This window comes from Ruegeria sp. A4 (assembly GCF_056543025.1).
Genome location: NZ_JBQGAW010000002.1, coordinates 56,735 through 113,075 on the forward strand (window position 1 = coordinate 56,735; position 56,341 = coordinate 113,075).

A 56,341-nucleotide genomic window follows, 5' to 3' on the forward strand; every position below is an offset into this window, starting at 1 on the left:
GCTGATTTGGCCGTTGCCGACTGGATTTGGGTTGCTCGTCAAAGGGCTGCCGGCAAGGACTATGTGTTCATTCCTTATTCCAAGGCCGTGGGCGGGGTGGTTGTGCCCGCTGACAGCCCGGCAACCAGTTTGAAGGACCTGGCGGGCGGCAAGATCGGCATCGCGGGTGGACCGCTGGATAAATCCTGGCTGATCCTGCGCGCATATGCAGCAAAGGAATACGGGATGGACTTGAAAGCCGACACCGAACAGGTGTTCGGTGCGCCGCCTCTGATCTTCAAATCTGCTTTGAACGGCGATTATGCCGGGGCGATCAATTTCTGGCATTTCCTGGCCAAGATGAAAGCGTCCGGCATGAAAGAGCTGATCTCGGTTGAGGAAGCAGGGCAGGCCTTGGGTCTCGACACCAATACGCCCTTGCTGGGCTATTACCTGAAAGAGAGTTTTCTGAACGAACACCCCGACCTTGCCCAAAACCTGTTTGCCGCCAGCCGCGACGCCAAGGACCTGCTGGCCAATTCGCCCGAAGCATGGGAGGCGATCAGACCGCGCATGAACGTCTCGTCCGATGCACAGTTTGAACAACTCAAGCTCGATTGGATCGCCGGTATTCCCGATCGCCGCCCGGTTGATGCGGTCGCGACCAACAAGATGCTGGAACTTATGGCCGAATTGGGCGGGGCTGAACTGGTGGGCGCCGCGACGACTGTGCCACAGGGTCTTTTTGCTGACGTGGAATAGGATCAGATGCAAAACGCGCGCCTCACGCCGCTTTTGTCTATCGCAGGCCTTGTGGCGTTGTGGATTGTTGCGGCGTCGCTGACCGCAGACCCTCAGATACTGCCGCAACCCTGGGACCTGATCCCCCGGTTTCATCACGAGCTTGCATCAGGAGAGTTGCTGCGCAGCCTTGGCGCGACCCTGTCACGCGTGATCTGGGCGTTCGTGCTGGCAATGACATTGGGAACGATCATTGGCCTGGCCATGGGGCGGTCGGATGCGCTGAACCGCTGGCTCGATCCATGGCTGGTTGTCTTCCTGAACCTGCCCGCGCTGGTTCTGATCGTGCTGTGTTACCTCTGGATCGGATTGACCGAGGCTGCGGCGATCACGGCGGTTACGCTGAACAAAATTCCCAATGTCGCGACGATCCTCCGAGAGGGCGGCCGGGCGCTGAGCCCGGATCTGGATGCGTTGGCACGGGTCTACCGGATGCCGTGGCAAAGGCGACAGCGCCATGTGATCCTGCCGCAGCTTGCCCCGTTTATCGCAGCTGCCGCACGGTCCGGACTTTCTCTGATCTGGAAGATCGTGCTCGTGGTCGAGTTTCTTGGGCGCTCATCCGGTGTCGGGTTTCAAATCCACTTGTATTTTCAGCTGTTTGATGTGGCAATGGTGCTGGTCTACGCGTTTTCGTTCATTGCCGTCATGCTGGTTGTCGAATGGCTGGTTCTTCAACCTTTGGAGCGTAGCGCTCGACGGTGGAGAACTGCATGATCCGAATTGACATCCGAAAGAAGCGCTTTGAACACCACGCCGTTCTGGGCCCCATTGCATTTGACATCGCCGCCGGGGAAACGGTCGCGCTGACCGGACCATCGGGCATCGGAAAGACGACGTTGCTGCGATTGGTGGCAGGCATTGACCCGGATTTCGAAGGCCAGATCGTGCGGCCGGATCGGCTTGCCATTGTGTTTCAAGAACCCACTTTGCTGCCATGGCGTTCGGCTTTCGATAATCTCGCCCTGATCCATGGTGACCTGTCGCAGGCTGACATTGACGCTGCGCTGTCAGACGTTGGCCTGGACGGAAAGGGGGATTTGTTTCCCGGTCAATTGTCATTGGGTCAGCAGCGCCGGCTTTCTCTGGCGCGCGCCTTTGCCGGGCAGCCTGAATTTCTGATTATGGACGAGCCTTTTGTATCACTGGATTCCGAAACGGCCGAGACGATGCTGACGCTGACCGAGGACCTCATCACGCGGCATCGCCCGGCGACCCTGTTCGTGACGCATTCCAAACCGGAAGCACAGCGGCTTTCCGACCGGATCCTGAATCTGGTACCCGGGCCCAGCGGTGCGGTTCTTGGTTAGGGTCATTCTGCGGGCTCTCTCGCGGCACCGGGTGCGGTACGATATATAAAGGGTGCATCCGATTTGGCGGCATGTTCGTTTGCCTGGTTTTGCAGGGTCTGATGGTGGGGTGATTTGATGCAAACCGGATCGGTGGCGGCTGCGTCTCCGATAACGGCCATGGCCTGACAGCGGCAGCCACCAAAATCAATGGTTTTGCGTTCGCAGGTTTTGCACGGGTCCGACATCCAATCCGTGCCGCGATAGGCATTGAACGCGCTGCCATGGAACCAGATATCCGCAAGCGGTTTGTCCTGTACCCGGTCAAATGTCAGATGCGGGATGGACTGTGCCGCATGGCAAGGCAGAACCTGACCGTCTGGCGCCACGTTCAGCCCGGTTGTCCCCCAGCCGCCCATGCATCGCTTGGGGTAGTCGTCATGATAGTCCGCCGGAACATAGTCGATGACCAGTTGCCCCTTGAGGATTTTCCTGGCCTCGGCCACCTGTCGCGTCACCTGTTGCGCCTGTTCCCGCGTCGGCATCAAGGCATCCTTGTTCCGCAAGGCCCAGCCGTGGAACTGCACCGTTGCAACTTCGATCCGCCGGGCACCCATCTCCTGTGCCAGTTCCAGCGCCCGCGGCAGTTGGTGGGCATTGCGACGGTGCAGCACGAAGTTCAGGGTCAGCGGAAACCCGATCTTCTTGATCCATTCGACCGTTTTCATCTTGCGGTCAAACCCGCCCCGATAGCCGCCTACCTTGTCCGCCATCGCAGCGTCGGTACCCTGAAGAGAAAGCTGGATATGGTCCAGGCCGACGTCGTCCAGCTCATGCAGGCGTCGCTCGGACAGGCCGATCGCCGACGTGATCAGGTTGGTATACAACCCGGCCTCACGCGCGGCATTGACCAGCGCAACCAGATCGCGGCGGGATGCGGGTTCGCCACCGGACAGATGCAATTGCAAGACACCAAGCGCCGCCGCTTCTCTGAAAATACGTGCCCAGCTTTCGGTATCCATTTCGTTGTCGAGTTTGGCCATTTCGACTGGGTTGGAGCAATAAGGGCAGGACAACGGACATCGATGCGTCAGCTCGGCGAGCATGGCAATGGGGGGAGGGGAGTTTACCTGCATCAGACGACATCCAGAAAGCGACGCACCCGAAGGGCATCCAGAAACCCCGAGCTGTCTTCGACAATCTGTTCTTCCGGGGCGTTGTATTTCCTGGACAGTCTTGCGGTGATCTGACCAAAGCTGCGCTGGCCGTCTACTTCGCTCAGAATTGCATGTCCGATCTGATCCAGCGTCACGGCCCGTTCAGGTGCCAGCAGAACCCATTGTTCCCGCACGGAATCGAAATGGATGCGGACACCACGCGGCAGCAAGGGGACCTCCTGCGCCAACATCACGACGCCTGCCGCATCCGTAAACCGGTGTCCGGCTTCCATGCCCCCGGAGGAATTCGGGCAGGCTCGACATAGGCGCCCCACAGGGCATCCAGCTGCGACCAGAGGACATCGGTCTTGAATATCAGTGCCTTGGCTGCCGCGTCCTGTTTTTCTGCGGTGTCGGCATGATCCAATACCCATGCCAGGCCAAAGGCCACATCCTTGGGGGCTTCTTTCAGGCGGTTGCGGAAATAGGCAAGTGAGCTGTCATCCGCAAAATCGTAATGCCGAAGCAGGCCTTCGATCCTGTTGGCATGAATCTTGGGAGCAAACAGTTCTGTGAGTGAGGCCGCAACCGCTTCCAGCAACGACTTTTCGCGGACGTATCGCACGTATGCATCCACCGCAAATCTGGTGGCAGGCAATACGCCGTCGCATGAGGCGACATAGTCCGGATCCAGACCGACGGCTTCGGCCAGTCGCAACCAGCGCCGGATACCACCTTCGTTGTCTTCCGTGCCGTCATGATCTTCGATCCGCGACCGCCAGGCTCGGCGCAGCGCAGGATCTTCTACACGCGACATGAAGGCGGCGTCCTTCATTGGGATGGAATGCTGATAATAGTAGCGGTTGATCACCCAGGCCCGCACTTCGTCAGGCGTGCATTGACCACCGTGCAGGCGATGATGAAACGGATGAAGGTCGTGGTAACGCTCGGCTCCGATCTGACGAAGCCGGGCCTCGAACTCTGTGCGGCTTTGGGTCATAGGGTTACCTCCATGCCATCCTGGCCTATCGTCCAGCCTTTCGCCCGTGCCCGGGCGTTCTCGGCGCTGTCGGGGCGCAGAACCGGATTGGTGTTGTTCATGTGGATGAACACTTTCCGGCCGATTTTCATATCGTCGAAACCAGCGATCGATCCATCGGGGCCGTCCATCGACATATGGCCCATGCGCTTGCCCGTTTTCTGACCCAACCCGGCCTGCACCATTTCCGTGTCGTGCCAAAGTGTGCCGTCGAAAAACAATAGATCGGCCTCGTCAAGCCGGGCGCGCAGCTCGGGCGTCAACGCGGCACAGCCCGGTATGTAATATGCCGTCTTCCCCTGCGCGCTCAGTGCCACCCCGACGGTTTGTTCGCCAACCAATTCGGTTTTGACATGTTCCCCTTCTAGATACAGAGGCACTTTGCCGGGCACCGAAAACAATGTTGCCTGCAAGCCGGGAACCAGATCGAACGTCTGATTCAACGAGATCGGCGCGCGAGTCACGACCGAGGCGTTCAAGGCGTCGAAAATCGGGTTCTGCGCGATGACGTCCTGAATGCTTTGGGTTGCAAACAGCGTGAATGGTTGCATCTCACGCAGCGTCAGCAAGCCAGCCACATGGTCGATGTCACCATTCGTCACCAGCACCGATTGAATCGGCACCTCTCGCAACCCGGTCGGATACAGGACGGGCGTATTGCCAAGCTGCGTTCGAATATCCGGAGACGCGTTCAGGATGGCCCAGTTCTTGCCATCGGGTGAGACCGCGAGTGATGATTGCGTCTGCGCCGGAATATGTCCGCTTCGGGCCAGATTGCAGTTTTCACATCCGCAATTCCATTGCGGAAGGCCGCCACCAGCAGCGGCCCCAAGTATTATTGCGCGCAACGTCATCTATTGTTGGCGCCTGCGGCTGATCAGATCAGGCCGCCACCGCGCTCATCGTCATGATCGGGGCCGTACATGTTGATTTCCATGCCGCATTCGATTTCGCGAATAACAGGTCTGTTCCAAGCCATATCAGGGTCCTCCTCCTAGAAAGTGCTTGCGAGCAATGTGGCAGGTCTCATGCGCCCGTGCGACTCTTAATTCATAAGAAGGATTTAGACTTTGGTCGGTACTCAGGCGTCATCCGACAACGGGGCGACCCCCTGAATGCAAAACCCCTGGTTGCGTATGGTTTTGATTTCAAATCCAAAATCATCCAATGCCAATTTCTTCCTCAGATATCCGATGTAGACGTCCACCACGTTTTCGTTACTGGACCCGTCCTGTGACCAGAGCGTGTCAAACAGTTCTCCTCGGGATATTGGCGATCCGGCCTTGCTGTTGAGCAGCGTGAGCAGTTCGAATTCACGTTCGGTGAGCGCAATGCGTGTCTCGCGGATCGAAAGCGTTCTGTCCCGCGACGACAGGCGCGCGGGGTCCGGGCGCTGAGAGAGCACGCGTTGTTCCTGTACCTGCAACCGGGCGACAAGCTCTTCAAAGCTGAACGGCTTGACGACGTAATCATCGGCCCCGGCTTCAAGCCCGGCGGCACGATGATCGACATCGGAAAGGGCAGACAACATCAATATTGGGATTCCGACCCCGGCAAGACGCGCGGCCCGGACCAGTTCGATGCCGCTGTCGGTTCCCAGCATGACATCGACAATCGCGCCCGAGAATACACCGCTTTTCAACCGCTCCAACCCTTGGTCGGCGCGGTTCTCAGCCTCGGCTGCGTAGCCGTGCAGCGACAGGCCCCGGACAAGGGCCGACGTGATTCTGGGGTCGTCATCTATGATCAGCAGTCTGGAGACCATTTTCTATGCCTCCGCCAGCGGTAGTCGAATGCAGACATTTGTACCGGCATTTGATCCCAGTGCGTTTTCACGCGGTACCGGGCTTGCCACCGATATGGTTCCTTCATGGGCCTCGATGACCCACCTGGCCAGTGCCAGCCCGACACCGAAGCCCTGGCTGTTTGCTGCCCCTCCCTGAACAAACCGCTCGAAGATCCGGGTTTGGGCGCCGACGGGAATTCCGGGGCCGTTATCGGTCAGCTGTATTTGAACGCCACCATCAACCGATTGGCCGGACAGCAACAATGCCCTTCCGTCCCGCGCATGCCGGATCGCGTTGCGTATCAGACTGAGCAGGACCTGACGAATCCAGTTCAGGTCACAGTGCAACGAACAATCCGGAAAGTCGCCCGTTTCAAGCTGCATGTCGGCGCCATCGATTTCAGGTTGAATGTCGCTCACAACTGTTTGCATCAGATCGCATAGTGCAACGTTGGTTGGTTCCAGAGCCAGCTCACCGGTTTCGGAACGGGCGACGCGCAGCAAATCATCGATTCTCTGGTTCAGTTTTGCCGCGCTGCTTTCGATTGTTGCTAACGCCTCTGGCGCGGTCTGGTTATCCCTCTGGCCTATCTGAGCTTCCATCATGATGACCGTCAGCGGTGTGCGCAGTTCGTGACTAACATCAGCAAAAAAGCGGCGCCGGTTTTCGTCGATCTTGGACAGGGATTCATTTGCAGCGCTCAGTTCGCGGGTTCGCTGGGCAATGGTCTCGTTCAACCGGACCCATTCTGCGTCAACCTCGGCCTGGCGTTTTCTCAATGCAGCGGCCATGCGGTTGGTCTCGCCATATAACTGGCCGATCTCATCATTGCGGGTTTGAGGCAGCGAAATTGCGAATTCGGATCGGCCGACCTGAACCGCAGCGTTGCGCAGCCGATCCAGACGAGAGAACTGCGGTCGCACAAGGCCAAAATAGAACCACGCCGTGCTGAGCAGGGCGAAAAGTGCCAGTGCCAGTGCCGCCCAGGTCAGAACCCAGCGGGTCCTTTCGATCCCCGCCATGACGGAGTTTCGAAACAGAACCTCGGTATTCACCGCCTGGCTGAGAAGGGGATCAAACGCCGACGCAAACGAGTCGACATAGGCGCGCAGCTGGGCCTGATCGGCGTCTGCGTCGGCAAGCCCTTCCAGCGTGCTGGCCAGCAGCGCCTCCATTCTGGCCAGACCCAGGGATTGGGTTCCGTATCGCGATTGTTCGTCCAGCCCCAGGGATTGAACCGCGGCAACGGCGTCTTCCACATCGGAACGAAGGTTCAGAAACGTTGTCCCAATCTGGTCTTGGATCGGCGAAAGGCGATCGAGACGAGACTCGGCTGTTTGGCCGGTCTGTATCGACTCGGTTGCGATCACAAGAAATGTGGCCGCCTGGGTCGACAGAGCAGCATAGCGTGCCATGCGGGTCTCCGATGCCAGTGCCGTTTCCAGGCGGCTGGCGACGGTCTGCATCCCGAAGTAAAGGATTGCGGCCGCCAGCAGGGTGCCTGATCCCAGCACGACGGCCCCAAGGCCCAAGCGTGTTTTCAGAAGCAGACTCCGCTTTGCGGTTTGTGGCGCGGCCGTCATGATTTTCGCCTCATCAGACCCCGGGCCGGATCATACCCCCAAACGGCGATCGCGCTCAGTATCGCGGTTGACGCCAGAACCCACAGCAGGGCCCCCCAGTTGATCTGCAAGTAAAGCAGAAACCGGATCAACTCGACCACATGCGTGAAAGGATTGAGGGCACAGATATCACGCAGCAATGGCGAGCTTTCGGCCATTTTCCACAGCGGATAAAGGGCGGAGGACAGGAAGAACATCGGGAAGATGACAAAGTTCATCACCCCGGCAAAATTCTCCAGCTGCTTGATGAAACTGGACAACACCAGCCCAAGCGCGCCCAGCATCAGACCGCCCAGAACCAGCCCAGGCAGAACCGCGACATATCCGGGTAGGGGCAGGACAATGCCGAACACAGCGGCCAATCCGAGAAACGTATAGACTTGCAGGATGGATATCGCGGTTGATCCCAGCAGACGGCAGAACAACAGCCACCAGCGTGGGAACGAGCTGGTCAGCAGCAGGCGCATCGAGCCCATCTCGCGGTCGTAGACAAGGCTGAGCGAGCTTTGCATCCCATTGAACAACAGAACCATCGCACACAGTCCGGGGACGATATAGGTCTCGTAAGTGATATAGGTCTGGTAGGGGGGAATGATCGACAGGCCGAGGGCCGCTCGAAACCCTGCTGCGAAGATCAAAAGCCAAACCATTGGCCGGACCAGAGCTGCCAGAAATCGTTCGCGTTGATGGATGAAACGCAGAAACTCGCGTCCGATGATGGCGCGGGCGACTCCCAGGAACCCGTTCATGCCGGCACCTCGGTTCGGGACAGGAACCAATCGGACAGTGTTTGATCCCCCCGCAGGCGGCCCACCTGCCCACTGGCAAGAATCTGACCGCGATGCAGAACCAGAAGCTGGTCGTCATCGCGCATTTCATCTGTCAGATGCGTGGCCCACAACACGCACAGCCCCTGTTCCGCCAGGTCGTGCACATGGTCGGTTATCGCGTGCCGAGCCGCGGCATCAAGCCCAACGGTCGGTTCGTCCAACAGCAACACCGAAGGTTCGTGCAGCAGGGCACGCGCCAGTTCCATCCGGCGGCGATGACCACCATTGAGATCGCGCACTCGTTCCCCGGCGCGGTCGCGCATGTTCAGCCGATCCAGCGCCTCGTCGATACGGTCGGGGACTTCGGATCGCGACAACCCATGCAGAGCTGCGAAATAGGCCATGTTCTGGCGCACCGTCAAACCCAGATCCAGTGTCGGTTGCTGAAAGACCACGCCAAGCTTTGCCAGCGCCTTGCGTGGGGATTGGCGCAGATCATGGCCCGCGACCGTGATTTCACCGTCCGGCGCGACAAGCAATCGCGTGAGCAGCGACACCAGTGTCGATTTACCGGCCCCATTCGGACCAAGCAGACCGCAGAACATCCCCGCCGACACGTCAAAAGAGACAGCATCCAAAGCCGCCTTGGCGCCATAATGAAAGCTCAGGTCGCGTACGGCGAGACCAGGATCGGTTTCCGCCGAGGGGCGCGCGTCTGACATTCTTCCTCCGTCCCGAACCATGGTTCTTGACAGCAGCTTGCATCGTCGGGGCGCGTTTCTCAACCTTCCAGTCCGAGGCCGGACCACGACTTAAGTATGTGAAGCTTCACGGATTTGATGGTATTGCCCGAAGGATCCGTCGCGAAGTATGGCCAGCCGAGACTGTCAGAGGAAGGCGGGCCTGATCGTTGTAAACAACCCGTTTTGCGGGCACCGCTTTTCAGTTTGCGTTCAGCAAAAACGATCTGAACTCTTTGAAGGCGGGGGATCTGCTGAAAGAGGGTGTGAATTTGGCCACCATTGCGCGGGGCAGCTTCAACGAGGCCGAAAACGGGCGAACCAGATCGCCATTGTCCAGCAAGTTCTGAACCAGAACTTCGTGCGCCATCAACACGCCACCGCCATGACGCGCCTCTTCCAGCGCGACGGAATACAACGAGTGCACGGTCCCCGTCTTCGGTACACGTGCGCCATCTGGTTGGCTGTTCAGCCAATTGTCCCAATCATTTGCCCATGCCCCGTCATGGAGAAGGGTTTCCCGCGAAAGATCTGAAACAGATTTCAATCTGTCCGCGACCGAGGGCGCGCAAACCGGGAAAATCACATCTTCGGCTATTTTGATTTCGTTGATTCCGATCGGTTCACCGGAAAAGAACAAAGTCATGTCAAATGGTTCACGCGTAAGGTTTGGCGGCGTTTCAAGGGCCACAACAGACACGGACAAATCCGGGGCAATTTGCCTGAGCGTTCCAAGTCTTGGCGCCAACCACAATTGCGCGATCGACGGCAGCGCGGCGACCTTGACCTTGCGCGGCAGGGCCTTGGTTCGAAGTTCCTGCACGGCCATTCCCAATTGATCAAACGCCTGGGTGAACCCGGGCAAAAGCTCTTCGGCAAGCGCCGTCATCTCGACCCCGCGGGCATTTCGGACAAAAAGTTGGGTGCCGGCCCAGGCTTCAAGGGCCTTGACGTGCTGAGTTATCGCGCCCGGAGTAACGGATAGCTCGTCTGCCGCAGCGGCAAAGCTTCCAAGCCGAGCCGCCGCTTCAAATGCTCGTAAAGCATTGAGATGTGGGCCTTTCGGGCGACGAGGGGAAAGTGACATCCATTTAAGCCTTAGTTTTTCTGCGGCAAATAAATAGCAATACTGATTTGCTTCGGCCAGTGGAACTCTGGAATTTTGGAGAAAACGCAATCGCATCGGAGGAGCCCGGATGTCGCGGCACTTTGAAAACCCAGTCAGGATGACCGACCCCGTCGTCGCAGAAGCTCTTGCAAACGAGAAAAAGCGCCAGCAGGATCAAATTGAGCTGATCGCGTCCGAAAATATCGTCAGCCGCGCGGTGCTGGATGCTCTCGGGCATGAGATGACCAACAAGACGCTTGAAGGGTATCCGGGAAACCGGTTCCACGGGGGTGGTCAGTTTGTCGACGTCGTCGAGCAAGCGGCAATCGACCGCGCCAGGGAACTGTTCGGATGCGACTATGCCAATGTTCAGCCCCATTCCGGCAGCCAGGCGAACCTTGCTGTTTTCTTTCTGCTGCTCAAGCCTGGTGACAGGGTCTTGTCGCTGGATCTGGCTGCCGGCGGTCATCTGAGTCACGGCCTGAAGGCCAACCTGTCGGGTCGCTGGTTCGAACCGCATCATTATGGTGTTGACGCCGAATCCGAGGTCATTGACTGCGATGCGCTGGAAAAACTGGCTGAGGAAATCCGGCCAAAGCTGCTGATCGCGGGTGGGTCTGCCTATCCACGGGAAATCGACTTCGAGCGCATGGGGCAAATCGCCAGGAAGGTCGGTGCGCATTTTCATGTGGACATGGCCCATATTGCCGGGCTGGTCGCTGCGGGCGTGCATCCTTCGCCTTTTCCGCATGCGGACATTGTGACGTGCACCACGACAAAAACACTGCGTGGTCCTCGTGGCGGGGTGATCCTCACCAACAACGAGGACTGGTTCAAGAGGCTGCAATCTGCGGTTTTCCCCGGCGTTCAGGGTTCGATCCACAGCCAGGTTCTGGCGGCCAAAGCAGTTTGCCTTGCCGAAGCGCTTACGGATGAATTCAAGGACTACGGAGCGCAGGTCAAAGCCAACGCCGCCAAACTCGCGGAAACCTTGCAGTCCCGGGGGTTGCGTATCGTGTCCGGTGGTACTGACACGCATCTGGTGCTCGTGGATCTCAGCCCCAAGGGTATCACAGGCAAACGTGCCGAGGTCGTTCTGGAGAAGGCCAACATCACGACCAACAAAAACGCGATCCCCAATGACAGCACGCGACCGCCAGAATGGGTTGGATTGCGCCTGGGCGTGAGCGCGGCCACGACCCGCGGAATGAAACAGGCCGCGTTCGACCAGTTGGCAAACGTGATTGCGGATCTGATCGAAGCTGAGGCCGCGGGTGATACCGGCGCGACAATTCTGCGCTGCAAAACCTCGGTCGCAGCGTTGTGCAAATCGTTCCCAATCTACCCGGCGTAGTCACTGCGTGCCCGGTGGCAGGGTCCATTGACCGCTCTGGACCATTGGTGTGAGGGCGTCACCGCTGCGCCATGGCAACGCATGCCTGATTGGGTGTTTGGGCTGTACCATGTTTGCAAATTTTGGCATATTCGTGCAGTCCAAAACCAAAGGGCCGGCCAATGCTCGCACCCGAACGCCACGCCATCATACTGGAAGAAGTCTCGCGCCAGCCAGCGGTCTCGATCCGTTCGCTGACGGAACGGCTTGGTGTGTCACGGGAAACCGTGCGCAAGGATATTGAACAGTTGGCACTGGAGAACAAGCTTTATCAGGTGCGGGGCGGCGCGACCAGTATCCGCAGGCGGGAACCTCCGATGGCCGACCGGGCTCAAACCAACCCGAAAGGCAAGGAACGGATTGGAGCCTATGTGGCAAGCGTGATCCCGGACGGGGCCAGCGTGATAATCGACAGCGGGTCAACGACAGTGGCGGCGGCGCAGGCTCTGGCTACTGTGCGACAAAATCTTACCATATATACCAATGATTTGACGATTGCATCCGTGTTGGCTTCGGCGGTCGCCGAAGTCACGCTGCTGGGCGGGCGGCTGGATTTTTCAGAGAATGCCACATTGAGTTTGGACACGCTCGACCACCTGTCGCGATACAATGCGGAATATGCGTTGATCGGGGTCGGCGGTGTGAGCTCTCGGGCATTGTTTACCGATTTCTCGCTGGAAGGCGCCAACTTGCGTCATATGATGATGCAGCGGGCGCAGCGGCCGCTGATCCTGGCTGATAGCAGCAAGTTCAACATGGTTGGTCCGATCGTGATGAAACCTCTGCCGGTGAAAGCGACTCTGGTGGTGGATGAGGAGTTGCCCAACAGCATAGCTGGTGCGCTGCAAAGCCAGCCCGTGGATATCGTGAAAGCGTGACGCAATAACTGGAAAACAATTGCCAAATTTTGCAAAGTACAAATAGGGTGAAGGGAAAACCGAATCCCTGAGTACGGAGCGACCCGATGGCTGACACCAAACTTCCGCACGGCGCGGCATGTCATTGTCAAAGGCGGCATCATTGGCTGCACGGTTGCGTTTCATCTGACCGGAAAGGGGCATCGTGACGTGGTGCTTACTGCGCGGGGGCAACCAAGCCGTGGCACCACATGGCATGCGGCTGGTCGGGATCATCAGTTGTGCACCCAACCCGCGATGACCAACCGGATCCGCCCCTCGCCCGGATTGCATTGCCCAGCGGGTTTGAGCCCCCTAAACCGTTGCCGCCGCGATGCAGGTCAAGCTTTGGTCGAGCCACTGCATGCGCGCGCGCAAACAAGCGCTCTGAAAGCCGAATTGTGACGCAAGACAGGTATTCAGCTTACATCGTCGGGCCACAATGACATTACAGGCCGTTCTCATCGTATTGACCGCAGCCGTGTTGCACGCGCTCTGGAATGCGGTTGTCAAAGGCGCGCCCGACAAAGCGGTTGTTTTGGGGTTGGTGGCGCTTGGCCACGCCGTGCCTGCGCTGATTGCGTTGCCTTTTATCGGCTTGCCGGTTTGGGCGGCGGTCCCCTTCATCATCGGCTCGACCCTGATCCACTGGGGGTATTATTGGTTTCTCAACACCGCGTACCAACATGGGGATCTGTCGGTGGTGTACCCGATCTCACGCGGGATGACGCCAATCCTGGTCACGGTGGGTGCCATTCTTTTCGCGGGTGAGTTTCTGCCGCCGATCGCGTGGGTCGGCATTGTCTGCATCTCGGCTGGGATTGGGTGCCTGTCCTTGGTCGGGCTGGGCCGAAACACAAGCTGGGTCGCCGTGGCGGCGGCGTTTGGCACGGGCCTGATGATAGCGTCCTATTCGATTGTGGACGGCATTGGTATCCGGCTGTCCGGGAATATACTGGGGTACATTGCGGCATTGTTCGTTGCCGAAATTTTTGTTGCCGGGTTTATCTTCGCGACCAGATGGCAGCGTTTCGTCGCGCTGCCCAGGCGCTATGTCTGGGCGGGTCTGACGGGCGGCGTCATCTCTGGCCTGGCGTATGGGCTGGTGCTGTATGCCAAGACGGTCGCGCCTTTGGGCGTTGTATCCGCCCTTAGGGAAAGTTCGGTTATCTTTGCATCGCTTATTGGTGTGATGTGGTTCGGCGAAGGGCCGAAATCCAACAGGCTTCTTGCAGCGACCATTGTCGCGATCGGGATCGGACTCCTTGCGATGACACGTTGAGCGTTTTTGCGCCACCGCAGGAAAGTCGGAAGAATTCAGCGCCTTTGACATGCCCTGATGATCTGTTGATCGTCATGGTCCAGTTCCGCGCTGATCATCCAGGGCGGGCGGTTTTCATCTATAGGAAATGCTTATGACATCGAAGATATAATCGATTTTTATTGGCGTTTTTATCTGTCAAACTGCTGTCAAACAATCGGTGCACAATAATCGAGTTCGAACGCCGCGCAAGAATGGCGAAAATAACGTTACTACCAACAGAGGATCACAATGAAACACAAAGCATCACTTCTCGCAGCTCTGACTATCGGTGCGCTGACGGCGACGGCTGCGGCATCGGAAACGGAATTGACAGTTTATACCGCAGTCGAGGCGGAAGATTTGGCCCGGTATGCCGAGACGTTCAATCAAAGCCATCCTGATATCAAGATCAATTGGGTTCGCGACTCGACCGGGATCATTACGGCGAAATTGCTGGCAGAACGTGATAATCCGCAGGCCGACGTTGTTTGGGGCCTGGCCGCCACGTCGCTGCTGCTGCTGAAATCAGAAGGTATGTTGGAGCCTTATGCGCCGGCCGGTGTGGAAAAGCTGGACAAGAAATTTGTTGATGGCGACAACCCCCCTGCCTGGGTCGGCATGGACGCCTGGGTTGCATCCGTCTGCTACAATACCGTCGAGGCCGAAAAGGCCGGGTTGACCCCGCCGACATCCTGGAAGGACCTCACCGATCCGATGTACAAAGATCAGGTGATCATGCCCAATCCGAACTCATCGGGCACCGGGTTCCTTGATGTATCCAGCTGGTTGCAGATGTTCGGTGAAGAAGGTGGTTGGGAATACATGGATGCGCTGCACGAGAATATCGCGCGGTACACCCATTCAGGTTCAAAACCCTGCAAACTGGCGGCGGCGGGCGAAATCCCGATTGGCATTTCCTTTGCGTTCCGCGGGGCAAAGTCCAAAGCTGACGGCGCGCCGCTTGAGATCATCGTGCCTTCCGAGGGCGTGGGATGGGACATGGAAGCCACCGCAATTGTTGCCGGCACCGCCAATTTGGAGGCCGCGCAGAAGCTGGTGGACTTCACCGTCACCAAGGAAGCCAACGAGATGTACAACACCGGCTATGCAGTTGTCGCCTATCCGGGCGTTGCAAAACCGGTTGAGCACTTCCCAGAGGGTCTTCTGGATGCAATGATCGAAAATGATTTTGAGTTTGCCGCCAACAATCGCGCGGCAATCCTGAAGGAATGGCAGTCTCGCTATGACGGAAAGTCGGAAGCGAAGTAACCCCATTGGCAGGAGAGGCTTTTGTGCCTCTCCTGCGCACCAGTCTCTTGTTCCCCGAAAAACAACCTACTCACCCGGTTTCAACCGGCCAGGACCGGCCGCGCCCGAGGTGCAGATGTGAGGACTTCTCCCGTGCTTCAGAAAACACCACCCGGTGAACTGTATCTCAGCATCCAGAATTTGTGGAAAGCGTTCGGAAACTTTCTGGCGCTCAAGGACATCTCTTTGGAAATCAACGAGGGCGAGTTTGTCTGTTTCCTCGGCCCGTCCGGGTGCGGCAAGACCACTCTTTTGCGGGCAATCGCCGGATTGGATTTGCAGACCAAGGGTACGGTCATGCAGGATGGCAAGGACGTGTCCAATCTGCCACCGTCCGAGCGTGATTTCGGGATCGTGTTTCAGTCCTACGCGTTGTTCCCAAATCTGACCATTGAAAAGAACATCGCTTTTGGCCTTGAAAACACAGGCCGCAGCAAATCGAATATCGCTGTTCGCGTAAACGAACTCTTGACCCTGGTTGGTCTGCCGGATCAGGGCAAGAAATATCCGGCGCAATTGTCAGGTGGTCAGCAGCAACGGATTGCGCTGGCGCGTGCCATTGCTACCAACCCCGGACTTTTGCTGTTGGACGAACCCCTGTCGGCGCTGGACGCCAAAGTACGTGTTCATCTGCGGCACGAGATCAAGGAGTTGCAGCGCAAGCTGGGTGTGACCACCGTGATGGTGACCCACGATCAGGAAGAAGCGCTGGCCATGGCAGACCGGATCGTGGTCATGAATCACGGAGTGATCGAACAGGTGGGGCCCCCTACCGAAATCTACCGGGAACCGGCCAATCTGTTCGTTGCCGACTTTATCGGTGAAATGAACCAGATCCGGTCACAGGTCACCAAAGGCGGACGTTTGAGCGTCGGGGAAAAGACCTTTGCCTGCCTCAGCCACAAGTTCAACGATGGAACCCCGATCATCGCGGCCATTCGACCCGAAGACATCATCCCTCATGAAGCTGGTTATCTCGACACGGGCGGCAATCGGAACTGCATAGAGGTGACGCTGGATGAGATGGAGTTCCTGGGTTCGTTCTGGCGCTGCCGCTTGAACAACGAGAAGTTCGGATCATCGGAACTGATCGCGGATTTCTCGATCAACGCCGTGCGTCGTCTGGAACTGGAAGAGGGGCGCAGCGTGGTGATTGAGCTTCCCGAGAACCGCCTTATGGCGTTTGAAGTGCCGGAGGCCAAGGCATGAGCTCGGTTTCTACCAATCAGGACAGCCTGCCGGTCGGGCCGGACATCAAGCCCAAGCTCAGCCGTGATGATATCCTGATGCGCGGCAGCATGATGGTGATCGCGCTGTATCTGGTCGTGACATTGGCGTTGCCGCTTTACACGATGCTGTCCAAGTCGTTTTCGACCTATCGGGTCGAGCTGTCCCAGTACGAGTTTCAGGTAAGTGACGACGCAGGCGTCTTTGATGGAACGATCCTGTCGGCGGACGAGTTGAACAGGCAATTGGGGGTCTATTCCGACTCTGATCTGGTGACGGGTTCGGACGGGCGCTTGCCGGTGACCGGATTCTTTCCTGATTTCAGCTTTCGCAGCCCGGTGATGTACAAGATCCGCAACACGACGGATACCGGGCGCTTTCTGGTTGGGTCGACATTGAATGAAGGCACCGATTGGGTCGAGCTGGATTCCAACACGTTCCGCCGGGTGCAAATGCGGCCGGTCCAGTCGCGAGGGTTGGACAATTTCATCAACTACTTCTCGACACCGGCATTGTTCAATTCGATCAAGAACTCGCTTTGGATCTCGGTAGTCAGCACCATTGTGACGGTGACACTGGCGTTTTGGTTCGCCTATGCGCTGAACCGAAGCTGCATGCGGTTCAAGGGTGTTTTTCGCCTCATTGCGATGGCACCGATCCTGGTTCCGTCGCTTTTGCCGGGCATCGCGTTGGTCTACCTGTTCGGCAATCAGGGCATGATCAAGGAGTTGCTGTTTGGTGCCAGTATATACGGCCCCATCGGCATCGTGATCGGATCGGTTTTCTTTACCTTTCCGCACGCGTTTCTGATCATATCGACCGCGCTCGCGATATCTGACGCGCGCCTGTATGAAGCTGCGGCCAGCTTGCGGTCGACGCCATGGCGGACCTTCTGGACCGTAACCATTCCCGGGGCTCGCTATGGCCTGATCTCGGCGGCCTTTGTCGTGTTCAACCTGGTGATCACCGATTTCGGATTGCCGAAGGTCATCGGTGGTCAATTCAACGTGCTTGCCGTGGATATCTACAAACAGGTGATCGGCCAGCAGAATTTTGAAATGGGCGCCGTGGTCTCTGTGGTTCTGGTCATCCCGGCCATTCTGGCTTTTGCCATCGACCGGATGGTTCAGTCCAAGCAGGTTGCGTTGCTTTCGGCGCGTTCCGTGCCATATCAGGCGACGCCCAACCCGAAAGCTGACCGCATATTCCTGATCTATTGCAGCCTGATCGGCCTGTTCATCGTTGGTCTTTTGGCAGTGTGTCAGTTTGCGGCGCTGATCAAGTTCTGGCCCTACGACCTGAGTCTGAGCCTCAAGAACTATCAGTTCAACAGAATGGACGGCGGCGGCTGGGGGTCGTATTTCAACTCGATCAAACTGGCGTTGCTGACGGCAGTGATCGGTACGACGGTTGTGTTCTTCGGGGCCTATCTGGTGGAAAAATCAAACGGGTTCAGAACCGGTAGGTCGATTTTCCAGATGTTCGCGATGCTGCCCATGGCGATCCCGGGCATGGTATTGGGGCTGTCTTACATCTTCTTCTTCAACAACCCGTCCAATCCGCTGAACGGGATTTACGGCACGATGGCGATTTTGGTGATTTGCACCGTGACCCATTTCTACACCGTATCGCACCTGACGGCCGTCACCGCGCTCAAGCAAATGGACAGAGAATTTGAGTCGGTGTCTGCCTCGCTCAAACAGCCGACAATGAAGCTGTTTGCACGGGTAACGGTTCCGGTTTGTCTGCCGGCGGTGTTGGACATCTCGATCTATCTGTTCGTCAACGCGATGACGACCGTGTCGGCAGTGGTGTTTCTTTACTCTCCCAAAACGACGCTTGCGTCCATCGCGGTGCTGAACATGGATGATGCCGGGGATATCGCGCCTGCGGCGGCGATGGGCATGATGATCTTTTACACCAACGCCGCTGCCCGGATCGTTCACCTGATTGCTTCAAAAGGCATCCTGAAGCGTACTCAGGCTTGGCGAAGCCGGTAGTCAAAGGAACGCTGCTCCCGCCGGTCAGCTATCGGCGGGGGGGCTTTTTTCTTCCAGCGCGCGCTGGGCGAAGTCCATGAAGGCTCGGATGATCTTTACGTTGCGCCGTTGCGACAGCGAAATCATGCTTTCACCCATTTGCAACTTCACGCCTTTCAGCTTGATTTGTCGCAACCGATCATCATGCCCATACTCTGCCTGAGAGACAAACCCGATGCCTGCGCCCGAGGCCACAAGCTCGCGAACGGCCTCGCGCCCTTCCGCAACGATTGCAGGATTCAACGTGATACCGCGCCTTTCGGCTTCTTCTTCCAGTTTCTGACGTGTTTTTGACCCGTGCTCTCTGAAAACCAGCGGCAGTTCGGCCAGTTCTTCCAAAGAAAGCGAAGGTTTGGATGCCAAAAGAACGCCTTGGGCGGCAAAGGCCACGATTTCAGTGGACCCCAGGTTCAACACATCCATGTCCTTGCCGGGGGACAGGCTGCCGACAACACCGATCTCGGCATTGTACGACCGAAGTTCCTCCAGAATTTCTTCGGTGTTTCCGGACCGCACGGTGATGGTGATTTTGGGGTACTTCTTTTGAAACGACCCCAGGAAAGACGTCATGTGATGCGCTGAATCAGCGATGATCCGCAATTCACCGTCGATTGCGGCCTTGGTTTCCGAAAGGTAGTCCTCGATCTGATCTTCGATCTCAAAATACTGCTTTGTGAACCGGTAAAGCTGTTCGCCTTCGGGGGTGAGGTTCACGCGTTTTCGTTCGCGCTGAAACAACAACAGGTCGTGATCCTGTTCCAGCTTTCGAACCTGTTCGGAAATCGCCGGCTGCGTCAGAAAAAGCGCCTCGGCCGCGCGGGAAAACCCGCCATGTTTGGCCACGTAATGAAAGGCTTTGAGCTGGCTGTGCCGCATCACTGGTCCCCAATGATTTGTGCATAGGCTGCACTTATAATTAGATTGATATTTGCAATTTCACATATAGCCACCGTTGCTGCAATGGTGTTTGTGAAAACGCTGTTCTGGAGCCCGGTAATGACGCCTTCCCACCCAAAAATCGAGCAACCGCGCCTCGGCGAACCTTACCTTTTGACACCCGGTCCTTTGACAACGTCCTACGCCGTGAAAGAGGCCATGCTGAAGGACTGGGGCAGCTGGGACGACGACTTCCGCGCCATGACAAAAGAGCTGCGGTCAAGCCTGCTGGACCTACTTGGTGACGGCGCCGACGCGTTCGATTGCGTGCCAATGCAAGGCAGCGGCTCTTTCTCGGTCGAAGCAATGCTGGCGTCTTTTATTCCGCCGGAAGGAAAGGCGCTGGTACTGGCCAATGGCGCCTATGGGCAACGTTCTGCGCAGACGCTACAGTATCTGGGCCGGGACCATATCGTGTTGGACAAGGGCGATTACCTGCCGCCACGGGGCGACGAGGTTGCGCGCATTCTCGCGGATGATCCGGCCATCACACATGTTGTTGCCATTCACTGCGAAACCAGCTCGGGTATCTTGAACCCCGTCGAGGAAATATCCGAGGCCACCTATGCAGCCGGTCGCAAGCTGTTGATCGACTCGATGTCTGCCTTTGGCGCGATCGAGCTCAGGCCCTCGGATATTCGATATGAAGCCATGGTGTCTTCGGCCAACAAGTGCATCGAGGGCGTTCCCGGATTTGGCTTCATTGTGGCGCGCAAGAGCGAGCTGGAAGCCGCAAAGGGTAACAGTCATTCCCTGTCTCTGGATGTGCACGCCCAATGGGCGCACATGAACAAGACCGGTCAGTGGCGCTTTACCCCGCCGACGCACGTGGTCGCCGCCTTCATCGAAGCGCTTCGGGCGCATGCCGCTGAAGGCGGTGTTGCCGGCCGCGGCGCACGCTACACCCGCAACCGGGACGTCATGGTTGCAGGCATGCGTGAACTGGGTTTCGAAACGCTGCTGGACAATCGTTGGCTCAGCCCGATCATCGTCACGTTCTTCTGCCCCGCCGATGAGAAATTCGTATTCGATCGGTTCTACAACCTGATGAAGGACAAAGGGTTCATTATCTACCCGGGCAAGCTGACTGTCGTCGACAGTTTCCGCGTCGGATGCATCGGTCAGATGGACGAAGACGTCATGCGCAATGTCGTGCGCGCAGCAAAGGAATCCCTGGAAGAAATGGGCGTGACAAACGCCGCTCCTCCTCTTCGTGCACTGGAAGAACGCGCCAAGCTGGCCGCTTAAACATCAAGGAAAATACAGATGACCATTCAAACCCCTGTCGAAGCAAATGAGCGCGTCTATCCTACGCCGAAGGTGCCTGCTATTGCCATCTGCCTTGATGGATGCGAGCCCGAATACCTTGATGTCGCGATTGCGAAAGGGCTGATGCCCAATCTCAAGCGGATACGGGAAGAGGGTACGGACCGACTGGCCCATTCCGTTATCCCGTCCTTCACCAACCCCAACAATCTTTCGATTGCCACCGGGCGCCCTCCGATCGTGCATGGCATCTGCGGCAACTACCTCATCGACCCTGACAGCGGCGAGGAAGTGATGATGAATGATGTCCGCTTCCTGCGTGCGCCGACCATTTTTTCCCAATTCTACGACGCGGGTTTCCGCGTGGCGATGGTAACCGCCAAGGACAAGCTGCGCGCGCTGTTGGGGGCCGGGCTGAAATTTGACGAGGGCAGGGCGGTTGCGTTTTCTTCCGAGCGGTCGGGTGAAACGACGCTGGCGGAACATGGCATCGACAACGCCAGCGAATGGCTGGGCATGGACGTCCCCGAGGTCTACTCGGCAGAGCTTTCCGAATTTGTCTTTGCCGCTGGCGTCAAGCTGCTGAAAGAGTTCAAGCCCGACGTGATGTATTTGTCGACCACAGACTATATCCAGCACAAGTTTGCACCCGATCAAAAAGGCGCACTCGATTTCTATGCCATGTTTGACCGGTATCTGGGCGAACTGGATGAACTGGGTGCGGCCATCGTGGTGACCGCGGACCACGGCATGAAGCCCAAGCATTTGGCGGATGGATCCCCCTCGGTGGTGTACGTGCAGGACCTGATGGACGAATGGTTGGGCAAGGATGCGGCGCGGGTCATTCTTCCGATTACCGACCCATACGTTGTGCATCATGGCGCGTTGGGGTCTTTTGCAACCGCCTATTTGCCTGACGGAGCAGACCAGGACGACATCATCAGCAAGCTCAAGGCGACCAGCGGCATCACTCATGTTCTGACCAAGGCCGAGGCGATCGAGCAATTCGAATTGCCGGGCGACCGCATTGGCGACATCGTGATGGTTTCCGGTGAAAACATCTGCATCGGCACGTCCGAGCATCGCCACGATCTGGCAGCACTCAAAGAACCATTGCGCAGCCATGGTGGTTTGACCGAGCAGGAAGTTCCCTTCATCGTGAACCGTGTCATCGACCTGCCAAACCAACCCGTGCTGCGCAATTTCGATGCCTTCTTCTACGCAACAACAGCGGCGGCACAGTAAGCTATGAAAGATCAGACCATGTCGAAAATCGAAGTACGCAACGAGGGAATGCGGATCGGTGGCGAGATTATCTTTACCGACGACACCGTTCCCGTTCTCTACCCGTACACAAACGAGGTTGTGGGTCACGTACCAGCCGGTACAGCCGAACATGCGCGCCGGGCGTTCGAGATTGCGGCGAATTTCAAACCCAAGCTGACCCGATACGAGCGCAGCCAGATCCTGCAACGGGCGGGCGAGTTGATCGGCGAAAAACGCGATTATCTTGCGAAATGGCTGACGCTGGAGTTGGGGATCTGTCACCAGCATGCGATCTACGAAACCAAGCGCGCGCAGGACGTGTATCAATTCGCGGCGGCCGAGGCATTGAAGGATGATGGTGAGATCTTCTCCTGCGACCTGACCCACAATGGCAAGGCCCGCAAGATTTTCACCACCCGAGAGCCGGTGAAAGCAATCAGCGCAATCACGCCGTTCAATCACCCGCTGAACATGGTCAGCCACAAGATCGCGCCGTCGATTGCCACCAACAATTGCATGGTTTGCAAACCGACCGAGCTGACGCCGCTGACCGCATTGACACTGGCTGACATACTCTATGAGGCCGGCTTGCCGCCCGAGATGTTCCAGGTCGTGACAGGTTGGCCCGGTGACATCGGCGACGAAATGATCACCAATGAATACATCGATATCATCACCTTCACCGGCGGTGTGCCCGTGGGCAAGATGATCGCCGAAAAGGGCGTCTACAAGCGTCAGGCGCTGGAACTTGGCGGCAACGATCCTCTGATCGTTCTGAATGACCTCAGTGAGGCCGATCTGGACAAGGCGGCAGCCATTGCGGTGGCGGGGGCTACCGGAAATTCCGGCCAGCGTTGCACGGCGGTCAAGCGCATTCTCGTGCAGGAAAGCGTGGCCGATACATTCGTGCCGCTGGTTCTTGAGAAGGCCAGGAAGATCAAGTTCGGCGATCCTCAAGACCCGGAAACCGAACTTGGATGCGTGATCCATGACAAGGCCGCCGAGGTTTTTGAAAACCGCGTTTTTCAGGCGGAAAAAGAAGGTGCTGAAATTCTGTACCACCCCGGTCGCCAGGGTGCGCTGCTGCCGCCTATCGTGGTCGACAAGGTGCCCCATGACAGCGAATTGGTGATGGAGGAAACCTTTGGACCCATCGTGCCGATCGTTCGCGTGCCGGACAACGACGAAGAAGTGATGGCAATTTCCAACGGAACCGAGTTCGGCCTGTCTTCGGGTGTCTGCACAAACGATCTGAACCGGGCGATTGCCTTCATCAACGGGTTGAACGTCGGCACCTGCAACATCTGGGAACAGCCGGGTTACCGCATTGAAATGTCGCCCTTTGGCGGCATCAAGGACAGTGGAAACGGGGTGAAGGAAGGCGTCATCGAAGCGATGAAGTTTTTCACCAACGTCAAAACCTATTCGCTGCCGTGGCCTAACTGAGTCTGTTGCCCTTACCCCTTTTGCGGAAAGGGCAACACAGTTCCTCCCTGGTACTGGCGGGCCTTGCGGGGTCCGCATCTTTCGATGACGGCAAAGAGGAGCGGCGATGCCACAAATTGTCCACACTGAAGGGGAATCAAACACGTCCGAGGCGCGCAAGGCGTGGCTGCAAAAGTCGATGGGGCCGAAATCATCGCCATTGCTCAAACGCGATGCGAACGTGTTCCTGCATCAATCTCTGTCCTCACCCTGCGTCAGCACCATTGCAAAGGCCGAAGGGCTCTGGATCGAAGACATCGAGGGCCGCCGGTACATGGATTTCCACGGCAACTCGGTGCACCACATCGGGTATGGCCATCCCCGCTTGGTAGCCGCCATAAAGGCACAGCTTGACGATCTGCCCTTTGCGCCCCGCCGATTTACCAATGATCCGGCGGTGGAACTGGCTGAAAAACTGGCAGAGATCGTGCCTGGTGATCTGGGCAAAATGCTCTTTACCACCGGCGGCTCTGACGCCAACGAGGTTGCCCTCAGGATCGCGCGCGCCGCTACGGGTCGGTTCAAAACGATCAGCTTCTGGGATGCTTTCCATGGCGCGGGGTTCGGCGCTGCGAGTGTCGGCGGAGAGGCGACCTTTCGCAGTCACATTGCGGGGCCCCTTTTGTCCGGCACCGAACATGTAGCCCCCTTTGCCTGCTATCGATGCCCGTACAATCATGCGGGCCCCGAAACATGCGGGCTGGCCTGTGCGAAAATGGTGGAATATGTGCTCGAGCGCGAAGGAGATGTGGCGGCGGTCATTGCGGAACCGATGCGCGCCGTGCCCTACGTCCCGCCGCCGGGATTTTGGAAGACGGTGCGAGAGGCATGCGACCGTCACGGGGCGCTGTTGATCATGGATGAAATCCCGACGGGTCTTGGCAAGACGGGCAGGATGTTCGCCTTTGAACATGACGAGATCATCCCGGACATCGTGACACTTGGGAAAGCGCTTGGCGGCGGCATCCTGCCAATTGCCGCCTGTGTCGCCCGCAAACAGCTGGATGTCTGCGGAGATTATGCCATCGGGCACTACACGCACGAAAAGAACCCGGTCACCGCCCGGGCCGCTTTGACGACGATCCAGATCATCGAAGACGAAGGCCTGGTTCGCCGGTCAGCCGAACTGGGTGAACATGCCATTGGTCGCTTGATGGATGAACTTCAGAACGTTCCGATTGTCGGAGACATCCGGGGACGGGGCCTGATGTTCGGGATCGAAATCGTGGATGATCGCGCCGACAGAACACCGGGAAACGCGTGCGCCGAACGGATCTACTATGCCTGCCTCGAGGCCGGTCTGAGCTATAAGATCAGTCAGGGGTGCGTTCTGACATTGTCACCGCCGCTGACGATCTCGCGTTTGGAGTTGGACCGCGCAATCGACATCGTAATTGCTGCAATCAAGGCCGAGAGTTGACGCCCCTTACCGATCTCGTGTCACAATAGAGGATCAGGGGCCGCGTCCTTCCGGGCGCCCTTGGCCAAGTTCATAGGCGACGGATGTTCCGCCAAAGCGCGGTCAAGTGCTTGCGGTGAAGCTCACAGGAGTTTACGCCTTGTAGGCCAAAAATGGGATGTATCCCTTCCCAATCGCGGTCGGTAACATGAATAATACAATGCGCCGCGACAAGCTGGGCCAAAAAGAATAACGGGGTAGAGTATGGCAATTGTCAGCTTCCTTATCAGCCTTGCCGGTGCGACGATGCTGCTGCTTTACGCGGTTCGTATGGTGCGAACCGGGATCGAGCGCAGCTATGGGGCGTCGTTCCAGCGGGTAATGACCCAACAACGCAGCTACCTTCAGGCCTCGGTGGTTGGGTTGACGATGGCGGTCGTGCTGCAAAGCTCGGCGGCCGTTGCTCTGTTGACCTCGGGGTTTGCGGCCAGTGGAATGCTCAGTTTTTCTGCCGGCCTTGCGATCGTACTTGGCGGCGATCTGGGGTCGGCGTTGATCATCCAGATTCTTTCGTTCCGACTGGACTGGCTTGTTCCGATGCTGTTGGCGGTTGGCGGGTATCTGTTCGTAAAGACCGACTCCAAAAAAACCCGGCAAATGGGGCGCATCCTGATGGGTGTGGCCTTTATCCTGATCTCGCTTCGGTTCCTTCGCGAGGCAATGGATCCCATTCGGGACAGCGCATTTCTGCCCGCGGTGGCAGATTATCTGGCGCGCGATTATATCACCGCGTTTCTGGTCGGGGGCGCCTTGGCTTTCATCATGCATTCTTCGGTGGCGGCCATCCTCATGTGTGTCACCCTTGTGCAGATCGGAGCGATCCCGTTCGCCGCCGGGATGTCTTTGGTGTTTGGCGCGAATTTCGGCTCTGCCTTCATTCCGGTCTGGCTCACCCGTGCCATGCCAGTCCAGGCCCGGCGCATTCCATATGCCAACCTGGCATTGCGTGGCAGTTGGGCTTTGGTGAGTTTGTTTGCCGCCAACATGGCTTTGCGGACCGGGTTGTTAGGAGACCCGCAAGGCGGGCAGATGCTGGTCAATGTGCATGTTTTGTTCAACCTGTCACTGCTGCTTCTGGCCTTGCCATTTTGCGGGAGATTGAAAGTTCTGTTCGAAAGGTTTTTGCCGGATCAGAAGAAGGAACTGGTTCCGCAACCGGCACGACCGGCCAGCGCATTGGACATAGGCAACGTGGCAAATCCCAGCCAGGCCCTGCCAAGTCTCAAGCGTGAACTGCTGCGGATGAGCGATCTTGTCGAAACCATGTTCCGGCCTTGCCTGGAATTGTATCGCAGTGGCGACAAACAACAGATTCGAGCGGTACAAGCCATCGACGAGGACGTGAACAATTGCCTGTCCGGGATCAGGGCATTCGTTTCGGCGATTCCACCGGATGTATATGAAAAAAAGGATGAAAAATCCGCACGCGACCTGATGGAATTCGCTATCCGGCTGGAGACGGCCGGTGATGTCGTGGCCAAGCGATTGACCGTGTTGGCAGGTGAAATGCGGGCCAAAGGCTCGAGCTTTTCGCAGGAAGGCTGGTCGGAACTTGTTCAGATGCACGAGGGCATTCTGGCCAACATGAAGCTGGCATCAAACGTGCTTATTTCAGACGATCTGGAAAGCGCGCGCCTGCTGAGCCTTGAGAAGACCGAAATCAAACGGGTGGAACGTGAAAGCCGAAAACGACATCTGCGCCGATTGCAGCACGGGTCACGGGAAAGCTTCGAAACCAGTGATATTCATCTTGAGACGTTGCGGGCGTTCCGGGAGTTCAACAGCCATATCGCATCTATTGCTTACCCGGTGCTGTACCAGAATGGCCAGCTTCTCGAGACGCGGCTGATCGACGAAATTGCGAAATAGCCGGAAGGTTCTGTGATAAAAATCTGAAAAAGCAAAGGAATGATGCTACACTTCTGATGACGGCAGCGAACAGGAGCCGGACTCGATGCAAGCACGGGTAAAGAAAACAGGAAGATCGAAACGCGAAGCAACAAAATGGCTTCAGTTTCGAAATTCGGTTTTGCGGCTTTTCGGCGTCGATGGAAGCTTCCGCCCAGAGCGCGGCGCAGAAGGCGGAATCCAAAAGGTCGCGGTCGAAAAGGCAACCACGTTTTACCTGCCTTGAAGCTGAATTGCGCGACGGTTTTTGGGGGCGTTCCCAGACCTGATCCTTGAAAAATTCTATGAACATCAATTCCGTGGAGTTTGGCGGGCCAAATCGTAGCTTGGGAACATGTTCGAGTGGAACTTTTGCTTGGTGCGTTCAAGGCTTTGCAACAAAGCCGATACCGGACGGCAAGTCCCACCCGGGGAACCGATCTCAAAAGGAAGGAATGGGCAGGGCGTTACTGCGTTTGATTTCGCGCAGAACGACATTTGTTTGCGCGCTTTCCACCGCCGGCAGGCGAAACAGGAATTCTTCAAGAAAACCGTTGTAAGCCCCGATATCCTTGCAGATCACCCGCATGTGGTAATCTGCCTGCCCGGTCGTTGCGTAGCATTCCATAACTTCCGGGCGCTTCTCGATCGCTGCAATGAAGCGTTCAAGATGTTCCGGATTGTGCCGGGTCAGATGAACATGCACCAGGGCCTGAAACGAAAGCCCGGCGTGTTCAGGCGACAATTCAGCACGGTACTGCGAAATCAGGCCGGCCTCTTCAAACACGCGGATTCGACGCCAGCAGGCAGAGGATGACATGCCCACCCGTTCTGCAAGGTCAGCATTTGAAATGCGGCAATCCTTTTGAAGCAGCGCGAGAAGTTGGCAGTCACGTGAGTCGAGAAGCATACGAGAAAAATACCCGATATTGCGACAAAAGAAGAGAGGATTTTTCAAAAATCCCCGGAAATGGCGGGAAGCTAGAACAGATTCCTCAAAGGATTCCGGTAAAATACCCAGAAAAGGCGAGGCATCCATGACTGACCAGTCCCTGAAATTCGATACCTACGCCCTGTCGGACCGATACAAAGCCTCAGAGGGTCGTGTTTTCCTGACGGGAACGCAAGCTCTGGTGCGCATCATGTTGGACCAGGCCCGCAGGGACGCAGCAGCAGGAAACAACACGGCCGGGTTCATCTCCGGATATCGGGGGTCTCCTCTTGGTGGTTTGGATCTGGAGCTGTGGCGAGCGAAAGAGGAAACCGAGGCGGCCAGGATCACATTCATGCCGGCCGTAAACGAAGACCTTGGCGCCACGGCGGTTCTTGGTGCCCAGCAGGCCTCGCTTGATCCCGATTGTGAGGTCGAGGGCGTGTTTTCGATGTGGTACGGGAAGGGCCCCGGAGTTGACCGTTCAGGGGACGCGTTGCGCCATGGCAATGCCTATGGCTCGTCGCCGAAGGGCGGGGTTCTGGTTGTCGCGGGTGACGATCATGGCTGCGTGTCTTCTTCGATGCCGCATCAGTCCGACGTCGCCTTCATGACCTGGTTCATGCCAACGCTGAACCCGGCCAACGTGGCTGAATACCTGGAGTTCGGTGAATACGGGATCGCGCTGAGCCGATACTCGGGCACCTGGGTCGGGTTCAAGGCGATTTCGGAAACCGTGGAAAGCGGGCAATCCGTGCGGTTGAAGCCGGACCGTGCGTTTGCCTTGCCGGAAATAGATCTGCCGCCGGGCGGCTTGCACGTGCGCAGCGCCGATTTGCCAAGCCCGGCCATCGAGACACGGATCGAACACAAGTTGCGGGCGGTCGAGGCTTTTGTCGAGGCGAACCCGATCGACCGGCGCATCTATGACATCAAGGATGCCCCATTCGGGATTGTCACAACGGGCAAAAGCCATCTGGACCTGATGGAAGTGCTGCGTCTTCTGGGGCTCGACGAAAGCGGATGCCGCCGTTTGGGCATCGACATCTACAAGGTGGGGATGGTTTGGCCTTTGGCGCGGCGCGATGCGTTGTCTTTCGTCCGTGGCAAAAAAGAGGTGCTGGTCGTCGAGGAAAAACGCGGGATCATTGAAAGCCAGTTCAAGGAATATTTCTATGACTGGCCGGGGGACAAACCCGAAAAGATGGTCGGAAAACACCGCGCAGCGGGCGATCCGTTGATTCCCTGGACCGGAGAGTTGAGCCCGTTGAACCTGATTCCGGTCGTTGCAGAGCGACTCGACCGTTTTTTCCCGGAAGAGGGATTTCTGGAAAAGGCGAAGGCGCTGACGGACGAACCGCCATCCGTTCTGAATGTTCCGGGTGCGGTCAGGGCTCCGTATTTTTGCTCGGGTTGTCCCCACAACACATCCACCAAAGTCCCGGATGGAAGCACGGCTGCGTCAGGCATCGGCTGTCACGTGATGGCAAGTTGGATGAACCGCAACACGGTCGGTTATGCGCAGATGGGGGGCGAAGGTGTGCCGCATGTTGTTGCCTCGAAATACAATGGCAACAAACATATCTTTCAAAACCTTGGCGAGGGCACTTGGTATCATTCCGGGTCGCTTGCCATTCGCCAGGCCGTGGCGGCGGGTACGAACATCACCTACAAGATTCTGTACAATGACGCAGTGGCAATGACGGGGGGGCAGCCTGTTGATGGCCCTATCAGCGTTTCCGGGATCGCCCAGACCTGTCGCGCGGAAGGTGTCGACCGGATCGCCTTGGTTTCAGACGACATAACGAAGTTCGATTCCAGCGATTTTCCGGCACGAACGAGCTTTCACCCCCGGGAAGAGATGGATGCCGTGCAGCGTGAGCTGCGTGACATCCAAGGTGTTACGGTTTTGATTTACGAGCAGACCTGCGCCACCGAGAAACGCCGTCGCCGCAAGCGTGGCAAAACAGAAGACCCCAAGCGGTTTGCTTTCATCAACCCCGCAGTGTGCGAAGGCTGCGGCGATTGCTCGGTCGAAAGCAACTGTCTGAGTATCGAACCCTTGGAAACCCCATTGGGCCGCAAGCGAAAGGTCAACCTGAACTCTTGCAACAAGGACTTTTCCTGCCTGAACGGGTTTTGCCCCAGTTTCATTACTGTGGAAGGGGCGGTGCGGCGAAAGGAACCCAGGCAGAAACTGGATATCCCGTCGCTTCTTGCCAAGGTTCCCGACCCGCAGCTTCCTGACCTGCACGCGCCGTACGATCTTTTGGTCGGTGGGGTCGGCGGCACCGGTGTCGTAACGGTGGGCGCCGTTCTGACGATGGCGGCGCATTTGGAAGGCAAAGGCGCCAGCGTGCTGGATTTTACCGGGTTCGCCCAGAAATTCGGTACGGTTGTCGGCTATGTTCGCATTGCCCGCACGCCCGAAGAAATCAATCAGGTCCGAATTGAGGCCAAAAGCGCCGACGCCGTCATCGGGTGTGACGTGGTCGTGTCTTCGGCGCCCAAAGCCTCGGTTCACTACCGCAAGGGCACAAAAGTAGTACTGAACCGTGCGGAAATGCCAACAGGCGACCTTGTTTTGCACCGCGATGCCCAGCTCAAGGTCGACGAAAGAGAAGCGCTGATACGCCGGACCGTCGGCGAAGAAAATGTCTTCGCGTTGGATGCAAACCAGTTGGCCGTGGATTTGCTGGGGGATTCGGTCTTTGCCAATACCTTGCTGTTTGGTGTCGCGTGGCAGCTGGGGAACATTCCGATCAGTGAGGTTGCAATCAAACAGGCGATCAAGCTCAATGGAGCCGCGATCGAGGCCAACATAATGGCCTTTGATCTGGGGCGGGTGATCGCTGCAAACCCGCAGATGCTGAATGCGAAGGAGAAGAGCTTTTCGCAAGAAACATCGCAGCAGATAATCGATTACCGGTCCGATGAATTGGCGACCTATCACGATGACGCTTATGCGCAACAGTACCGGGATCGCCTGATCCGTCTGTCAGCAGCACTGCCTGACCAGATACGCGAGGAAGCGCTTTCGCTTGCGGCAAAATCCCTGTTTCGCCTCATGGCAATCAAAGACGAATACGAGGTTGCTCGGTTGCTGACATCGCAACAATTCGAGAAACAATTGCGGTCCGAGTTCGAAGGGGATTTTCGGATCAAATACCACCTCGCGCCACCGGTTCTGACCGGTCGCAAGGATGCACGCGGGCGACCGCGCAAGCGAAGCTATGGTGGTTGGATGACCCCCGTTCTGAGGCTCCTTTCGCGTGCACGCAGGCTTCGCGGCGGCTGGCTTGATCCATTCCGGTTTTCAAGGGACCGCAAGCTTGAAAACGAAACCCTGGCCTGGTTTCTGGCTGTCTTGGATCGCATTGAAAAATCCAGCCCCGAGCTGGAGGCGGAAACCTGCCTGAAGATCCTGTCAGCGCCGCTGGATATCCGCGGTTTTGGCCCGGTGCGCGAAGCGGCAACACAAACCGTACGTACAGATGTAGATGCCATGCTGAACGTGATCGGAGAACAGCGAAGGGATGCGCAGGGCGCCGCTTCTCACAAGGTTTGATTGTTCTTTCGGGAAACTGTCTGGAAACGCGGATTGTACGCGGGGCTGAACGGATCTGAAACCCCGTACACTCCGGTGTAATGGACTGCTGCCTGAAACGGTCCGGTTTTCGTTCGGGCGTCACCGGCAGCGGCGCGACGCCGCCACCGGACAGACAGATGTGGGTAACCCTTCGTCACGGGCATTGCGTTGGCAGAGGCCGTCTTGCTCTGGGTTGACGAGCAAGGGGCTTGTAAGTGCATTTCACCCAGCCGGCTTTCATTGTCTCCGACCCTTGTGATCAGACCCGTGCTTTTTCAAAGGCGGCCCAAGCGGTTTCGAATGCTTCGAAATCAAACGCGGGCTCGCGGGCTGCGTCCAGAACAATACGTTCTGTCGCCAAAAGCTTATGGATTGCAGCTTCCAATTGATCAACGACATCATTCGGTATGACCAATGCGCCATGACGATCGGCGTGAACAAGATCACCGGGGTCAACTGTCAGACCAAAAATCGAAACTTGAGTGTCAATCTCGCGGACGTGGACGAAACCATGGCTCGGTCCGATGGAACCAGCGACAATCGGGAACCCTGAGGGCAAATCCCCGAGATCCCGCATGACACCGTTGGTCAGAGCGCCAGACATGCCGAAACCCTTGTGAACCGTCGTATTGATCTCACCCCAATAAGCGCCGATGCAATCGGGATAATCCAGATCCTCGATCACGGCGATTGAAGGGCCGGGTGCCTCGGCCATGTACTTGTAATAGGCCATACGTCGGGCTTTGATGACGTCGGGCGGCTCGGTCGGGGGATTGACCGCAGCAATTTTGGCGGTGCGCGCATAGCCGACGATGGCAGGCCCTTCGGGGGCCGAGCTTAGCATGGTGCCACGCGTGAACCTGTCGAACCCGCGCCTGCCCTGTGCCACCTCGATGGCATTGCAGACAGTTGGCGTATCGACTTTGCGAAGCAAAGACAAAAGGGACGGTGTCATGTGTCCTCCAGCCAGCGGGACAGCGCCGCTGTTGTTTTTTCAGGTTGTTCCAATGTCGGGAGATGGCCCGCGTCGCCGATGATCTCAAGCGCGCTTCGTGGCAGCAGGTCATGCATAAGTCGGTGGCGTTCAACTGGGCAAAGCCGGTCTTCACGTCCGCACAAAACCAGAGCCCTTCCGGTATAAGCCGTCAGCGTCTCGCTTTGGTCCGGTCGGTTCATAAGCGCCTTGGACTGACGTATGAAAACGTCTGGGCCCAGGTCGGTGGCCATTGCCATGCACAGATCCAGGATCGCCCCCCGGTTCGGTCCGTCAGCCAGATAACCGGGCTTCATCTCGTCACGCATCACGGTCCTCAGCTGACCGTTGCGCACGACGGACATCTGCGGCGTACGACGCGCTTTTACCTCTGGCTTTTCCGCCAGTGGATTGGTGTCAAGCAAGGCCAGACGCGAAACACGTTCGGGGGCTTGGCGCGTGACCTCCATCGCCACGATACCCCCCATGGACAGCCCGGCCAGCGCGAAGACCGGCGGCGCATTCCCGAGAATATCCCGGGCCATGGCCTCTATGCTGTCGTGATGAGACAACGGAAAGGTCATCACGGGCATTCTGCCCGACAGAGCATTGATCTGAGGGCCAAAAAGCCGGGCATCACACATCATGCCCGGCAACAAGATCAGAGGTTTCATGCCGAAGCCAGCTTTGCCCCTTCGGACAACGCCGCCAGCTTGGCATAGGCGATCTGGGGATCGACGGCGCCGAAACCCGCAAAAGTGCCAAAGCCGCAATCGCTGCCCGCGATCACCCGGTCCGGTCCCACGATTTCCGTGAACCGGTCAATCCGTTGGGCCACAAGTTCGGGATGTTCGACGAAATTGGTCGTGGTGTCGACCACGCCGGGCACCAGAACCTTGTCATCGGGAATCTCGGCCTTGCGGTCCCGGAAAACAGTCCATTCATGGGCATGCCGCGGATTGGACGTTTCGAACAGGACATAGCGCGACTTGGTCGCCATCAGGGTGCTGAAGACCTTGTCCATGGCGATGTCGCAGCAATGCGGGCCTTCGTAGTTGCCCCAGCAGATATGTACCCGTACCCGATCCTGCGGGACGTTCTGAAGCGCATGGTTCAGGGCCTCGACATGCATGTCGGCAATTTTGATGAACGCCTCATCCGACAGGTCGGTGAACAGCATGTGGCGCGACAGGGCAAGATCGGGGCAATCCAGTTGCAGGTCCAACCCGGCGGCGACGATGGTTTCGTATTCGTCCTTCATCGCGTCGGCCAACGCTGCCAGATAGGCCTCTCGCGTAGGGTAGAAATCATTCTGCAAAAACAACGAGATCACTCCGGGAGACGCGGCATTCATGAAGCCGCGCTCGGCCCCGTGTCGAGCCATGGCCGCCTTGAGGTTGGCGATGTCCTTTTGCAACTCGCCTTGCCCTTTTGATCGCACCTCACCCGTACACATCGGCCTTGCGTATTGTGGCGTACCGCCGTCATCGGCCAGTCTTTGCAGAAAGCCGGGGAACATCTTCAAGTCTGCCGGTGCATTGCGAGGGCTGTCGCCCGAAAACCCGGTGTAGCGATCCTTGACATAGGTCGCATAGGAGATTTTCGAAGTTTCGCCGTCGCTGACGATATCAACACCGGCTTCGACCTGTTTGCGCACCGTTTCGGCCACGGCGTTGGCCATGCAGGTATCAAAGGCGCCTGTGTCATAAGGTTCGCCGTTTTCGCGGGCAAAAATAAAATCCACGACGTCCTGCGTTCGGGGCAGAGAGCCAACATGTGTTGTTTTTACGGTCATAGGGACCTCCTTAAACTTTTCGTGCCATCAGGATCGTGTGGCTTTGGGCTTCTGGGTCTTCGGCCAGGTATCCGGTCATTTGCAGCCCGTTTTTCTCAAGACACCCGGCGTAACCGGCCGGGGACAGTGACGCGTGGTAGACAAGCTCTGATCCGACTGTGCCGCTGACCTCTCCGGCACGAGGTCCGACGGTCAGCATGAGCATTCCCTTGGGTCGCAAATGGCGCGCCATCCGGGCGATACAGTCTTTCTGCTCGTCCGCCGTAAGGTGGAAAAAGCTGTTCCAGGCAATGATGCCGTCGAACTGCTGATCCAGTTCAAAATTCCGCATATCCGCGTTGCGCCAGTCGCCATCGGGCCAACGGTCGCGGGCAATGGCAAGCATGGCGTCGGAAAAATCGATACCCGTGACGTCGAACCCTTCGGCCATGAACCAGCGTGCGATGGGGTCGCCCGAGCCACAGCCCAGGTCCAATACGCGGTCACCCGGCTTCAGGCTGGCGGTGAAGCGCGCCAACCAGCGCGCTTCGAACAGGGCCTTGGAACGGCGCCTGTCATATTCGGTCGCCTGCCGTTCATAAACGGCGTGGGTGTCATTCGGGTCCGCGTTCATCCTGTCCAGGTCGCTCCTGCCGGGTCATCGGTTGCGGTGATGCGGTACAGGCCCGCCAGCCCGGTCATGGATGGCTGAACACCATAGGTTTCGCCGGGAAGAACCAAGGCCGTGTCGCCCACCGAGATCGTGGTTTCGTACCCGTCGATCGAAACACGCCAGTGACCGCTGGCCGGCATCAGAACCACTGGTTTCTCGGCCGCGATCGGTTCGGTCACTGCGGATCCGCGCCCCAGAAAATCGACCTCGAATCCGGGTTTGTCCTTGATCAACGCGTTTTCGCCAATCACCTTTGCGGGCTTTTTGGCCGACAACGCCATCAGATCCCAATACCGCGCAACGTATTTGCCGACCACATCCTCGACAGGAACTTCGGGATAGCTTTTCAACTGTTCTTCGGTCAGCAAAGGCATCGGGCGGACATTGTGGGGCAGTTCCTGGCCCAGTTTGGAGTCGTACAGAACGCCATTGTCGCCCAGCATCAGACCATGTGCCTGCGCATCTTCGATCACCTGAGGCGCCCAGGTGACGCCGCCACCCGCATCGTCTCCGCCCAGGATCGACATGATCATTCCGTAATCCTGGCCGACATTCTCAAAGCCCCGGAAAATACCCGTTGGAATGTTGAAGATGTCTCCTTCCTCGGCGATGAATTCCCCGGCCGTACCATAGCGGCCCCAGAAAAACCGCCAACGACCCTTGGCAACGAAAAAGACCTCGGCCGTGGTGTGGCTGTGCAGTGAGTTGCGGCATTTCGGCGGCTGTCCCGCCGCTCCGATGTTGAAGCCGATCTTGTCGGTGATGTGGACATGCTGGTCCGGAGATTCCGAGACGCCGCCGCCGATTATCGTGAAGTTCTCTTTCTGATCGCTGCCGGGAGTATGGGCATCGATAAAAGCGGTTTTACAAGGTTGAAGCTCGCCATAGCGGACGATGCGGGAAGGGATGGATGATTTTGTCATGACGTACGATCCGATTGATTTTTTTTGGAAAGAAAGCGCGTGTGCCCAAGCAGGACAGGCCCTTACTTTCCGGGCGGGCGCAGGTTCAGTCGCCGCGCCCTCAGGCTTTGACGGTACATATGGAAAAGCCGAACGGTTCGGGGCTCGGACAGACCGCCCGACAGGATGCGATATGAGACCGGGCGGCCCACTCAGACCTCGCCGTTTTGCAACAGGATCTGCTTCCAGACCGAGGTTTCATCGAACAGGGTGTATTCACGGCGCAACTGCGGCTGCCCCGCAACAAGTGCGCCGAATTCAGCGTGGCTGATCCCGAGGACATAAACCTGCGCACCGGTCGGCGCGCCAAACACGCCCCAGCCGTCATGCTTGCCCCAAAGGCTCCAGCGAATTGCCGCACGCGGAGGCATATCAGGGTCATCTCGCCCGATCTGATGCTCGATCTTGAATTCTGCATTCGGAAAACTCGCCCGCAGTCCCATCCAGAAGCGGTCGACGGCATCCCGGCCATGCCCGGTTACTCCGCCCACATATTCTGACTGAACAGCGCGGTCATATTCCGAACCGATCACGCCCATATCTGCGTTCATGATCCGCGTCAGAATGTCGGCGTAGCGCTGCCCCCATTCATTGTCATTCCCATGGCCTTTGTATGGTCCGGGCTGATCGATTTCGGGCGTCAGAGGTTTGACGCAGTTCTCTTTGCCGCCTTCCCGGGCAATCAGATCAGCGGCGTATTCCTTGGGATCCCAGCCCATCTGGCGCACAATCGCGCCCTGATCGCGGATCAGCCATTCATCGTTGATCTGATTGTCTATGGCGTGGCAATCCGCAAGAATCCGGTAACGCAGCTTCGTCCCGGTGGGCTTGCCATAGACACCCTCGGCCAAATGCGTGGCCGTTGAAATGATCCGATGAGAGCTCAACATGCCCTCTTCCGGTGTGCCGGACCAAATCACGTCTTCGCCCAGCAGCTGCCGATCCGGAAACTCGGCCAGCGTTGCCATTGTGGCTCCGATGACATTTTGATTGCCCAAAACAACCGAACCAGGCGAACGGACGACGATGTCATCGCTGTAATACTCATGCAGCGTGGCGATACCTCGATCTTCCCAGATCTCCTTGGTGATGCCGATGATGTAGTCCGGAAAATCCCGGAATTTCGGATCGAAGCCTTTCATGTCTCTGTCCTTTGTGGGGCCCACCCCTTTGGCAATCGGGCCGAGGTCCGCACAACCAGTGGTCCATCAATGGCCACTTTGCGCGGTTCGGCTTTCGCCGGGGTGTCGATATGTTCGAAAAGGGCGGCAACGGTTTCGGCCACCATAAGGTTAGCCCGCTGCCGGATCGTCGTCAAATTGTAAGCCGGCCAACCGGCCGGCGGCACGTCATCATAGCCCACGACCGAGACATCCTCGGGGACGCGCAGGCCAAGTTCAAAACGGATCACATCCATCGCCGCCAATGCCATGTGATCATTGGCCACAAATACGGCATCCGGCCGTCGTTCGGGGGCGACATCGAACATCCGACGGGCTGCTGTACGGGCGTTTTCCGTGTGAAACTCACCTACTTCGTGGGCAAACAATTCCTGCCCGGCCTCGGCCAGTGCGGCGCGATACCCGGCTTCGCGGTCCCGCTGCGTCGAGGCCCCTTGCCAACCTGCGATATAGGCAATCCGTTGGTGCCCACCGGCTAACAGAAATTCCGCGACTTTGCGGCCCCCGGCATAGTTGTCGGACGTGACCGTGGTGATGCCCTCGATGTCCTGGCTGCGGTTGAACAGCACCACCGGCACCCCGGCCTGTTGGCAGCGCATGGCGATATCCGACGACATGGGCACCGAGGCCAGGATGACGCCATCCACCTGATAATCAAGAATCTCTTCCATCACATCGTCGATGTTCCCGGCCGATCGTGAGGCCATGAAGATCAGCACGTGATAGCCTTGCTCCTGAAGGGCGTTGGACAGCTTCTCGAGCGCTTCCGGATAAAAATAGTTATCCAGGTAGCCCACCACCAAACCGATAATCCGGCTTTTCCCGGACACCATGGCGCGGGCCAGAACGTTTGGACGATAGCCCAGTTCAGCAGCGGCTTTGCGCACCTTCTCTTCGGTCTTTTTGCTGACGGACGCGCCGGGCGTGAATACGCGGCTGACGGCGGACTGGCTGACACCAGCCAGTTGAGCGACCTGCAGAGATGTTACTTTTTCCGCCATCAATCTGCTGTCCAACCCCCGTCGATAAGCATTGACGTGCCGGTAACCAGTGCAGAGGCGTCTGACGCGAGATAACGCACCGCCCCCATGATGTCTTCGACCTCTCCGACCCGATCCAACTTGATCTTTTCCATGATCCAAGCCGCGCGTTCAGGATTGTCGAAAGTGGATTGGGTCAGGGGGGTTCTGATGAAAGTCGGGCAGACAGTGTTGATCCGAATGCCCTGTTTGCCCCATTCGATGGCCATGGATTTGACCATGCCCTCAAGCCCATGTTTGGTCGCACAATAAAGCGCCCGGTCGACACCGCCGACATGCCCCATCTGGCTGGAGATGTGGATGATCGATCCCGGCTTTCCTGCCTTGATCAAAGCGCGGGCGGCGTAGGCCGATAAGAAGTAGGCCGAACGCAAATTGACGTTGGTGACAACATCGAAGTCATCGGGTGTTGTCTCTATGGCCGCGCTGTGGCGCGCCACGCCCGCCGAATTCACCACGATATCGAAGGTGCGGTGATCGAAATGCTGTTTCAGGGCATCCAGATCACCCTGATCCATCACAAGCGCTTCGGCCGACCAGCCGTGATCTCGCAAGGCGGAGACGGTGTCGTTCAACCGATCCGCCCCTCTGGCCGCACAAACTACATGTGCACCCGCCTCGGCCAGCGCTACCGCGCACCCCTGCCCGATACCCGAGGAGGCCCCGGTAACGAGGGCGGATTTTCCGTTCAGGGAAAACGAAGGGGTGCGTGGCAATTCCGTCATCAGCGCATTCCATCCGGTATTTCAATGCGGCCCAAATTGCGGGCCTTGTTGAACTCCCGCAGGCGGGCAAAGACGTCAACGCCAAGCTGCCGGTAGGCATCCAGCAAATCAACCAGCACCCAGTTTTCCCGGATCCTGCCGTTTTCCAAACGCCAGAAATCGAGGCTGCGCATGGTGATCTTCTTGCCTGACGGAGCGATGCCCATCCAACCATCGTCTATGACGGTCTGGATCATGTTGGGCCAGCCCGTCACGGCCGCATATTCCCCGTCACCGAAGAAGTGATAGGTGATGTCGTCCACGAACTGCCCGCGATCCGGCATTCCGTTCAGGAACGGGATCTGATGCCAGTTGCGGAACCCCGCATAGCCGCGCCCGGTGCCGATGCCCGAAGGGCCGTACCAGTTCATGCGCGGGTGCCAGAACCGATCCATCTCCATCACTTCGGGGCCGCCTTGGGACGGGTGTTTCTTGAGATGCTCCAGCATGTCGATGATATGCTGGCAGGTCTGTTTGCCCTTGGCTTCATCATAAGGGCCGGGGACAAACCCGTCCTGGGTGGCGGGGCCGGGGACGTGCCATTCACGGCCCAGACTTGGCGCCATCGGCCAGGCATTCGCCTGCATCATGACTTCGGGGATGTCCCACAGGGCCTGCATCTCGACGATCTTGCCGTTTTCGAAGCGGTAGAATTCATGAAACCGCATCGTGACCTGATGACCCGTCGGTGGGATGTCCAGCCAGGGGCCGGTGAAAACACCGGTGTAATAGCCACCACATCCGACCCAATCTGCGCCAAACTCATCTGGGCCGGCCATGACGATGTAATCCCGTCGTTCAAGATCGGGCCACGCCGCCAGCAAGTCTTTGTAGCCGGTGTCATAGAAAGCATCACTGCCGATGCTGTCGCCAAAGGGATGACACAGACGGAACACGGCATCCGATGACGTGATATCCGCGAGGACCCGACGCACATCAGCCTCGTTGAAATCATACATCGCAGCCCTGAGCGGTTCGATCAGGGCCTTGTGATGTGTGTGTTTGTCACTCATTCAGCAGCGTCCCGGTAAGGCGCCGGCGCACCGTAGGGCACATTGATTCCGCCATATCGGCGCACACGAACGTTGCATTGTTCCGCGTGGCCAACGAACCCTTCAAGCATGCACAGGCGCGAGCCATACTCACCGATCAGCGTCGCGGCCTCATCCGTCAGAACTTTTTGATAGCTGTGCGTCTTCAGGTATTTACCAACCCAAAGACCACCCGTGTAACGCCCGGCCTTCTTGGTGGGCAGCGTGTGGTTGGTGCCAATTACCTTGTCCCCGTTCGAAACATTGGTGCGCGGCCCAAGGAACAACGCCCCATAGCAGGTCATGTTTTCAAGGAACCAGTCGTCTCGGTCGGTCATCACCTGTACATGTTCCGAGGCGATGTCATCGGCAAGCTGCAACATCTCATCATAAGTGTCGCAAACGATCACCTCACCATATTCTTCCCACGACACCTTCGCGGTATCCGCGGTTGGAAGGATGCCCAGCAGCCGGTCGACCTCGGCCAGGGTGTCATTGGCCAGATTGCGTGAGTTGGTCAGCAGAACGCAGGGGCTGTTGTATCCATGCTCGGCCTGCCCCAGCAGATCGGTTGCGCACAGCTCGGCATCTGCGGCGGTCTCGTCGGCAATGACCATCGTTTCGGTCGGCCCTGCAAAAAGATCGATCCCGACACGACCGAACAACTGACGTTTGGCTTCCGCGACAAAGGCGTTGCCGGGGCCAACAAGCATGTGAACCGGATCGATTGTTTCGGTGCCCAATGCCATGGCCCCGATGGCCTGAATGCCGCCCATGACATAGATCTCATGCGCGCCACCCAGGTGCATGGCGGCAATTACCGCTGCATTGGGTTTGCCCTGAAACGGGGGTGTGCATGCTATGATGCGCGGAACACCGGCGACCGAAGCGGTCGCCACCGACATATGCGCCGAGGCGACCATGGGAAACTTGCCGCCCGGAACGTAGCAACCCACGGATTGCACCGGGATGTTCTTATGGCCCAGAATGACACCGGGCAGGGTTTCGACCTCGATGTCCAGCATTGAATCCCGCTGCGCCTGCGCAAAGTTGCGCACCTGTTCCTGCGCGAATTTGATATCGGCCAGCTCACGATCGGACAATTGCCCGATCAGGTCATCAATTTCCTGCTGGTTCAGGCGAAACGAGGCAGGTGAGTAGTTGTCGAACTTCTCACTCAACTCGCGCACCGCGGCATCCCCACGGGTTTCGATGTCTTTCAGCGTCGCTTCAACCACGGCGCGGGTCTTGGCATCATCTTCCGCCCGATCCGCATCGGATTTGCCGCGTTTAAGATACTCGATTGCCATCTTTCCAATCCTCAGTTTTCCGGCCGTGGCGGAGTCTTCTCGCCGCGGTCAAATGCTTCCCAGCCTTCGCCGTTGAACAGGTCCACGCCAAGCTGAGCCGCAACGTGGGCAAAGTCGACATTCACCCAGTTGTCGACAATTTTGCCGTCGACCACTTTCCAGAAGTCCATGTACCTGATTTCGACACGCTTGCCTGTGGGGGCAATGCCCAGAAATTCGCCGGAATGCGTGGCTTCCTGGCGGCCGAAGGCGGCGGCCCATTCACCCATGTAAAGGCGCGCTTCGTCAACACAGACCTTATCCGAAAACGCGGCTTGAAACGGACGCTGCCAGTTATCCTGAAATTCCTGCAGGCCGGTCTTGGTGCCGCAGCCCTGATTGCCCATCCAGCGAAAACCTTCGGCGAAGAATTCACCGATGTCATCAATGCGGTGATCATTCAGACCATCAACCATTGTTTCGATCACGCGGCGCGTGTCTTCCGTCTTGCTCATGTCCGTGTCGCGGGTCAGAACCGCTTGTTCGGGACGGGAACCTTTCATTTTTCTATCCTTTGAGGTTGCCGAAGGGAGGGATTGGGACGTGCGGCCCCAATGCTCAGAAAGTCCCTCGGCATCCTGTTCAGCGCCGGGTGGCGCGACATGGCGTTATGTCGGGCGTTCTTGCTCATCAGCCTTTCACCGCCCCGGCTGTCAGACCGCTGACAATCTGGCGCTGGAAAATCAGCACGAGGAAGATCAAAGGCGCGGTGATCGACACGGCAGCGGCAACCGCAACGACCTGATCGGTTGTCGTCGTCTCGCGATTGAACATGCCGACGATGGCGGGAACCATGGTCTGGTTCTGCGCATCAAGCAGCAGCGCGGTGACCAGAAAATCGTTGTACGCCAGCAAGAAGCTGAACAGTCCTGTGGTGATCACGCCTGGCCACATCACCGGCATGATGACACGGCGGAAGGCCTGAAAGTGGCTGCACCCATCCACGCGGGCGGCCTCATCCAGCTCGGCCGGGATGTTCTGGAAGAACGAGCGCAGCATCCAGATCGTGAAGGGCTGATTGATCGCGACCAGAACAGCGATCACCGCAAAAGGCTTGCCGTACAAGGTTGGTGCGTTCTCACCCAAGATCGGGCTGAGCCATTCGGCCGAGTTGATGAACACCGGCAGATAGCCCGCCACCAGAACTGAATGCGGTAATGCCCGAAACACCAGTGCGACGATCAGGATCCAGAAGGCCAACGTTGATCCTGACCGCGCTAGACCGTAGCCCGCCAATGTGCCCACGGTCAGCGACACTGTCACCACGCCCGTCGTTACGATCAGCGAGTTCTTGAAGTTGTTTGAAAAGCCCCGGTCGATCCAGACGGTTTTGTAATGCTCGGTCGTCAGACCAAGCACATCCCGTCCCAGTGGGCCAAACAGCGGGTTCAACACGTTCAGGATTGCAGGCAGGACCACGAAGAACACCAGCAGGAAACCCACCAGCAATACCAGAACACCGATTAGCCATCCAAACCATTCCTGACCGGGCTTGGTGTAGGACTTTATCATCGAAGGCAGTGTTTTGGTGGCAGCGAAGATCGTGCCCCAGATAACCGCGATACCCAGAATGATATCCAGCAGCGACAAGCCCTTTCCGACGCTCAGCGTGACCGGCCCGAAGATCACGTTCAGCGCGTTGCTGTCGAACGCATCGACGGGTGACTTGAAGCTCATGACCACGATCCAGAAGATCGGAAAGGCCGCGATCAGGCACCAGAGCGCAAGGAAGATGTTCGAGGTCAACCGCAGGCTTAAGGGCTGGCGAAGCGCACGCGAGGACATGTCAGTGACCTCCTTTATGGTCGCGCCATGTACGGCGCAGCGGAAGGATAAGCAGGATGACGACACCGATCATGGTCAGCATCGAGTTGGCGGACGCCCGGCTGATCGACCGGTTGCCGGCCTGATCCGGCGTCAGGTAGTCGAAGGTCAGCCACTGTAGCGAGATGACGTAGCCCTGGCTCGAAAAACCGACGATCTCTTCGAACACGCGGTAGCTGTCCATCAGGTGGATCATCGACACGAAAATGATCAGTGGCATCAGGTGTGGAATGACGATGTATTTCAGGCGCTGCCAACGGGTCGCACCGTCAATCACGGCACTTTCAAGACTGTCCTGATTGACCGTTTGCAGCCCGGCGTAGAAGACGATCGCTGCAAAGGGTGCCACGTGCCAGACGCGGTAGAGCATCATCAGTACTTCGATGGTCCAGGCTTGGGCGAAAAGGGCGATGTCCCGGTTCAGCCACCATTCCATCATTGCGGTCAGGATGCCGTCGCCCCGGAAAAGCCAGTTGATCGACAGCACGCCGATCACGGGTGTGATGATGAAGGGCAGCAAGGACACAAAGATCACCGGCCCGCGGATGGACCGCGCCGCGTTGTTGATCAGTATTGCGATCCCAAGCCCGCACCCGACCACCAGCGGCAGAGTGATCAATGTGAAGGTCAGGGTGAACCGAAGCGCTTTCCAGAAGTTGATCGTAGACAGCACATGCCAACTGCCGTCGCTTATGGCGCGCCATGCGCGTTCAGGCTCCAATACGTTGCGATAGCTTTGCAAGCCGACATATTGGGTTTGGGTAATGACCTCGCCATGTTCGTCGAGCTTTGGCTGCGAAACCATCTCGGTCACGCAGGTCTGCGTCAGGAAACCTGGCGTGCAGGTTTCCTTTTCGACCGTCTCATAGATCGGCTGAGTAACGTAAAAACTCTGCTTGAACACGCTGACCAGAGGAAACGCGATAAAGAGAAGCATCATAAAGACAGAGGGGCCGACAAATGCGGCAAATGTCCGGAAATTCATGGCTCTGCCTTTCTCATGACTCTCGAGGGGAAGGGGCGGGAGGGCCGTAGCCCTCCCACGGGAGGATCAGTTGCTGATCAGACCTGCTTCTTTCGCGGCAGTGATGTAATCTGCCTCGATATCCGCCAGCGTTGTCTGAGCATCCTTGGCGCCGGTCAGGTAGTCGGCCAGACCGTTGCCCAGGGCGGTGTGCATGATGCCCATCGGGCCAGATGCCGGGTAAGCCTTTGCGCCCGCTTCAGCCGAAGCGGCTGCTCCTGCCGCCAAAGCACCCGCTGAATAGGCAGGGCTCAGCCAAACAGCGACGTCGTTGTTTGCGCTGACCATTTCGCCGTCCATGCCCTCAAGCGCGACGCGGAATGCGGCGTCGGCCTCTTCGTCGCTCATGTTCGAAGCGAGAACGATGCCATCCCACCAGATGGTGGTTGCCGGCGCTGCCGAACCCATAGGAGCGGCTGCCATGGTGACTTTGCCGACGACCTGGCTTTCGGCCTCATCATTCATGGCGGCGGCACGGCTGGCCCAAAGGTTCGCCATGGCGATCTTGCCCTGTTGGAATTGTTGCTGCACGTATGTCGAGTCGGAAACCAGATATTCCGGATCCATGTACTCGGTCATGGCTTTCAGTGTTTCCAGCGCAGCTACGCCCTGCTCGTTGTTAATCGTTGGAACGTTGCCGTCGCCAAAGAACGAGCCGCCTTCGCCAAGGTACATGTTGACGAATTCCTGGCCGAGGTTCCAACCAGTCTTGAACGTTCCCCCGATCGGATAGTCCATGACGCCGGCTTCTTTGATCTTGGCAGCTGCGGCCAGGACGTCATCATAGGTTTTTGGTTCTTCGATGCCCAGTTCAGCCAGTACATCATCGCGATACATCAGGTGCTGCGCATTCACCATCATTGCAATGGCCATGGTCTTGCCATCGACCTTGATCAACTGGTTGGGAAGCAGGTCCTGGCCGTATTTTTCGACCAGATCATCCAACGGACGGATCGTGCCTGCGTTCAGCAACGGCACCAGGGTCGCGTTTGAAACACCGCCGATCTGATAAAGCGCGGGATCCGCAGCAAATGCTTCGGGCTGCTTTTCGCGGAATTCCTGATCCAGCGATGCGCTGAAATTGCCGCATTCTGCCATCGCATCGGTGACGGCTTTCCACGCTTCAAAACCGGCGGACAGTGATTTTAGCGGCACTTCGTTTTCAAAGGCGCAATCTGCCCACGCGCCGGTGGCGGCGATGGACATGGCACCGGCCATGAGGATCGTCTTGAGTTTCATAGGTTTCTCCCTGTCAGGATCGGTCCGTCGTCGACGTCCGGACCGGTGTTATGCCCTTGCGGGCCGTTTGTGGGGTTAGCCCCCGATCCGCGCACCGCTTCCAGCTTCGAAGAGGTGACAGATATCCGTTGGCACCGAGAACGAGACCGTTTCGCCAATCTCGGCGCGGAATGCTTTGTCTGCTTTCACTGAAACCAGAGCTCCGCCGACCCGAACCGAGATCATGGTCGCGTCGCCCAGCAGTTCCAGCGTATAGATCGGAGCGGTGATCTGACCTTTGCCATCGGCAAGGCTGGCATCTTCGGCCCTGAAACCCAGTGTCATTGGGCCATCCGGTGCATCCACCGCAATTTCGACATGTTCGGCGCGGAATATTCCGCCCGCCACTTCGCCATCCATCAAATTCATGGCGGGTGAACCGATGAAGCTGGCGACGAACGTATTCGCGGGACGGTCATAAATTTCGGTCGGGCTTCCGACCTGCTGAACCACGCCCTGTTTCATCACGACGACGCGGTCCGCAAGGGTCATGGCCTCAATCTGGTCGTGGGTGACGTAAATGGTGGTTACAGCCAGCTCATGGCTCAGGTTCTTGATCTGGGCCCGTGTGGAAACCCGCAGCTTGGCGTCCAGATTGGACAACGGCTCGTCCATCAGGAACACGTTGGGTTCGCGCACGATGGCACGTGCAAGTGCCACACGCTGTCTCTGACCACCCGACAACTCGGCTGGCTTGCGATGCAGGAAATCGTCCAGTTCAACCATGGCACTGGCGCGGCGCACTTTCTCGTCGTGGGTTGCCGGGTCGATACCACGCACTTTCAGCGGAAAGCGGATGTTCTCGTAGACGTTCATGTTGGGATACAGAGCGTAGCTTTGGAACACCATCGCCACGTCACGGTCCTTGGGTTCCAGATCATTGACTACGTTGCCGTCGACAAGGATTTCGCCTTCCGTCACGTCTTCAAGGCCGGCGATCATGCGCATTGTGGTTGTCTTGCCGCAGCCTGATGGGCCGAGCAGCACCAGAAACTCACGATCTGCAATCGTGAGGTCGAAATTGTGAACCCCAACGAATGAGCCCCATCGCTTGCCGACGTTCCGCAATTGAATTTCCGCCATGGTGCCCCCTGCAAGGAATCATTTTGCATACGTTTGCAAAACTGTAATTCGCATGTATCAAATCAGGCAAGACTTTTTTGCATACGTATGCAAAAATAACGGAGAAATCCGACTCAACCTGGCTTCGCGCCGCTCGCAAAACTTTGACTACAATGGTAAAAACCTTGAACTTTCAGACAGAAAAAAAACTGGTCTCTGCGTTTCACGCCGCATTGGAATCGGCCGCAGTGACGGAAACTCCGAAGGTGATGAGCCAATTCAGCGCCTCGGATTTGAGGTGGCGCGGCTTTCATCCGTTCAACGAAATCAACGGCGCCGAACAGGTTGCCCGGAAATTCTGGCAGCCGCTGAAGGGCAGCCTTGCTCATTTGCAGAACCGAGTGGATATTCTGTTTGCGGGGCAAAACTCGTTGCGGAAAGAAACCGACGTTTGGGTTGTCGCCATGGGCCATCTGGTGGGGCTGTTCGACCGACCGTGGTTGGGTATTCGCCCAACCGGCAAGATGGCGTTCCTGCGGTATTGCGCGTTCTACAAGGTGGCCGGCGGAAGAATTGTCGAAACGGCGATGTATTTCGACATCCCGCACTTGATGGTCCAGGCTGGCCAGAATCCGTTCCCCCCGCAGACCGCGGCACATGTGGTTCAGCCCGGACCAAGGACCCATGATGGTTTGCTGCATGATGAGCAACCCGCTGACGAAGGCGAAAAAACGCTGGCAGTCATCAACGCGATGATCGCGGATCTGGGCCGTTGGGACAGCGGACTGTCGCTGGAAGAAGAATTGGCGCGCACTTGGCACCAGGACATGATCTGGTGGGGCCCCGAAGGAATTGGCGCGACCTACACGATCGAACGCTATGCCAGGCAACACTCTGGCCCGTTTCGCGCTGCCTTCACGGGCCGGTCAAAGACCAATCACGTCTGCCGTCTGGCCGAAGGGCATTACGGCGGCTTCTTTGGATGGCCCAACTTCACTGCCACGCCCACAGGGGGTTTCATGGGGATGCCAGCCACCGGAAAACCCGGTGAATTCAGGGTGATCGATATCTATCGCCGCGTCGAAGACAAGCTGGCCGAAAACTGGATCTTCATCGACTTGCTGCATTTCTGGAAAGGGCAGGGTGTGGATATTCTGGCGCGCACCACCGGGATTGAAGCACCATGAGGATAGATGCGCATCACCACCTGTGGGACCTTTCGGCCGTGCACTACCCCTGGCTTTCAGAGAAAGGTATCGTTCGGTTTTTCGGCGATCCGTCTTCCATCCAGCGGGACTATTTGCTCCCGGAGTTTCGCGCAGACGCCGAAGCCATGGGGTTCGGCGCTTCGGTTCACATTCAGGTCGGCGCCGCTGACCCCTGGGCCGAGGCGCAGTGGGTACAATCCGTTGCCGACCAGTTCCCTGACTGGCCGTTGGTGCAGGTGGCATTCTGCGATCTGACCTCGGATGATCTGGATGCACAGCTCGACCGTCTTCAAACCCTGCCTTCGGTGCGCGGCGCTCGTCAGATTATTGGCCGCGCTCCGGGTGAAGACGCCTCAACTGGCACGAACGCGTTGCTTGAAGACCCAAAGTTCTTGACTGGCCTGAAGCAACTGGGCGCGCGCGGTCTTTCCTTTGATCTTCAGCTGCTGCCAGAGCTGATGGGTCAAACCGCGAATATCCTTGCACAGGCCCCGGAGACCCGGATCGCTCTTTGCCACGCAGGCTCGCCTTACGACCGGACTCCGCAAGGGTTGCGACGGTGGGCAGATGAATTGACGGCCTTGTCAAACCTGCCACAAGTCTTTTGCAAACTCTCCGGCCTGGGAATGTTCGACCATGATTGGAATTCTGAGAGCGTCTCGCCGATCGTTTCAACCTGCCTGTCCCAATTTGGCGCCGATCGCTGCATGTTCGGGTCGAATTTCCCGGTCGACAGCCTTACCTCGACCTACAAGGAAACCGTTTCCCGGCATGAGACGCTCATCCCGGGGTCGATGCTGGACGACGTCTTTCGCGGCACGTCAGAATGTTTCTATCGCATTGAATAGCGACGGAATTGACAAACCGGGTTCGCTGCACCGGTTTTCTGAAACGGCTTGGCAACCTCGGCGCGCCGGCTCTGAGGCTGACCGGCGGCCCGCAGGTTCATGTCACCTGTTTCCTTTGATCATCCATTCCCATCGAACACAGAATCGGGCTGTTTCTTTGGCGAGACTGAAATGTCGACTTGTCCGACAGTCCGGACCAATTGTTCAGGATCAGGCTTTGCGCGACGGCACCGCCCAGCGTGGTGCCGGGACCCGTAACAATGAAAAGATCCGGTGCGAACTCATGCGCGGCCTGTGCGATGGCATGGGTGAAATCATAAGTTTCCGTCACTTGGTGGCCCAGGGTGTAATCCCAAAGCGCATTCGGGTCGCATGCTCCGGGCCACCATATCCGGCCACGCCCGTCGATCAGGGGCAGGTCCGGTTGCCGGAACAGGCTAGCGCTCAGTTGTGTGCGGCCCTGCGCCGAAACCGGAGCCTGAAGATGCGAATGGAACCCGGCATGGTTGGCCAATCGCATGGGAAAACGTTCCTGAACCACCGGTACGGCCTTTTCGAACGCGGCCAGACCGGCGTCGTCGCCTGCAAGCACCAACATGCCGCCCAGATCAATCGACAGGGTCAGCGTCGCATCGGTTCGGTCGATGTCATCCACCAAGGCAAGCAGCTCAGCCTTGCGGGCCTGGTCAGGATGCCAGTCGGACTCCATGAAAGGATAGATCAATTGACCACCGATCATGTTTTCCTGCATCAGAGTGCCCATGGTGTTGACCACCTCGAACCCTCCTTCGGCGGACAGCGCACCGCCGCAGGCCAGTGCCGAATACCAGCCCATCGAATTTCCCGTCACCGCAACCACTTCGATTTTGTCAGGATTGATGGCGCGGAAATCACCCAAAGTCGCGGCATAGATCAAAGCAGATGCATTGTCGCCGCGCGTGTGCTTGGCAATGGAATATCGGGCGGCACCGTCCAGTTCGCTGAGCGTGTCTTGCCCCTGCGCGCGCCGCATGTCATCAAAGCGTCGCAACAGGGCCTTGTCGCTGAATTGCCGGCCCAAGACACCCAGTTCTGGTTTGTTGTAAGTACCGCGGCCAGGGAAGATGACGACGGCAGTCTGTTTGGCGGAACTCATGTGCCGGCCTCCATCAAGGATCGCGCGGCGGTTTCGATACTGTCCTTCGATGGCATGGTCGCAGCATAGGCCGGGCCTGTTGCGATAAAGCTGTCTTCTGCGGTGATGCGGGCCAGCGGCACATCGCTTGTTTCATGAAAATGCGCCATCAGAGCTTCGGCCACGCCGCCATGGTGGCGGGTTTCGTCGACGATCAGGATGCGTTTGGCCCCGATCACGGCCTGTGTCATTGCCGCTTTGGGCAAAGGGGACAACCAGCGCATATCGATGATCCGTGTCTTGATCCCGTCGGCCTGCAAGGCCGTGCGCGCCTGATGGCTGAGATAGACGCCATTTCCAAAGGTGACGATGGCCAGATCGTCGCCGTCACCATCCACGCCCACCTCGCCGAAGCCGATCTTTTCAGAAGGATCGGGATAGGTTTGCATCCAGCCGCCGTCTCCGGCCTCGTGCAGGTCCCGCATCGGGTAGAGGGCGATGGGTTCGAGGAAAACGACCAGCCGCTGTTCTTCACGCGCGAGGCGCACGCATTCACGCAGCATCCGCGCGGCGTCGGCACCGTTCGACGGGCAGGCCAGGATCAGGCCCGGGATGTCGCGCAATACAGCGACCGAGTTGTCATTGTGGAAATGTCCGCCAAACCCTTTTTGATACCCCAGTCCGGCAATGCGCACGACCATCGGGTTGGTGTATTGACCGTTCGAGAAAAAGGGCAGGGTGGCGGCCTCACCTCGCAGCTGATCCTCGGCATTGTGAAGATAGGCCAGAAACTGGATTTCCGGCATTGGCGTGAACCCGTTCTGGGCCATGCCGATCGCCAGGCCCAGGATCGACTGTTCGTCCAGCAACGTGTCGATCATCCGGTCAGGGCCAAACCGTGTTTGCAGCTTTTGGGTCACGCCGTAAACGCCGCCCTTGCGGCCGACATCTTCGCCCATCATGACGATCTCGCCATGTTCCAGCATCAGATCGGTCAGTGCCCAGTTGATCAACCGCGACATGATCTGCGGTTCGGAATGGGCCTTGAGATCGCCGCCGAAAATCTCGGCCCGACGCTCGGGTGTTGGGCCGTTGGTCGGCGCGCAGGGGCGTGCCGGCGGGATCAGGCTGGCCATCACCTCTTTTGCGTTTTGCAGGCGCGGGCGTGCGACGGCCTGATCGGCCACGCGGGCGACCCGGGCGCAGGTATCATTGTAGACGCTCAGCGCCTGTTCCGGGCCCATCGCGCCAAACTGATCCAACAGGCGCACGGAATGCAGCAGCGGGTCGTTGGCTTCTTCGGCCTCAACCTCGGCTTTTGGCATATAGGTGGTTGGCATATCGGCCCCGGCGTGACCGTACAGGCGAACAGTCCGAACATGCAGGAAAGCAGGTTTCCTGCGGCTGCGCACATAGTCCGCCGCCTGTTGCGCGACGCGATAGGTGTCGAACAGATCCAACCCGTCGCACGAGAAATACTTCAGGCCCGGACGGTTGGCGAAAGTGGCCGCGATCCAGCCTTTCGGCGTTTTGGTCGAGATACCGATCCCGTTGTCTTCGCAGCAGAACAGAAGGGGCAGAGGCACAGATTGAAAGGACGTCCACTGCGCCGTGTTGAACGCGCCCTGTGCGGTGGAGTGGTTGGCCGAGGCATCCCCGAACGAGCAATAGACGATGGCATCCTCGGGCATGTCTGCATGTTCAGGGCGATGACGCCGTGCAGCAGCGACGGCATATGCCGCGCCGACCGCCTTCGGCAGATGGCTGGCGATGGTCGAGGTCTGCGGCGGAATGCACAGCGCTTTCGATCCCAGAACCTTGTGACGCCCGCCACTGATCGGATCCTCGGAAGACGAGGCAAAGGACAGCAGAATATCCCATGTCGGGCTTTGGCCCGGCACCTGATCCGCGCGGGCAATCTGAAAGGCCGCATCGCGGTAGTGCAGAAAGGCCGGATCGGTCGGGCGCAGGGCCGCGGCAACGGCCGCCATGCCCTCATGCCCGGACGACCCGATCGTATAGAACCCCTGGCCCGCCTTCTGCATCGCGCGGCTTTGCCGGTCCAGCGCGCGGCTCAGGCATTGCGCCCTGTAAAGCGCGACGGCTTGATAACCGCTCAGCGGCCCGGCCGGTGCGGACCCTTCGGGAAAGTCCCGCGCCGCAACACGGCGCAGGAAATTGTCATGCACGATTGCGGCGCGATCCATGTCAGATGTCCTTAGGCGAAGGCTTGCAGACCTGTCTGCGCACGGCCCAGGATCAGGGCATGCACATCATGGGTGCCTTCATAGGTGTTGACGGTTTCAAGGTTCACCATGTGGCGGATCACGTGGAAGTCCTGACTGATCCCGTTGCCACCATGCATGTCGCGGGCATGGCGGGCGATCTCAAGGGCCTTGCCGCAATTGTTCCGTTTGATCAGGCTGACCATCTCGGGCGCGGCGCGGGCTTCGTCCATCAGGCGACCCACGCGCAACGCGGCTTGCAGGCCCAGCGTGATTTCGGTCTGCATGTTGGCAAGCTTCAGCTGGAACAGTTGTGTCTGCGCCAGCGGACGGCCGAACTGTTTGCGGTCCAGCCCATATTGCCGGGCCGCGTGCCAGCAAGCCTCGGCGGCGCCCATCGACCCCCAGGCGATGCCGTAACGCGCACGGTTCAGACAGCCGAACGGGCCTTTCAAACCTTCGACATTGGGCAGCAGGGCGTCCTCGCCGACCTCGACATTGTTCATCACGATCTCACCGGTGATCGAGGCGCGCAAGGACAGCTTGCCTTCGATCTTGGGCGCCGACAGTCCAGCCGTTCCCTTGTCCAGGACAAAGCCCTTGATCTTGCCGCCATGCGCCTCGGATTTGGCCCAAACGACGAACACATCGGCGATCGGGGCGTTCGAGATCCACATTTTCGACCCGTTCAGCACATAGCCGCCCTCGGTTTTCTTCGCGACAGTCTTCATCGAGCCGGGGTCCGAACCGGCATCGGGTTCCGTCAGCCCGAAGCAGCCTATAAATTCGCCGGTTGCCAGTTTGGGCAGGTACTTCTGGCGCTGCTCTTCGGTGCCGTAAGCGTAGATCGGATACATCACCAGGCTGGACTGCACCGACATCATCGAACGATAGCCGCTGTCCACACGCTCGACCTCGCGCGCGACCAGACCATAGGTCACATAGCTGGACCCAATGCCGCCATATTCCTCGGGGATGGTTGTCCCCAGCAAACCCATCTCACCCATCTCGCGAAAGATGGCCGGGTCGGTTTCTTCATTGGCAAACGCGGCAGTAACCCGAGACAGCAGCTTGTCCTGCGCGTAGGCATGCGCAGCGTCACGAACCATGCGTTCGTCTTCGGCCAGCTGGTCTTCCAGCAGGAACGGGTCGTCCCAGGTGAAGGGGCCAAGGTGCGGGGAGGATTGAGGTTTCATGCAAGTTTCCTTTCCACAGCGGTTTTCAGACGCGCAAGGCCCGCTGCAATTGTATCTTCAGCATATGCGAATGACAGGCGAAGATGGCCCGGCATCCCAAAGGCGCGGCCGGGCACCAGGGCAACGCCGGCATCTTCCAGCAACCACGTGCAGAATTCCGCGTCGCTGTCAAATGGCCCGCCTTGTTCTTTCAACAGGCCAGTGCAGGACGGAAAGGCGTAAAACGCCCCGTCCGGGGTGGAACAGCGCAGCCCGGGTACTGCGTTCAACCCGTCGACGACCAGATCGCGGCGCGCGGCAAAGAGGGCGCGACGCTCCTCCAGCAACTCGGGGTCGCAAGTGATGGCGGCCAGCGACGCCCATTGCGAGATCGAGCATGCCCCCGATGTGACCTGACCCTGAACAGCGACCATGGCGCTTATCAGATCGGACGGTCCGATCCCCCAGCCGATGCGCCATCCGGTCATCGACCACGCCTTGGCCACACCGTTGACGATCAGCATGCGATGGGTCAGCGCCGGGGCGGCATCGGCCGCGGACGTGAAAGGTGCAAAGTTGAGATGGCGATAAATCTCATCGGCCAGAACCCAGACCTGCGAGTGGCGCTCCAGCACGTCTGCCAGCCCCGCAAGTTCTTCCTTCGAGTAAATCGCGCCCGACGGGTTCGAGGGTGAGTTCAGCATAAGCCAGCGCGTGCGCGGTGTGATGGCGGCCTGCAATTGTTCAGGCAGCAGTTTGAAGCCCTGCTCCATTGGGCAGGGCAGAACAACCGGCACCCCACCTGCCATCCGGACAATATCGGAATAGCTGGTCCAATAGGGGGCGGGCATGATGACCTCGTCGCCGGGGTTAAGGCTGGCCAGCATCGCATTTGCAATCACCTGTTTCGCGCCTGTTGATACGATGATCTGAGCCATCTCGGCACCTGCCTGTCGGGCAATTTTCGTGCGCAGTTCAGGCACACCCGCAGTGGGCGGGTACTTGGTTTTGCCCTCCAGTGCCGCGGAATGCGCAGCTTCGACCACATGGGGTGGCGTCGGCAGGTCCGGTTCGCCGGTTGACAGCGCCAGAATATCACGCCCTTGGGCGCGCAGGCGGGCGGCGGCCTCTGAGATCTGGACGATTTCCGACAATTCGATACCGTTCAACCGGTCAGCGCGCTGGAACACAATGAACCTTCCTCTGCAAACAGGTTCGGTTTTAGCCACAAAGTCACTTGAGAAAAATACGCCAATGAGTATCTTTTCAGTGACTAAAACTCATGAGTTCCATGCCCCGGATCAACTCACTGCCATCGCTGGCTCTTATGCGCAGTTTCGAAGCCGCCGCGCGCCATGAAAGCTATACCATGGCGGCCGAAGAGCTTGGCGTGACGCAAAGCGCGATCAGCCGCCAGGTCCGAGAGCTTGAGGCCGCGATTGGCGTTACGCTGTTTCGGCGGGTTGGACGCGCAGTGCGCCTTTCCAAGGCGGGGCGGGCCTTGCGGGACGAGCTGGCAGGTGATCTTGAACGTCTCAGTGGTACAATCAACCGTGCGATTGCAGCCGGAGACGGTGCGTCGCTTTTGACCCTGGCCGTCCTGCCCACCTTTGCGACACGGTGGTTGGTGCCGCGCCTGCCGGATTTCAAAACGCGCCATCCCGGGATCGAATTGGATCTGCACTCTTACACGACGCCTTTCAGCCTTGAAGAACGACGTATGGATCTGGCCATCCATTTCGGGCAGGAGGATTGGCCGGGCGCGCAATTACGCAGGTTGTTCCCTGAGCATCTGGTGGTCACGGCAGCACCCGCGCTGCTGAGACGTCACAGGCTGGACACCCGCGCGCAAACCTTCGAGCTGCCGCTTTTGCATCTGACCTCGCGCCCCGAGCTGTGGTCCACCTATCACTCTCAGCTCGGGCTGGATCCGGGAGCGGTTTTTCCGGGGATGCGGTTTGATCAGTTCTCGATGCTGATCGAGGCCGCCGTCGTCGGTTTGGGTGCCGCCATTCTGCCCTCGTATTTGATTGAAGAAGAGCTGGCGTCCGGCGTTTTGACCGAAATCGGCCAGATCGCCAACACGTCGAACAGCGCTTATTATATCGCGACGCCAACAGGTCAGAAGAACGACGCCGTTCAAGTTTTTGCAAACTGGATCAGCAAGCAGACGCGGGCACGCGCGTAACTGGTCAAATACAGAAGACCGAACTCATTGCCCGCAGGCACAACTCAGGCGAAAATCTGTTTGAGCCAGGTTTCAAACATCTGTTTGGCAGCAGAGTTTGCGTTCGATCTCAGGCCATCGACAAGGAAATGGCTCTGTTCGATTGGAATGGCGTCCCCGACAATCGCGATGGACCTTCCGGCCTTGATTGCGGTTCTGGCAAAGCGCTCAAGGATTACCGCGTATCCTCCACCTTCCGCCACGATGTCCACGGCGGCAATTGTCGTGTCCACGGTGAAGCAAGACGCCGCAGGAGAATACTCTGTGCCGAAAGCGGAAAAATACCGGTGCCACATGTCCTGAAATCCCAAAATCTGTATCTGGGGTTTGACCAGCAGTTCTTCCGGCGAAGGCCATTTCCGATCTCGTGATCCGGCTGCAACCGGAACGATACGTTCGTCCGAGATCTTGCTGAACGGCCCGTCCTTCCATTCCCCGTTTCCCAAACGCAGCTCGACATCGACGTTTTCCCTGCCCGCGGATTCTGCCCAGATATTTGAAACCAACCTGATCGATACACCCGGATGCGCGCGTGAAAACTCGGGCAATCTGCCGCCAAGGAACAAGCTGGCCGTGGAAATCGGCACACGCACGACCAGCTCGTGCTTGTGACCGGAGCCAAACAGGCTTGCGGTCGACAGGTCGATATCGCCCAAGGCGCGCCGAACTGAAAACGCATAGGCCTGCCCGACCTCTGTCAGGCTGAGGTTGCGCGCGGCACGAAAGAACAAAGGGCAGCCCAGCTGTGCTTCCAATGAGCGGACGTGCAGGCTCAAGGCCGTCTGTGTGATGCCAAGCTCTTCTGCCGCAGCAGTAAAGCTCATATGCCGTGCAGCGCAGTCAAAAGACCGCAGCCAGACCAGATTGGGCGATTTTGACATTTCCAGCACCAAAAAATTTTATGGATACCGGCGATATTTATTCGTTTTACATGCTGCATTCAACGCCCGTAGATTTCATCAGGGAAAAACAGCGCTGGTCCTCTGATTGGCCACCGGAAAGGGAACGCAGGTATGAAAGTTGGATTTATCGGCCTTGGAAATGTCGGCGGGAAACTCAGTGGCAGTTTGCTGCGCAATGGCGTTGATTTGACCGTACATGATCTGAACTCTGACCTAGTGTTAGGTTTCGTCGACCGCGGGGCAAAGGCTGCCGAGAATCCGGCACAACTAATGCGGGATTGTGATGCAGTGATCACCTGCCTGCCTTCTCCGGCGGCTTCGGACGCTGTGATGCAGGACATGCTGCCCGAAGTGACCGCGGGCAAAATCTGGATGGAGATGTCCACCACGGATGAAGCAGAGGTCAAGCGTCTGGGTGCGATGGTGAAGG

General features: G+C 58.0%; 52 protein-coding genes (2 of these 52 cut by a window edge). 20 read left to right on the plus strand and 32 right to left on the minus strand.

Annotated features, from left to right (window positions below; all coding sequences use genetic code 11):
• The 3 genes in view from ACR0E2_RS09535 to ACR0E2_RS09545 are tightly spaced (at most 6 nt apart) and all read left to right on the plus strand, a layout consistent with a single transcriptional unit that may run on beyond the window.
• Positions 1 to 741, plus strand: partial view of an ABC transporter substrate-binding protein gene (locus tag ACR0E2_RS09535; RefSeq protein ID WP_480446229.1) — the 3' portion only. It extends 225 nt beyond the left edge of the window; the window shows 741 of its 966 coding nt (coding positions 226–966); its start codon lies off the left edge, out of view; its stop codon occupies positions 739 to 741.
• Positions 742 to 747: 6 nt separating this feature from the next.
• Positions 748 to 1,497: an ABC transporter permease gene (locus ACR0E2_RS09540; protein ID WP_171229288.1), complete on the plus strand. Its 750-nt coding sequence runs from the start codon at positions 748 to 750 to the stop codon at positions 1,495 to 1,497.
• Complete coding sequence (locus ACR0E2_RS09545) at positions 1,494 to 2,090, plus strand: ABC transporter ATP-binding protein (protein ID WP_480446230.1); 597 nt, start codon at positions 1,494 to 1,496, stop codon at positions 2,088 to 2,090. The genes ACR0E2_RS09540 and ACR0E2_RS09545 overlap by 4 nt, the downstream gene beginning before the upstream one ends.
• 2 nt (positions 2,091 to 2,092) lie before the next feature.
• Here ACR0E2_RS09545 and pqqE read toward each other — a convergent pair whose 3' ends face one another.
• The 10 genes from pqqE to ACR0E2_RS09595 form a co-directional block, all read right to left on the minus strand.
• On the minus strand, positions 2,093 to 3,205 hold the full coding sequence (gene pqqE / locus ACR0E2_RS09550; protein WP_480446231.1) for a pyrroloquinoline quinone biosynthesis protein PqqE: 1,113 nt from the start codon (positions 3,203 to 3,205) through the stop codon (positions 2,093 to 2,095).
• The gene (gene pqqD, locus ACR0E2_RS09555; RefSeq protein WP_253282467.1) at positions 3,205 to 3,519 is read right to left on the minus strand and encodes a pyrroloquinoline quinone biosynthesis peptide chaperone PqqD; all 315 of its coding nucleotides are present in this window, start codon (positions 3,517 to 3,519) and stop codon (positions 3,205 to 3,207) included. Before pqqD ends, pqqE begins: the two co-directional genes overlap by 1 nt.
• A complete protein-coding gene (gene pqqC / locus ACR0E2_RS09560; RefSeq protein ID WP_171232375.1) occupies positions 3,477 to 4,226 on the minus strand; it encodes a pyrroloquinoline-quinone synthase PqqC in 750 nt (249 codons plus the stop codon). The genes pqqD and pqqC overlap by 43 nt, the downstream gene beginning before the upstream one ends.
• Positions 4,223 to 5,119 (minus strand): pyrroloquinoline quinone biosynthesis protein PqqB, encoded by an 897-nt coding sequence (gene pqqB, locus ACR0E2_RS09565; RefSeq protein ID WP_480446232.1) that lies wholly within the window; start codon positions 5,117 to 5,119, stop codon positions 4,223 to 4,225. The genes pqqC and pqqB overlap by 4 nt, the downstream gene beginning before the upstream one ends.
• A gap of 23 nt (positions 5,120 to 5,142) precedes the next feature.
• Positions 5,143 to 5,244 carry a pyrroloquinoline quinone precursor peptide PqqA gene (gene pqqA / locus ACR0E2_RS09570; protein ID WP_117873022.1) on the minus strand — a complete coding sequence of 34 codons (102 nt, stop codon included), beginning with the start codon at positions 5,242 to 5,244 and terminating at the stop codon, positions 5,143 to 5,145.
• 102 nt (positions 5,245 to 5,346) lie between these two features.
• Positions 5,347 to 6,030: a response regulator transcription factor gene (locus ACR0E2_RS09575; protein ID WP_480446233.1), complete on the minus strand. Its 684-nt coding sequence runs from the start codon at positions 6,028 to 6,030 to the stop codon at positions 5,347 to 5,349.
• A gap of 3 nt (positions 6,031 to 6,033) precedes the next feature.
• On the minus strand, positions 6,034 to 7,635 hold the full coding sequence (locus ACR0E2_RS09580; protein ID WP_480446234.1) for a sensor histidine kinase: 1,602 nt from the start codon (positions 7,633 to 7,635) through the stop codon (positions 6,034 to 6,036).
• On the minus strand, positions 7,632 to 8,423 hold the full coding sequence (locus tag ACR0E2_RS09585) for an ABC transporter permease (protein WP_171205922.1): 792 nt from the start codon (positions 8,421 to 8,423) through the stop codon (positions 7,632 to 7,634). The genes ACR0E2_RS09580 and ACR0E2_RS09585 overlap by 4 nt, the downstream gene beginning before the upstream one ends.
• Entirely contained in the window at positions 8,420 to 9,166 is a 747-nt protein-coding gene (locus ACR0E2_RS09590; RefSeq protein ID WP_480446235.1) for an ABC transporter ATP-binding protein, read from the minus strand. The genes ACR0E2_RS09585 and ACR0E2_RS09590 overlap by 4 nt, the downstream gene beginning before the upstream one ends.
• 220 nt (positions 9,167 to 9,386) lie before the next feature.
• Positions 9,387 to 10,271 (minus strand): LysR family transcriptional regulator, encoded by an 885-nt coding sequence (locus ACR0E2_RS09595; protein WP_480446236.1) that lies wholly within the window; start codon positions 10,269 to 10,271, stop codon positions 9,387 to 9,389.
• A 139-nt stretch (positions 10,272 to 10,410) separates the two neighbouring features.
• On the opposite strand from ACR0E2_RS09595, the gene ACR0E2_RS09600 reads away from it, so the two are divergent.
• The 7 genes from ACR0E2_RS09600 to ACR0E2_RS09630 all read left to right on the plus strand — a co-directional run bounded on the left by ACR0E2_RS09600 (position 10,411) and on the right by ACR0E2_RS09630 (position 18,419).
• The gene (locus tag ACR0E2_RS09600; RefSeq protein ID WP_480446237.1) at positions 10,411 to 11,646 is read left to right on the plus strand and encodes a serine hydroxymethyltransferase; all 1,236 of its coding nucleotides are present in this window, start codon (positions 10,411 to 10,413) and stop codon (positions 11,644 to 11,646) included.
• A gap of 161 nt (positions 11,647 to 11,807) precedes the next feature.
• Positions 11,808 to 12,563: a DeoR/GlpR family DNA-binding transcription regulator gene (locus ACR0E2_RS09605; RefSeq protein ID WP_480446238.1), complete on the plus strand. Its 756-nt coding sequence runs from the start codon at positions 11,808 to 11,810 to the stop codon at positions 12,561 to 12,563.
• Between the two features lie 123 nt (positions 12,564 to 12,686).
• On the plus strand, positions 12,687 to 12,986 hold the full coding sequence (locus ACR0E2_RS09610; protein WP_480446473.1) for an FAD-dependent oxidoreductase: 300 nt from the start codon (positions 12,687 to 12,689) through the stop codon (positions 12,984 to 12,986).
• A 37-nt stretch (positions 12,987 to 13,023) separates the two neighbouring features.
• Positions 13,024 to 13,863: a hypothetical protein gene (locus ACR0E2_RS09615; RefSeq protein WP_480446239.1), complete on the plus strand. Its 840-nt coding sequence runs from the start codon at positions 13,024 to 13,026 to the stop codon at positions 13,861 to 13,863.
• 270 nt (positions 13,864 to 14,133) lie between these two features.
• Positions 14,134 to 15,153 (plus strand): putative 2-aminoethylphosphonate ABC transporter substrate-binding protein, encoded by a 1,020-nt coding sequence (locus tag ACR0E2_RS09620; protein WP_171118362.1) that lies wholly within the window; start codon positions 14,134 to 14,136, stop codon positions 15,151 to 15,153.
• Between the two features lie 132 nt (positions 15,154 to 15,285).
• Positions 15,286 to 16,401 carry a putative 2-aminoethylphosphonate ABC transporter ATP-binding protein gene (locus tag ACR0E2_RS09625; protein ID WP_480446240.1) on the plus strand — a complete coding sequence of 372 codons (1,116 nt, stop codon included), beginning with the start codon at positions 15,286 to 15,288 and terminating at the stop codon, positions 16,399 to 16,401.
• Complete coding sequence (locus ACR0E2_RS09630) at positions 16,398 to 18,419, plus strand: putative 2-aminoethylphosphonate ABC transporter permease subunit (RefSeq protein WP_171640655.1); 2,022 nt, start codon at positions 16,398 to 16,400, stop codon at positions 18,417 to 18,419. The genes ACR0E2_RS09625 and ACR0E2_RS09630 overlap by 4 nt, the downstream gene beginning before the upstream one ends.
• A gap of 24 nt (positions 18,420 to 18,443) precedes the next feature.
• Here ACR0E2_RS09630 and ACR0E2_RS09635 read toward each other — a convergent pair whose 3' ends face one another.
• The gene (locus tag ACR0E2_RS09635) at positions 18,444 to 19,334 is read right to left on the minus strand and encodes a LysR substrate-binding domain-containing protein (protein ID WP_480446241.1); all 891 of its coding nucleotides are present in this window, start codon (positions 19,332 to 19,334) and stop codon (positions 18,444 to 18,446) included.
• 120 nt (positions 19,335 to 19,454) lie between these two features.
• On the opposite strand from ACR0E2_RS09635, the gene ACR0E2_RS09640 reads away from it, so the two are divergent.
• From ACR0E2_RS09640 to ACR0E2_RS09660, 5 genes are all read left to right on the plus strand, one after another.
• On the plus strand, positions 19,455 to 20,642 hold the full coding sequence (locus ACR0E2_RS09640; RefSeq protein WP_480446242.1) for a 2-aminoethylphosphonate--pyruvate transaminase: 1,188 nt from the start codon (positions 19,455 to 19,457) through the stop codon (positions 20,640 to 20,642).
• A gap of 18 nt (positions 20,643 to 20,660) precedes the next feature.
• Complete coding sequence (gene phnA / locus ACR0E2_RS09645; RefSeq protein WP_171637143.1) at positions 20,661 to 21,905, plus strand: phosphonoacetate hydrolase; 1,245 nt, start codon at positions 20,661 to 20,663, stop codon at positions 21,903 to 21,905.
• Positions 21,906 to 21,908: 3 nt separating this feature from the next.
• Positions 21,909 to 23,372 (plus strand): phosphonoacetaldehyde dehydrogenase, encoded by a 1,464-nt coding sequence (gene phnY / locus ACR0E2_RS09650; RefSeq protein WP_480446243.1) that lies wholly within the window; start codon positions 21,909 to 21,911, stop codon positions 23,370 to 23,372.
• Between the two features lie 106 nt (positions 23,373 to 23,478).
• The gene (pbfA, locus tag ACR0E2_RS09655) at positions 23,479 to 24,831 is read left to right on the plus strand and encodes a (R)-1-hydroxy-2-aminoethylphosphonate ammonia-lyase (RefSeq protein ID WP_480446244.1); all 1,353 of its coding nucleotides are present in this window, start codon (positions 23,479 to 23,481) and stop codon (positions 24,829 to 24,831) included.
• 243 nt (positions 24,832 to 25,074) lie between these two features.
• Positions 25,075 to 26,739, plus strand: coding sequence for a Na/Pi cotransporter family protein (locus ACR0E2_RS09660; RefSeq protein WP_480446245.1), 1,665 nt, complete (start codon positions 25,075 to 25,077; stop codon positions 26,737 to 26,739).
• A 460-nt stretch (positions 26,740 to 27,199) separates the two neighbouring features.
• Here ACR0E2_RS09660 and ACR0E2_RS09665 read toward each other — a convergent pair whose 3' ends face one another.
• Positions 27,200 to 27,667, minus strand: a complete 468-nt coding sequence (locus ACR0E2_RS09665) for an Lrp/AsnC family transcriptional regulator (RefSeq protein WP_480446474.1) — start codon at positions 27,665 to 27,667, stop codon at positions 27,200 to 27,202.
• Between the two features lie 127 nt (positions 27,668 to 27,794).
• Here ACR0E2_RS09665 and ACR0E2_RS09670 point away from each other — a divergent pair, with 127 nt between their 5' ends.
• Positions 27,795 to 31,256, plus strand: coding sequence for an indolepyruvate ferredoxin oxidoreductase family protein (locus ACR0E2_RS09670; protein ID WP_480446246.1), 3,462 nt, complete (start codon positions 27,795 to 27,797; stop codon positions 31,254 to 31,256).
• Positions 31,257 to 31,536: 280 nt separating this feature from the next.
• Here the strand turns inward: ACR0E2_RS09670 and ACR0E2_RS09675 are convergent, their stop codons facing one another.
• From ACR0E2_RS09675 to ACR0E2_RS09745, 15 genes are all read right to left on the minus strand, one after another.
• Positions 31,537 to 32,232, minus strand: a complete 696-nt coding sequence (locus ACR0E2_RS09675; protein WP_480446247.1) for an RraA family protein — start codon at positions 32,230 to 32,232, stop codon at positions 31,537 to 31,539.
• The gene (locus tag ACR0E2_RS09680) at positions 32,229 to 32,924 is read right to left on the minus strand and encodes an alpha/beta fold hydrolase (RefSeq protein ID WP_480446248.1); all 696 of its coding nucleotides are present in this window, start codon (positions 32,922 to 32,924) and stop codon (positions 32,229 to 32,231) included. The genes ACR0E2_RS09675 and ACR0E2_RS09680 overlap by 4 nt, the downstream gene beginning before the upstream one ends.
• A complete protein-coding gene (locus ACR0E2_RS09685) occupies positions 32,921 to 34,045 on the minus strand; it encodes a cobalamin-independent methionine synthase II family protein (protein WP_171118384.1) in 1,125 nt (374 codons plus the stop codon). The genes ACR0E2_RS09680 and ACR0E2_RS09685 overlap by 4 nt, the downstream gene beginning before the upstream one ends.
• A 10-nt stretch (positions 34,046 to 34,055) precedes the next feature.
• A complete protein-coding gene (locus ACR0E2_RS09690) occupies positions 34,056 to 34,658 on the minus strand; it encodes a class I SAM-dependent methyltransferase (RefSeq protein ID WP_480446249.1) in 603 nt (200 codons plus the stop codon).
• Positions 34,655 to 35,620: a cupin domain-containing protein gene (locus tag ACR0E2_RS09695; protein WP_480446250.1), complete on the minus strand. Its 966-nt coding sequence runs from the start codon at positions 35,618 to 35,620 to the stop codon at positions 34,655 to 34,657. The genes ACR0E2_RS09690 and ACR0E2_RS09695 overlap by 4 nt, the downstream gene beginning before the upstream one ends.
• A 191-nt stretch (positions 35,621 to 35,811) precedes the next feature.
• The gene (locus tag ACR0E2_RS09700) at positions 35,812 to 36,801 is read right to left on the minus strand and encodes a nuclear transport factor 2 family protein (RefSeq protein ID WP_480446251.1); all 990 of its coding nucleotides are present in this window, start codon (positions 36,799 to 36,801) and stop codon (positions 35,812 to 35,814) included.
• Positions 36,798 to 37,841 carry a LacI family DNA-binding transcriptional regulator gene (locus tag ACR0E2_RS09705; RefSeq protein WP_216597841.1) on the minus strand — a complete coding sequence of 348 codons (1,044 nt, stop codon included), beginning with the start codon at positions 37,839 to 37,841 and terminating at the stop codon, positions 36,798 to 36,800. Before ACR0E2_RS09705 ends, ACR0E2_RS09700 begins: the two co-directional genes overlap by 4 nt.
• Entirely contained in the window at positions 37,841 to 38,605 is a 765-nt protein-coding gene (locus tag ACR0E2_RS09710) for an SDR family NAD(P)-dependent oxidoreductase (protein WP_480446252.1), read from the minus strand. Before ACR0E2_RS09710 ends, ACR0E2_RS09705 begins: the two co-directional genes overlap by 1 nt.
• Complete coding sequence (locus tag ACR0E2_RS09715) at positions 38,605 to 39,657, minus strand: ester cyclase (protein ID WP_480446253.1); 1,053 nt, start codon at positions 39,655 to 39,657, stop codon at positions 38,605 to 38,607. Before ACR0E2_RS09715 ends, ACR0E2_RS09710 begins: the two co-directional genes overlap by 1 nt.
• Positions 39,654 to 40,985 (minus strand): histidinol dehydrogenase, encoded by a 1,332-nt coding sequence (hisD, locus tag ACR0E2_RS09720; protein ID WP_480446254.1) that lies wholly within the window; start codon positions 40,983 to 40,985, stop codon positions 39,654 to 39,656. Before hisD ends, ACR0E2_RS09715 begins: the two co-directional genes overlap by 4 nt.
• 11 nt (positions 40,986 to 40,996) lie before the next feature.
• Positions 40,997 to 41,527, minus strand: coding sequence for an ester cyclase (locus tag ACR0E2_RS09725; RefSeq protein WP_171726182.1), 531 nt, complete (start codon positions 41,525 to 41,527; stop codon positions 40,997 to 40,999).
• Positions 41,528 to 41,654: 127 nt separating this feature from the next.
• Entirely contained in the window at positions 41,655 to 42,809 is a 1,155-nt protein-coding gene (locus tag ACR0E2_RS09730; RefSeq protein ID WP_480446255.1) for a carbohydrate ABC transporter permease, read from the minus strand.
• Between the two features lies 1 nt (position 42,810).
• Entirely contained in the window at positions 42,811 to 43,833 is a 1,023-nt protein-coding gene (locus ACR0E2_RS09735) for a carbohydrate ABC transporter permease (protein WP_171205944.1), read from the minus strand.
• Between the two features lie 66 nt (positions 43,834 to 43,899).
• Positions 43,900 to 45,111, minus strand: coding sequence for an ABC transporter substrate-binding protein (locus ACR0E2_RS09740; protein WP_152460109.1), 1,212 nt, complete (start codon positions 45,109 to 45,111; stop codon positions 43,900 to 43,902).
• 75 nt (positions 45,112 to 45,186) lie between these two features.
• Positions 45,187 to 46,233: an ABC transporter ATP-binding protein gene (locus ACR0E2_RS09745; RefSeq protein WP_152460110.1), complete on the minus strand. Its 1,047-nt coding sequence runs from the start codon at positions 46,231 to 46,233 to the stop codon at positions 45,187 to 45,189.
• 152 nt (positions 46,234 to 46,385) lie between these two features.
• Between ACR0E2_RS09745 and ACR0E2_RS09750 the strand changes: the two genes are divergently transcribed.
• On the plus strand, positions 46,386 to 47,399 hold the full coding sequence (locus ACR0E2_RS09750) for a nuclear transport factor 2 family protein (protein ID WP_480446256.1): 1,014 nt from the start codon (positions 46,386 to 46,388) through the stop codon (positions 47,397 to 47,399).
• Complete coding sequence (locus ACR0E2_RS09755) at positions 47,396 to 48,268, plus strand: amidohydrolase family protein (RefSeq protein ID WP_480446257.1); 873 nt, start codon at positions 47,396 to 47,398, stop codon at positions 48,266 to 48,268. The genes ACR0E2_RS09750 and ACR0E2_RS09755 overlap by 4 nt, the downstream gene beginning before the upstream one ends.
• Before the next feature lie 97 nt (positions 48,269 to 48,365).
• On the opposite strand, the gene ACR0E2_RS09760 is transcribed toward ACR0E2_RS09755, so the two are convergent.
• The 4 genes from ACR0E2_RS09760 to ACR0E2_RS09775 are packed head-to-tail and all read right to left on the minus strand — an operon-like array spanning position 48,366 to position 53,975.
• Entirely contained in the window at positions 48,366 to 49,403 is a 1,038-nt protein-coding gene (locus ACR0E2_RS09760; RefSeq protein WP_480446258.1) for an ACP S-malonyltransferase, read from the minus strand.
• Positions 49,400 to 51,589 carry a thiamine pyrophosphate-dependent enzyme gene (locus tag ACR0E2_RS09765; RefSeq protein WP_480446259.1) on the minus strand — a complete coding sequence of 730 codons (2,190 nt, stop codon included), beginning with the start codon at positions 51,587 to 51,589 and terminating at the stop codon, positions 49,400 to 49,402. The genes ACR0E2_RS09760 and ACR0E2_RS09765 overlap by 4 nt, the downstream gene beginning before the upstream one ends.
• A gap of 11 nt (positions 51,590 to 51,600) precedes the next feature.
• The gene (locus ACR0E2_RS09770; RefSeq protein ID WP_171229255.1) at positions 51,601 to 52,803 is read right to left on the minus strand and encodes an acyl-CoA dehydrogenase; all 1,203 of its coding nucleotides are present in this window, start codon (positions 52,801 to 52,803) and stop codon (positions 51,601 to 51,603) included.
• A complete protein-coding gene (locus ACR0E2_RS09775; protein WP_480446475.1) occupies positions 52,800 to 53,975 on the minus strand; it encodes a pyridoxal phosphate-dependent aminotransferase in 1,176 nt (391 codons plus the stop codon). The genes ACR0E2_RS09770 and ACR0E2_RS09775 overlap by 4 nt, the downstream gene beginning before the upstream one ends.
• An 89-nt stretch (positions 53,976 to 54,064) precedes the next feature.
• Between ACR0E2_RS09775 and ACR0E2_RS09780 the strand changes: the two genes are divergently transcribed.
• Positions 54,065 to 54,970 carry a LysR family transcriptional regulator gene (locus ACR0E2_RS09780; protein ID WP_480446260.1) on the plus strand — a complete coding sequence of 302 codons (906 nt, stop codon included), beginning with the start codon at positions 54,065 to 54,067 and terminating at the stop codon, positions 54,968 to 54,970.
• A gap of 44 nt (positions 54,971 to 55,014) precedes the next feature.
• Here ACR0E2_RS09780 and ACR0E2_RS09785 read toward each other — a convergent pair whose 3' ends face one another.
• On the minus strand, positions 55,015 to 55,890 hold the full coding sequence (locus ACR0E2_RS09785; protein WP_480446261.1) for a LysR family transcriptional regulator: 876 nt from the start codon (positions 55,888 to 55,890) through the stop codon (positions 55,015 to 55,017).
• Positions 55,891 to 56,022: 132 nt separating this feature from the next.
• On the opposite strand from ACR0E2_RS09785, the gene ACR0E2_RS09790 reads away from it, so the two are divergent.
• On the plus strand, positions 56,023 to 56,341 hold the 5' end (the start) of the coding sequence (locus tag ACR0E2_RS09790) for an NAD(P)-dependent oxidoreductase (RefSeq protein ID WP_480446262.1). The gene runs 647 nt beyond the window's last position; the window shows 319 of its 966 coding nt (coding positions 1–319); it begins with the start codon at positions 56,023 to 56,025; the stop codon falls past the right edge of the window.

Excerpts from the sequence above, each read along its gene's own strand:
- ACR0E2_RS09540 (WP_171229288.1), top strand. The coding sequence starts at position 748 with ATGCAAAACGCGCGCCTCACGCCGCTTTTGTCTATCGCAGGCCTTGTG.
- ACR0E2_RS09545 (WP_480446230.1), top strand. The coding sequence starts at position 1,494 with ATGATCCGAATTGACATCCGAAAGAAGCGCTTTGAACACCACGCCGTT.
- pqqE (WP_480446231.1), bottom strand. The coding sequence starts at position 3,205 with ATGCAGGTAAACTCCCCTCCCCCCATTGCCATGCTCGCCGAGCTGACG.
- pqqD (WP_253282467.1), bottom strand. The coding sequence starts at position 3,519 with ATGGAAGCCGGACACCGGTTTACGGATGCGGCAGGCGTCGTGATGTTG.
- pqqC (WP_171232375.1), bottom strand. The coding sequence starts at position 4,226 with ATGACCCAAAGCCGCACAGAGTTCGAGGCCCGGCTTCGTCAGATCGGA.
- pqqB (WP_480446232.1), bottom strand. The coding sequence starts at position 5,119 with ATGACGTTGCGCGCAATAATACTTGGGGCCGCTGCTGGTGGCGGCCTT.
- pqqA (WP_117873022.1), bottom strand. The coding sequence starts at position 5,244 with ATGGCTTGGAACAGACCTGTTATTCGCGAAATCGAATGCGGCATGGAA.
- ACR0E2_RS09575 (WP_480446233.1), bottom strand. The coding sequence starts at position 6,030 with ATGGTCTCCAGACTGCTGATCATAGATGACGACCCCAGAATCACGTCG.
- ACR0E2_RS09580 (WP_480446234.1), bottom strand. The coding sequence starts at position 7,635 with ATGACGGCCGCGCCACAAACCGCAAAGCGGAGTCTGCTTCTGAAAACA.
- ACR0E2_RS09585 (WP_171205922.1), bottom strand. The coding sequence starts at position 8,423 with ATGAACGGGTTCCTGGGAGTCGCCCGCGCCATCATCGGACGCGAGTTT.
- ACR0E2_RS09590 (WP_480446235.1), bottom strand. The coding sequence starts at position 9,166 with ATGTCAGACGCGCGCCCCTCGGCGGAAACCGATCCTGGTCTCGCCGTA.
- ACR0E2_RS09595 (WP_480446236.1), bottom strand. The coding sequence starts at position 10,271 with ATGTCACTTTCCCCTCGTCGCCCGAAAGGCCCACATCTCAATGCTTTA.
- ACR0E2_RS09600 (WP_480446237.1), top strand. The coding sequence starts at position 10,411 with ATGACCGACCCCGTCGTCGCAGAAGCTCTTGCAAACGAGAAAAAGCGC.
- ACR0E2_RS09605 (WP_480446238.1), top strand. The coding sequence starts at position 11,808 with ATGCTCGCACCCGAACGCCACGCCATCATACTGGAAGAAGTCTCGCGC.
- ACR0E2_RS09615 (WP_480446239.1), top strand. The coding sequence starts at position 13,024 with ATGACATTACAGGCCGTTCTCATCGTATTGACCGCAGCCGTGTTGCAC.
- ACR0E2_RS09620 (WP_171118362.1), top strand. The coding sequence starts at position 14,134 with ATGAAACACAAAGCATCACTTCTCGCAGCTCTGACTATCGGTGCGCTG.
- ACR0E2_RS09630 (WP_171640655.1), top strand. The coding sequence starts at position 16,398 with ATGAGCTCGGTTTCTACCAATCAGGACAGCCTGCCGGTCGGGCCGGAC.
- ACR0E2_RS09635 (WP_480446241.1), bottom strand. The coding sequence starts at position 19,334 with ATGCGGCACAGCCAGCTCAAAGCCTTTCATTACGTGGCCAAACATGGC.
- ACR0E2_RS09640 (WP_480446242.1), top strand. The coding sequence starts at position 19,455 with ATGACGCCTTCCCACCCAAAAATCGAGCAACCGCGCCTCGGCGAACCT.
- phnA (WP_171637143.1), top strand. The coding sequence starts at position 20,661 with ATGACCATTCAAACCCCTGTCGAAGCAAATGAGCGCGTCTATCCTACG.
- phnY (WP_480446243.1), top strand. The coding sequence starts at position 21,909 with ATGAAAGATCAGACCATGTCGAAAATCGAAGTACGCAACGAGGGAATG.
- pbfA (WP_480446244.1), top strand. The coding sequence starts at position 23,479 with ATGCCACAAATTGTCCACACTGAAGGGGAATCAAACACGTCCGAGGCG.
- ACR0E2_RS09660 (WP_480446245.1), top strand. The coding sequence starts at position 25,075 with ATGGCAATTGTCAGCTTCCTTATCAGCCTTGCCGGTGCGACGATGCTG.
- ACR0E2_RS09665 (WP_480446474.1), bottom strand. The coding sequence starts at position 27,667 with ATGCTTCTCGACTCACGTGACTGCCAACTTCTCGCGCTGCTTCAAAAG.
- ACR0E2_RS09670 (WP_480446246.1), top strand. The coding sequence starts at position 27,795 with ATGACTGACCAGTCCCTGAAATTCGATACCTACGCCCTGTCGGACCGA.
- ACR0E2_RS09675 (WP_480446247.1), bottom strand. The coding sequence starts at position 32,232 with ATGACACCGTCCCTTTTGTCTTTGCTTCGCAAAGTCGATACGCCAACT.
- ACR0E2_RS09680 (WP_480446248.1), bottom strand. The coding sequence starts at position 32,924 with ATGAAACCTCTGATCTTGTTGCCGGGCATGATGTGTGATGCCCGGCTT.
- ACR0E2_RS09685 (WP_171118384.1), bottom strand. The coding sequence starts at position 34,045 with ATGACCGTAAAAACAACACATGTTGGCTCTCTGCCCCGAACGCAGGAC.
- ACR0E2_RS09690 (WP_480446249.1), bottom strand. The coding sequence starts at position 34,658 with ATGAACGCGGACCCGAATGACACCCACGCCGTTTATGAACGGCAGGCG.
- ACR0E2_RS09695 (WP_480446250.1), bottom strand. The coding sequence starts at position 35,620 with ATGACAAAATCATCCATCCCTTCCCGCATCGTCCGCTATGGCGAGCTT.
- ACR0E2_RS09700 (WP_480446251.1), bottom strand. The coding sequence starts at position 36,801 with ATGAAAGGCTTCGATCCGAAATTCCGGGATTTTCCGGACTACATCATC.
- ACR0E2_RS09705 (WP_216597841.1), bottom strand. The coding sequence starts at position 37,841 with ATGGCGGAAAAAGTAACATCTCTGCAGGTCGCTCAACTGGCTGGTGTC.
- ACR0E2_RS09710 (WP_480446252.1), bottom strand. The coding sequence starts at position 38,605 with ATGACGGAATTGCCACGCACCCCTTCGTTTTCCCTGAACGGAAAATCC.
- ACR0E2_RS09715 (WP_480446253.1), bottom strand. The coding sequence starts at position 39,657 with ATGAGTGACAAACACACACATCACAAGGCCCTGATCGAACCGCTCAGG.
- hisD (WP_480446254.1), bottom strand. The coding sequence starts at position 40,985 with ATGGCAATCGAGTATCTTAAACGCGGCAAATCCGATGCGGATCGGGCG.
- ACR0E2_RS09725 (WP_171726182.1), bottom strand. The coding sequence starts at position 41,527 with ATGAAAGGTTCCCGTCCCGAACAAGCGGTTCTGACCCGCGACACGGAC.
- ACR0E2_RS09730 (WP_480446255.1), bottom strand. The coding sequence starts at position 42,809 with ATGTCCTCGCGTGCGCTTCGCCAGCCCTTAAGCCTGCGGTTGACCTCG.
- ACR0E2_RS09735 (WP_171205944.1), bottom strand. The coding sequence starts at position 43,833 with ATGAATTTCCGGACATTTGCCGCATTTGTCGGCCCCTCTGTCTTTATG.
- ACR0E2_RS09740 (WP_152460109.1), bottom strand. The coding sequence starts at position 45,111 with ATGAAACTCAAGACGATCCTCATGGCCGGTGCCATGTCCATCGCCGCC.
- ACR0E2_RS09745 (WP_152460110.1), bottom strand. The coding sequence starts at position 46,233 with ATGGCGGAAATTCAATTGCGGAACGTCGGCAAGCGATGGGGCTCATTC.
- ACR0E2_RS09750 (WP_480446256.1), top strand. The coding sequence starts at position 46,386 with ATGGTAAAAACCTTGAACTTTCAGACAGAAAAAAAACTGGTCTCTGCG.
- ACR0E2_RS09755 (WP_480446257.1), top strand. The coding sequence starts at position 47,396 with ATGAGGATAGATGCGCATCACCACCTGTGGGACCTTTCGGCCGTGCAC.
- ACR0E2_RS09760 (WP_480446258.1), bottom strand. The coding sequence starts at position 49,403 with ATGAGTTCCGCCAAACAGACTGCCGTCGTCATCTTCCCTGGCCGCGGT.
- ACR0E2_RS09765 (WP_480446259.1), bottom strand. The coding sequence starts at position 51,589 with ATGGATCGCGCCGCAATCGTGCATGACAATTTCCTGCGCCGTGTTGCG.
- ACR0E2_RS09770 (WP_171229255.1), bottom strand. The coding sequence starts at position 52,803 with ATGAAACCTCAATCCTCCCCGCACCTTGGCCCCTTCACCTGGGACGAC.
- ACR0E2_RS09780 (WP_480446260.1), top strand. The coding sequence starts at position 54,065 with ATGAGTTCCATGCCCCGGATCAACTCACTGCCATCGCTGGCTCTTATG.
- ACR0E2_RS09785 (WP_480446261.1), bottom strand. The coding sequence starts at position 55,890 with ATGTCAAAATCGCCCAATCTGGTCTGGCTGCGGTCTTTTGACTGCGCT.